Source organism: Chryseobacterium gregarium DSM 19109 (genome assembly GCF_000430845.1).
GTDB lineage: Bacteria > Bacteroidota > Bacteroidia > Flavobacteriales > Weeksellaceae > Chryseobacterium > Chryseobacterium gregarium.
Genome location: NZ_AUMU01000006.1, coordinates 115,344 through 168,113, shown reverse-complemented (window position 1 = coordinate 168,113; position 52,770 = coordinate 115,344). Strand labels below are relative to the sequence as shown.

Annotated in this window: 51 protein-coding genes and 1 riboswitch (1 of these 52 cut by a window edge); of the genes, 22 read left to right on the top strand and 29 right to left on the bottom strand. The window is 42.5% G+C overall.

The window, feature by feature from the left end; all coding sequences use genetic code 11:
* The 5 genes from H561_RS0107480 to dnaA form a co-directional block, all read right to left on the bottom strand.
* The coding region (locus H561_RS0107480; RefSeq protein ID WP_034761705.1) for a DUF6266 family protein at positions 1–209 on the bottom strand (209 nt) is incomplete at its 3' end.
* Positions 210–255: 46 nt separating this feature from the next.
* On the bottom strand, positions 256–471 hold the full coding sequence (locus tag H561_RS0107475; protein ID WP_027386445.1) for a hypothetical protein: 216 nt from the start codon (positions 469–471) through the stop codon (positions 256–258).
* Positions 472–744: 273 nt separating this feature from the next.
* Positions 745–1,443, bottom strand: a complete 699-nt coding sequence (locus tag H561_RS0107470) for an SAM-dependent methyltransferase (RefSeq protein ID WP_027386444.1) — start codon at positions 1,441–1,443, stop codon at positions 745–747.
* A gap of 30 nt (positions 1,444–1,473) precedes the next feature.
* Complete coding sequence (locus H561_RS0107465; RefSeq protein WP_027386443.1) at positions 1,474–1,938, bottom strand: low molecular weight protein-tyrosine-phosphatase; 465 nt, start codon at positions 1,936–1,938, stop codon at positions 1,474–1,476.
* 113 nt (positions 1,939–2,051) lie between these two features.
* On the bottom strand, positions 2,052–3,506 hold the full coding sequence (dnaA, locus tag H561_RS0107460) for a chromosomal replication initiator protein DnaA (protein ID WP_027386442.1): 1,455 nt from the start codon (positions 3,504–3,506) through the stop codon (positions 2,052–2,054).
* A 136-nt stretch (positions 3,507–3,642) separates the two neighbouring features.
* On the opposite strand from dnaA, the gene H561_RS22200 reads away from it, so the two are divergent.
* The 4 genes from H561_RS22200 to H561_RS0107440 all read left to right on the top strand — a co-directional run bounded on the left by H561_RS22200 (position 3,643) and on the right by H561_RS0107440 (position 7,989).
* The gene (locus H561_RS22200; protein ID WP_051349329.1) at positions 3,643–4,089 is read left to right on the top strand and encodes an acyl-CoA thioesterase; all 447 of its coding nucleotides are present in this window, start codon (positions 3,643–3,645) and stop codon (positions 4,087–4,089) included.
* The gene (gene pheA, locus H561_RS0107450; protein ID WP_027386441.1) at positions 4,086–4,934 is read left to right on the top strand and encodes a prephenate dehydratase; all 849 of its coding nucleotides are present in this window, start codon (positions 4,086–4,088) and stop codon (positions 4,932–4,934) included. Before H561_RS22200 ends, pheA begins: the two co-directional genes overlap by 4 nt.
* 277 nt (positions 4,935–5,211) lie before the next feature.
* Entirely contained in the window at positions 5,212–7,437 is a 2,226-nt protein-coding gene (locus H561_RS0107445) for a DUF2339 domain-containing protein (RefSeq protein WP_034761633.1), read from the top strand.
* 114 nt (positions 7,438–7,551) lie between these two features.
* Positions 7,552–7,989, top strand: a complete 438-nt coding sequence (locus H561_RS0107440) for a hypothetical protein (protein WP_027386439.1) — start codon at positions 7,552–7,554, stop codon at positions 7,987–7,989.
* 48 nt (positions 7,990–8,037) lie between these two features.
* Here H561_RS0107440 and H561_RS0107435 read toward each other — a convergent pair whose 3' ends face one another.
* Positions 8,038–9,315, bottom strand: a complete 1,278-nt coding sequence (locus tag H561_RS0107435; RefSeq protein WP_027386438.1) for a replication-associated recombination protein A — start codon at positions 9,313–9,315, stop codon at positions 8,038–8,040.
* Positions 9,316–9,510: 195 nt separating this feature from the next.
* On the opposite strand from H561_RS0107435, the gene yidD reads away from it, so the two are divergent.
* The 3 genes from yidD to H561_RS0107420 all read left to right on the top strand — a co-directional run bounded on the left by yidD (position 9,511) and on the right by H561_RS0107420 (position 12,731).
* A complete protein-coding gene (yidD, locus tag H561_RS0107430; RefSeq protein WP_027386437.1) occupies positions 9,511–9,750 on the top strand; it encodes a membrane protein insertion efficiency factor YidD in 240 nt (79 codons plus the stop codon).
* 444 nt (positions 9,751–10,194) lie between these two features.
* Positions 10,195–11,043 carry a prolipoprotein diacylglyceryl transferase gene (gene lgt / locus H561_RS22195; protein WP_034761701.1) on the top strand — a complete coding sequence of 283 codons (849 nt, stop codon included), beginning with the start codon at positions 10,195–10,197 and terminating at the stop codon, positions 11,041–11,043.
* A gap of 251 nt (positions 11,044–11,294) precedes the next feature.
* Entirely contained in the window at positions 11,295–12,731 is a 1,437-nt protein-coding gene (locus tag H561_RS0107420; RefSeq protein WP_027386435.1) for a serine hydrolase, read from the top strand.
* 228 nt (positions 12,732–12,959) lie between these two features.
* Here H561_RS0107420 and H561_RS0107410 read toward each other — a convergent pair whose 3' ends face one another.
* Positions 12,960–14,471, bottom strand: coding sequence for a bifunctional ADP-dependent NAD(P)H-hydrate dehydratase/NAD(P)H-hydrate epimerase (locus tag H561_RS0107410; protein ID WP_034761620.1), 1,512 nt, complete (start codon positions 14,469–14,471; stop codon positions 12,960–12,962).
* A gap of 197 nt (positions 14,472–14,668) precedes the next feature.
* Between H561_RS0107410 and mscL the strand changes: the two genes are divergently transcribed.
* On the top strand, positions 14,669–15,058 hold the full coding sequence (mscL, locus tag H561_RS0107400; protein ID WP_027386433.1) for a large conductance mechanosensitive channel protein MscL: 390 nt from the start codon (positions 14,669–14,671) through the stop codon (positions 15,056–15,058).
* A gap of 59 nt (positions 15,059–15,117) precedes the next feature.
* Here mscL and H561_RS0107395 read toward each other — a convergent pair whose 3' ends face one another.
* Positions 15,118–16,077: a D-2-hydroxyacid dehydrogenase gene (locus tag H561_RS0107395; RefSeq protein ID WP_027386432.1), complete on the bottom strand. Its 960-nt coding sequence runs from the start codon at positions 16,075–16,077 to the stop codon at positions 15,118–15,120.
* Between the two features lie 67 nt (positions 16,078–16,144).
* Positions 16,145–16,552, bottom strand: a complete 408-nt coding sequence (locus tag H561_RS0107390; RefSeq protein ID WP_027386431.1) for an LNS2 domain-containing protein — start codon at positions 16,550–16,552, stop codon at positions 16,145–16,147.
* 379 nt (positions 16,553–16,931) lie between these two features.
* Here H561_RS0107390 and idi point away from each other — a divergent pair, with 379 nt between their 5' ends.
* Genes idi through gcvT form a run of 3 tightly spaced genes read left to right on the top strand, consistent with a single transcriptional unit; the run spans position 16,932 to position 19,011 of the window.
* Complete coding sequence (gene idi, locus H561_RS0107385) at positions 16,932–17,438, top strand: isopentenyl-diphosphate Delta-isomerase (RefSeq protein ID WP_027386430.1); 507 nt, start codon at positions 16,932–16,934, stop codon at positions 17,436–17,438.
* A gap of 4 nt (positions 17,439–17,442) precedes the next feature.
* On the top strand, positions 17,443–17,916 hold the full coding sequence (locus H561_RS0107380; protein WP_027386429.1) for a hypothetical protein: 474 nt from the start codon (positions 17,443–17,445) through the stop codon (positions 17,914–17,916).
* Between the two features lie 18 nt (positions 17,917–17,934).
* On the top strand, positions 17,935–19,011 hold the full coding sequence (gene gcvT / locus H561_RS0107375; RefSeq protein WP_027386428.1) for a glycine cleavage system aminomethyltransferase GcvT: 1,077 nt from the start codon (positions 17,935–17,937) through the stop codon (positions 19,009–19,011).
* A 293-nt stretch (positions 19,012–19,304) separates the two neighbouring features.
* Here gcvT and H561_RS0107370 read toward each other — a convergent pair whose 3' ends face one another.
* Complete coding sequence (locus tag H561_RS0107370) at positions 19,305–19,649, bottom strand: arsenate reductase family protein (protein WP_027386427.1); 345 nt, start codon at positions 19,647–19,649, stop codon at positions 19,305–19,307.
* An 80-nt stretch (positions 19,650–19,729) separates the two neighbouring features.
* Here H561_RS0107370 and H561_RS0107365 point away from each other — a divergent pair, with 80 nt between their 5' ends.
* The 3 genes from H561_RS0107365 to H561_RS0107355 all read left to right on the top strand — a co-directional run bounded on the left by H561_RS0107365 (position 19,730) and on the right by H561_RS0107355 (position 22,488).
* Positions 19,730–20,197, top strand: coding sequence for an acyl-CoA thioesterase (locus H561_RS0107365; RefSeq protein ID WP_027386426.1), 468 nt, complete (start codon positions 19,730–19,732; stop codon positions 20,195–20,197).
* Positions 20,198–21,070 carry a sugar phosphate isomerase/epimerase family protein gene (locus tag H561_RS0107360; RefSeq protein ID WP_027386425.1) on the top strand — a complete coding sequence of 291 codons (873 nt, stop codon included), beginning with the start codon at positions 20,198–20,200 and terminating at the stop codon, positions 21,068–21,070. It abuts the gene before it with no gap.
* Between the two features lie 11 nt (positions 21,071–21,081).
* A riboswitch (Fluoride riboswitch) is annotated at positions 21,082–21,153 on the top strand.
* 30 nt (positions 21,154–21,183) lie between these two features.
* Positions 21,184–22,488, top strand: a complete 1,305-nt coding sequence (locus tag H561_RS0107355) for a voltage-gated chloride channel family protein (protein ID WP_027386424.1) — start codon at positions 21,184–21,186, stop codon at positions 22,486–22,488.
* Positions 22,489–22,740: 252 nt separating this feature from the next.
* On the opposite strand, the gene H561_RS0107345 is transcribed toward H561_RS0107355, so the two are convergent.
* The 8 genes from H561_RS0107345 to H561_RS0107310 all read right to left on the bottom strand — a co-directional run bounded on the left by H561_RS0107345 (position 22,741) and on the right by H561_RS0107310 (position 29,033).
* Complete coding sequence (locus H561_RS0107345; protein WP_027386423.1) at positions 22,741–22,935, bottom strand: hypothetical protein; 195 nt, start codon at positions 22,933–22,935, stop codon at positions 22,741–22,743.
* Positions 22,936–23,101: 166 nt separating this feature from the next.
* Positions 23,102–24,343 (bottom strand): MFS transporter, encoded by a 1,242-nt coding sequence (locus H561_RS0107340; RefSeq protein ID WP_027386422.1) that lies wholly within the window; start codon positions 24,341–24,343, stop codon positions 23,102–23,104.
* Positions 24,344–24,421: 78 nt separating this feature from the next.
* Complete coding sequence (gene rny / locus H561_RS0107335) at positions 24,422–25,987, bottom strand: ribonuclease Y (RefSeq protein WP_027386421.1); 1,566 nt, start codon at positions 25,985–25,987, stop codon at positions 24,422–24,424.
* Between the two features lie 230 nt (positions 25,988–26,217).
* Positions 26,218–26,505, bottom strand: coding sequence for a cell division protein ZapA (locus H561_RS0107330; protein WP_027386420.1), 288 nt, complete (start codon positions 26,503–26,505; stop codon positions 26,218–26,220).
* Positions 26,505–26,807, bottom strand: a complete 303-nt coding sequence (locus H561_RS0107325) for a hypothetical protein (RefSeq protein ID WP_027386419.1) — start codon at positions 26,805–26,807, stop codon at positions 26,505–26,507. The genes H561_RS0107330 and H561_RS0107325 overlap by 1 nt, the downstream gene beginning before the upstream one ends.
* A gap of 135 nt (positions 26,808–26,942) precedes the next feature.
* Positions 26,943–27,725 carry a type IX secretion/gliding motility protein PorT/SprT gene (gene porT, locus H561_RS0107320; RefSeq protein WP_034761615.1) on the bottom strand — a complete coding sequence of 261 codons (783 nt, stop codon included), beginning with the start codon at positions 27,723–27,725 and terminating at the stop codon, positions 26,943–26,945.
* A 3-nt stretch (positions 27,726–27,728) separates the two neighbouring features.
* Positions 27,729–28,460: a bifunctional demethylmenaquinone methyltransferase/2-methoxy-6-polyprenyl-1,4-benzoquinol methylase UbiE gene (gene ubiE, locus H561_RS0107315; protein WP_027386417.1), complete on the bottom strand. Its 732-nt coding sequence runs from the start codon at positions 28,458–28,460 to the stop codon at positions 27,729–27,731.
* A 3-nt stretch (positions 28,461–28,463) separates the two neighbouring features.
* The gene (locus H561_RS0107310; RefSeq protein WP_027386416.1) at positions 28,464–29,033 is read right to left on the bottom strand and encodes a hypothetical protein; all 570 of its coding nucleotides are present in this window, start codon (positions 29,031–29,033) and stop codon (positions 28,464–28,466) included.
* A 101-nt stretch (positions 29,034–29,134) separates the two neighbouring features.
* On the opposite strand from H561_RS0107310, the gene H561_RS0107305 reads away from it, so the two are divergent.
* The 3 genes from H561_RS0107305 to H561_RS23265 all read left to right on the top strand — a co-directional run bounded on the left by H561_RS0107305 (position 29,135) and on the right by H561_RS23265 (position 32,335).
* Positions 29,135–30,202 carry a 3-oxoacyl-ACP synthase III family protein gene (locus H561_RS0107305; RefSeq protein ID WP_027386415.1) on the top strand — a complete coding sequence of 356 codons (1,068 nt, stop codon included), beginning with the start codon at positions 29,135–29,137 and terminating at the stop codon, positions 30,200–30,202.
* 67 nt (positions 30,203–30,269) lie between these two features.
* On the top strand, positions 30,270–31,475 hold the full coding sequence (locus H561_RS0107300; protein WP_027386414.1) for a metallophosphoesterase: 1,206 nt from the start codon (positions 30,270–30,272) through the stop codon (positions 31,473–31,475).
* Positions 31,476–31,510: 35 nt separating this feature from the next.
* Positions 31,511–32,335, top strand: coding sequence for a class I SAM-dependent methyltransferase (locus H561_RS23265; RefSeq protein WP_051349328.1), 825 nt, complete (start codon positions 31,511–31,513; stop codon positions 32,333–32,335).
* An 18-nt stretch (positions 32,336–32,353) separates the two neighbouring features.
* On the opposite strand, the gene H561_RS0107290 is transcribed toward H561_RS23265, so the two are convergent.
* Positions 32,354–33,106 carry a polysaccharide deacetylase family protein gene (locus tag H561_RS0107290; RefSeq protein ID WP_027386413.1) on the bottom strand — a complete coding sequence of 251 codons (753 nt, stop codon included), beginning with the start codon at positions 33,104–33,106 and terminating at the stop codon, positions 32,354–32,356.
* 81 nt (positions 33,107–33,187) lie between these two features.
* Positions 33,188–34,156 (bottom strand): NAD-dependent epimerase/dehydratase family protein, encoded by a 969-nt coding sequence (locus H561_RS0107285; RefSeq protein WP_027386412.1) that lies wholly within the window; start codon positions 34,154–34,156, stop codon positions 33,188–33,190.
* A 90-nt stretch (positions 34,157–34,246) separates the two neighbouring features.
* On the opposite strand from H561_RS0107285, the gene ggt reads away from it, so the two are divergent.
* Together ggt and H561_RS0107275 are read left to right on the top strand one after the other, a co-directional pair.
* Positions 34,247–35,932: a gamma-glutamyltransferase gene (gene ggt, locus H561_RS0107280; protein ID WP_027386411.1), complete on the top strand. Its 1,686-nt coding sequence runs from the start codon at positions 34,247–34,249 to the stop codon at positions 35,930–35,932.
* A gap of 199 nt (positions 35,933–36,131) precedes the next feature.
* Positions 36,132–37,412, top strand: a complete 1,281-nt coding sequence (locus H561_RS0107275; protein WP_027386410.1) for a dicarboxylate/amino acid:cation symporter — start codon at positions 36,132–36,134, stop codon at positions 37,410–37,412.
* 175 nt (positions 37,413–37,587) lie between these two features.
* Here the strand turns inward: H561_RS0107275 and H561_RS0107270 are convergent, their stop codons facing one another.
* From H561_RS0107270 to gyrB, 5 genes are all read right to left on the bottom strand, one after another.
* A complete protein-coding gene (locus tag H561_RS0107270) occupies positions 37,588–38,439 on the bottom strand; it encodes a diacylglycerol/lipid kinase family protein (protein WP_027386409.1) in 852 nt (283 codons plus the stop codon).
* Between the two features lie 44 nt (positions 38,440–38,483).
* On the bottom strand, positions 38,484–39,305 hold the full coding sequence (locus H561_RS0107265) for an RsiV family protein (protein WP_027386408.1): 822 nt from the start codon (positions 39,303–39,305) through the stop codon (positions 38,484–38,486).
* 78 nt (positions 39,306–39,383) lie between these two features.
* Entirely contained in the window at positions 39,384–41,315 is a 1,932-nt protein-coding gene (locus H561_RS0107260) for a transglutaminase-like domain-containing protein (protein ID WP_027386407.1), read from the bottom strand.
* A gap of 2 nt (positions 41,316–41,317) precedes the next feature.
* Positions 41,318–43,210: a DUF3857 domain-containing protein gene (locus H561_RS0107255; protein ID WP_027386406.1), complete on the bottom strand. Its 1,893-nt coding sequence runs from the start codon at positions 43,208–43,210 to the stop codon at positions 41,318–41,320.
* Between the two features lie 225 nt (positions 43,211–43,435).
* Positions 43,436–45,370 carry a DNA topoisomerase (ATP-hydrolyzing) subunit B gene (gene gyrB / locus H561_RS0107250; protein WP_027386405.1) on the bottom strand — a complete coding sequence of 645 codons (1,935 nt, stop codon included), beginning with the start codon at positions 45,368–45,370 and terminating at the stop codon, positions 43,436–43,438.
* Positions 45,371–45,597: 227 nt separating this feature from the next.
* Here gyrB and H561_RS0107245 point away from each other — a divergent pair, with 227 nt between their 5' ends.
* Together H561_RS0107245 and H561_RS0107240 are read left to right on the top strand one after the other, a co-directional pair.
* Entirely contained in the window at positions 45,598–46,941 is a 1,344-nt protein-coding gene (locus H561_RS0107245) for a cytochrome ubiquinol oxidase subunit I (RefSeq protein ID WP_027386404.1), read from the top strand.
* Positions 46,938–47,981, top strand: coding sequence for a cytochrome d ubiquinol oxidase subunit II (locus tag H561_RS0107240; protein WP_027386403.1), 1,044 nt, complete (start codon positions 46,938–46,940; stop codon positions 47,979–47,981). The genes H561_RS0107245 and H561_RS0107240 overlap by 4 nt, the downstream gene beginning before the upstream one ends.
* Before the next feature lie 78 nt (positions 47,982–48,059).
* Here H561_RS0107240 and lysS read toward each other — a convergent pair whose 3' ends face one another.
* The 4 genes from lysS to H561_RS24160 form a co-directional block, all read right to left on the bottom strand.
* Positions 48,060–49,760, bottom strand: a complete 1,701-nt coding sequence (gene lysS / locus H561_RS0107235; protein ID WP_027386402.1) for a lysine--tRNA ligase — start codon at positions 49,758–49,760, stop codon at positions 48,060–48,062.
* Between the two features lie 118 nt (positions 49,761–49,878).
* A complete protein-coding gene (rlmF, locus tag H561_RS0107230) occupies positions 49,879–50,805 on the bottom strand; it encodes a 23S rRNA (adenine(1618)-N(6))-methyltransferase RlmF (RefSeq protein WP_027386401.1) in 927 nt (308 codons plus the stop codon).
* A 3-nt stretch (positions 50,806–50,808) separates the two neighbouring features.
* A complete protein-coding gene (locus H561_RS0107225) occupies positions 50,809–51,186 on the bottom strand; it encodes a c-type cytochrome (protein ID WP_027386400.1) in 378 nt (125 codons plus the stop codon).
* Positions 51,186–51,410: a hypothetical protein gene (locus H561_RS24160; protein WP_027386399.1), complete on the bottom strand. Its 225-nt coding sequence runs from the start codon at positions 51,408–51,410 to the stop codon at positions 51,186–51,188. Before H561_RS24160 ends, H561_RS0107225 begins: the two co-directional genes overlap by 1 nt.
* A gap of 360 nt (positions 51,411–51,770) precedes the next feature.
* On the opposite strand from H561_RS24160, the gene H561_RS0107215 reads away from it, so the two are divergent.
* Positions 51,771–52,770 carry the 5' portion of an anthranilate synthase component I family protein gene (locus H561_RS0107215; protein WP_034761610.1) on the top strand. Its footprint extends 428 nt past the window's final position, so 1,000 of the gene's 1,428 nt are visible here — the first part of the coding sequence; the start codon lies at positions 51,771–51,773; its stop codon lies off the right edge, out of view.

The window sequence follows — 52,770 nt, the reverse complement described above, 5'->3', positions numbered from 1 at the left end:
AAATACTTCGTCTGGATCGTTTTCAGCGGCTGGAGAAATCCGGTTACCAGCCTGAACTTCACCTGCTGGAGCAGCTGCTTCCCGGTGGCCTTGCGGCCGCTGCGTTTGGGCGTGCTCCGGATGATGTCCTGTCCGCGCCAGTTGGCGCCCACTACCGTTCCTACTTTTCCTGAGAACCCTCCCAGGATCCCTTTTGTGATTCTTGCCATGGTGTTGGTTTTTTGGGGTTAACGGAACGAAGGTATCACGGGTTTTTCAATTTTCAATGGCCCCGGAAAGTTTTGGCAGCTTGTGTCCGGTTTTGGCAGGTTTTGGCAGCCAATGACCGGTATCATCCGGCATTTCTTCGGGTCCGCTTCGGGTCTTCTTCGGGTCGGCTTCGGAAAACAGGGGGTTTTTCCGAAGAACTCCCGAAGAACAGTCGAAGAACACCCGAACAAACCGGCGGTTTTCATGGCTGAAGATCCCCATGGGAGACCGGCTGAAAAATTGTGATTTCAGAGCTTCATAAAAAAAGATTCAGTGAAGATTTTACACACCAAAAAACAGGCTCTCGCTTACCCCGATGACAGCCGTATAAAATACATAAAAACAATTGATTAACTATAAAACGGACATCAGTAAATTCCTTATAAAAAATGACTGAATTCCGGCAGAATGTGGTGCCTTTTATTTCAGCGGTTTCCGTAAACCGCCGGACCAAATCTGCAGGAATGTTGAATGTGATGAAAAGTTTCCCGGTGTTTATTTCCCGAGCACAAACACCGCAGGGATTTTATGCAGTTCGGGTTTCTGTTTCTGCCATTCTTTGACGGTTTTAGTCCGGATAAATTCATGTTCCGGGTCATTGATATTGGCGGCGATACAGAGTTTGGTGTTCGGGGATAAAAACTTAAACAGGTCTTCGAGCAGCGGGTTGTTGCGGTACGGGGTTTCCATAAAGATCTGCGAATAGCCCGTTCTCTGCACCAGCCCTTCCAGCTGCAGGATCTGCTTTTTCTTTTCGCTCCTGTCGATCGGCAGGTAGCCGTTGAAGGTAAATTCCTGCCCGTTGAACCCGCTGGAAATCAACGCCAGGATAATAGACGACGGCCCTGAAACCGGGATCACGCGGATGTCTTTCTCATGGCACCACTTCACCATCAGGTTCCCCGGGTCGGCAATGCACGGAAGGCCGGCTTCCGACAACAGCCCGAAGTCCTGGCCTTTCAGCATCAGCTGCTGCGCTTCCCTGATGTCTGCATTTTCCGTATACTTATCCAGCAGGAACAGTTTCAGGTCCGACTGCTTTTTCCCGGGCGCAAAAAATTTCACGACTTTCCGGGCGGTCTTTTCATTTTCCACGAAGAAGTAATCGGTCTGCATGATGTAGTCCTTTATCACAGGAGAGAAGTGCGTAATGGAAGTGTTTTCCGAAAGATAGGCAGGGAGTAAAAAAAGCATTTTTCTGAGTTATGGGTGATGAGTTGTGAGTTATAATCTGTGAGCGGGCCGGTGTAAACGACGGGCTATCTGTCCGCATCCGCGGTCTAATATCTGGTATACGTTTTCGAATTCCTGCATTCCGCCCCGGTACGGATCCGGGACTTCTGCACTGCCGTGGTCGCCGGGTACGTCCATCAACAGGGAGATTTTCTGCCGCTGTTCTTCATTCCGGGCTTTTGAGATGACATCCGCCATCACATCATGATCCATACAGTAGATCTTATCGAAGTTTTCAAGATCGTCTGCCGTAACAGGCCTTGACCTCTGCTCTGAAATATCGATCTGATGGGCTTCAGCGGTTTTGACGGCTCTCGGGTCCGGATGCCTGCCTTCGTGCAGGGAAATCGTCCCGGCGGAATCCACAAAGATGCTGTCAGGAACCTTTGTTTTCAGAATTCCTTCTGCCAAAGGGCTGCGGCATATATTTCCGAGGCAGACAATTAATATCTTCATTGCTCAGCGGTTTAAAGGGGAATACCCGTTTTTTATTTTACCGTTACAAAACTAAACAAAAAATGAAGAATATGCCTATTCTCCATTTTTCGGTATTTAAAGTAAATTATTTCTTACTGTTTGATTCTTTCTGATAATTCCTTGACGTATTTTTTTACCTCCTTATCGATTTTGGAAACATCCTTGATCGTATCGCAGGCATACATTACCGTGGAATGATCTTTCCCGCCCATCTCTTCACCGATCTTGGTGAACGTGGCATTGGTAAGCTCTTTTGAAAAATACATCGCCAGCTGTCTCGGAAGGGCGATTTCCCTCTTCCGGGTCTTGGATAAAAGCTGCTCTTTCTTGATCCCGAAATACTCACACACCACTTCCTGGATATACGGGATGTTGATGATCTTTTTCTGGTTGGCCGCGATCTTACTGATGGTATCCTTCAACAGCTCAAGGCTTAGATCCGACTTATAGATGGTTGAATAAGCGATGACCGAATTAATGACGCCGATCAGCTCCCGTACATTGGTTTTGGCTTCGGAAGCCAGGAAATCCAGCATGTCGTCTGTTAAAACAATTCCGTCCCTGCTCAGCTTATCCACGATAATCTGTCTTCTCGTAGCATAATCCGGGGATTTGATTTCAGCAGAAAGCCCCCATTTGAAACGGGAAACAATCCGGTCCTGGATATCCATAATATCTGCCGGTGCCTTATCGGAAGTCAGGATGATCTGTTTTCCGTTCTGGTGCAGGTAATCGAAAATATGGAAGAAACTGTCCTGTGTAGCCGATTTCCCCGAAAGGAACTGGATATCATCGATAATCAGCACATCCACCATCTGGTAGAAATTGGCAAATTCCGTCTGCTTGTGCGCTTTGGCCGATGAAATAAATTGCTGGATGAATTTTTCTGAAGACAGGTACAGGACCACTTTATCCGGGAACTGGCTTTTTACTTCAAGCCCCACGGCCTGGCCGAGGTGGGTTTTCCCTACCCCATATCCTCCGTATAAAAACAGCGGGTTAAAGGCAGTGGCGCCCGGTCTTTTCGCAATGGACCTTGCTACCGTAGCGGCAAATTTATTGCTCTCCCCTTCCACGTAATTTTCAAAAGAGAAATCCGATTTCAGGTTGGAATCGATATTGACCTTCTTGATCCCCGGGACCACGAAAGGGTTTACGATATTGGAAGAAAAGCCCTGCGGCATGGTTTCCTGCATTTTCGGCGTAGGAACCGTTTTCCCTTTCATGTTCATGGTAACGGGTTTCTCCAGGCCGGAAGGCTTGTTCTCCATGACCGAATACCATAACTTTACTCCTTTTCCGATGTTTTTTTTCAGGGCAGCGGAAAGCAGAGAGAGGTAGTTGTCCTCAATATATTCCTTGTAAAAATCACTCGGCACCATCAGCGTAAGGTTGTTGTCAACCAGCGAAACCGGCTGCACCTTATCGAACAGTAAATCGAACGATTTTTCAAGTTTTTTCAGATCAGAATTATCTTCAGCTGCGTTAAGATTATCGCGCATAAACTGAAGGCACTTCTGCCATATCATCATTAAATTTTCACCCATAATTATGCCCCGATTGATTCTTTGTTAGTACTCATTTTAGAAGGATGACAAAGGTCTCATTTTTTTAATTCAAAAAAAAATATTGTGCTTATTGATTATTTAAAAATATATTTGTATGAATAATTAAGCATTAAAAATGATATATACAAAACACTCATTACGAGTACGTTACGGAGAGACGGACCCGATGAAATACGTCTACTACGGCAATTACGCAGAGTACCTCGAAATTGGCCGCGTGGAACTTTTCAGAAGCATCGGAATGTCCTATAATGAGATTGAGAATCAAGGAATTTGGCTGCCCGTCTCGGAGTATAAAATCAAGTACCTCCGCCCTGCCTTTTATGATGAAAAACTGGAAATCCACACCTATGTTAAAAAAATTCCCGGGGTAAGGATTGAATTCGAGTATGAAATTTTCAATGAAGAAAAAATGAAGATCACCGAAGCTTCCACGACCCTGTTTTTTCTGGACGCCAAAACCAGTAAAGTGGTGAAATGCCCTGACTACCTGATGCAACTGATTGAAGAACACTGGGACGACTCACCGGGTACCACCCTGAAAAATACAACGAACTTATGAAGATAGCTTTTCTGGGCCCGCAGGCCAGCTTCACACAGCTTGCCGCCGGCCAGCTTTTCCCGGATGCCGAATTTCTGCCGCAGGCCCATATTTTAGACTGTTTCCTCGCTGTAGAAAACGGGAACGCCGAAAAAGCCGTGGTCCCTCTGGAAAATTCCATTGAGGGAACGGTTTCCATGACCCTGGATTACCTGTACCATACCCGGAACATCCGCATCGAAGCAGAAGCCGTAATGCCGATTGCCCACCACCTGATGGTTCATCCCCATTGCAATGTTGAGGATATTACCAAGATCTATTCCCATCCGCAGGCCCTGGCCCAGTGTTTCCGCTTTTTAGATGAAAAGTTTGCCCATGCGGAAAAGCAGGAATATTCTTCAACGGCAGCCGCGGCCAGACATGTGGCCGACCATCCCGGCCGGAACCTGGCTGCCGTGGCCAACCCGGTGGCCGCTGATCTTTACGGGCTGAACATCATTCACCGGAATATCCAGGATTCCGACCAGAACCATACCCGCTTTATTATTATTTCAAAATCCGGAAACGGGTATGACAACAGCAGGCTTAAGGTCCTGGGCGAAAAATCGGGACTGCTGATCACGCTGCCCGAAGATCATGCCGGCGGGCTCCACCAGGTGCTCTCGGTTTTTGCATGGCGCAAAATGAACCTCAGCAAAATAGAATCGCGGACCCTGAAAACCGGCCTGGGCAATTATTTTTTCTTTATTAATGTGGTCGGAAAGTGGGAATCTGCCCTGCATGACCATGCCCTGGCAGAACTGGAAGCCCTGGATGCAAAAACCAGGTTTTTGGGAAGCTATAAAGAGTTTATCCTCGAAAATTAAGGCAATAGCTATTGTGAAAACAGACAATGCTTTGTAAGTGTCTGATAAAATCCGTTTGCTGTTGCACAGACCGCTGATATGGGATCTAAGAGCCTGCTGAATTGCTTTCGAAGAGTAATCTCCCGCACATGATCCTGATCAAACCGATTTTCACACACCTTTAAATCTACTGAAAATGAAGCCATTATACCCTATGACTGCCCGGGGTATGATGGCTTCATTGTTTTAACGGCCTTACCAAACAATTGATTATATTTGGCTGACCAAACAGCGAAAAATGGTGTATGCCCTGATCATTACAGTAATTCTTGTTCTCTACCTCTTCAATTACCTGAACCATAAGATACGGAAACTGGAGAGAGAAATTTCCGGGCTTAAGAAAGCGTCTGCCGGAAACAGTGCCGATGAAATCCGGGAGATAAAGCAAGCCCCACAGGCAGAAGCAGAGTCTTCAGTTTCAGATTTTCAGGAATACCACCCTATTGAGCCGGCCGTACTTTTGCAGCCAGCCGATGGCCCGGGTCAGGATCAGAAAGACCGGGTCAGTATGGTTTTTGAGTTTTTAAAACAAAATGCACTCACGATAACCGGGATTTTCACTTTGGTGCTGGGGATCGGCTATTTTGTGAAATATGCCATTGACCGGAACTGGCTGGGGGAAACCTCTCGGGCGGGAATCGGTTTTCTGGCCGGGGCGGTGATGGTGGTCATCAGTTATTTCCTGAGGAAAAATTATAGCGTTTTTTCATCCATCGTTACGGGCGGCGGGATTGCCGTTTTTTACTTCACGGCGACCATCGGGTTCAGGGAATACCATCTGTTTTCACAGAATACGGCCTTTTCCGTCATGTGCCTGATCACACTGGCGTCGTTGTCGCTGTCGTATTATTACAAAAGTGAAATCTTAATGATTTTCTCTCTGGCCGGAGGATTCCTGGCCCCGCTGATGATCAGTACCGGGGACAGCAACTATCTTTTTTTATTTACCTACATCACGGTGCTGAATATTGGGATGCTGGCCACAGCCTTTGTAAAGAACTGGAAGAGCGTAGGGTGGATTGCTTTTGTTTTCACCCACATCTACCTCCTGTTCTGGACCGTTGAAAAGACAGAATTTTCGGGGCTTTATTTTTACCTGGCCAGCTACGTTATTTTCTATGCATTTGCTTTACGGGATTACTTTACCAGGAACCTCTTATCCTCTTCTGATATTTTAATGCTGGTTCTGGTTAATTTTACAGGCCTTACGGGCCTGGTGTATATTTTCAATGCCTTACAATACGGGCCTGTCATCATCTTTCCGGCCGGATTTGCGCTGGTCAATCTGGTATTGCTTTTCAGGGAATACTCCCGGAAGGATTTCGGGACGGCCTATTCCGCTTTTACAGGGATCACTGCCGGCCTGATTACCACAGCCATTGCCCTGCAGTTCCAGGCGCATTTAATGACCAGTGTCTGGGCGGTTGAAGCCACTTTGCTTTTATTCATCTGGAAGAAAACGGGCCATCCCGTTTTCAGGTCAGCCTTCTATGTCCTGTTTCCGCTGGTGGTCCTTGCCCAGATCATAAGCTGGACCCGGTATAGGGATGCCGGAAACCTGGCGGTTATCTTTAACCCGGTATTCCTGACGAGCTCCGTAACGGTAGTGACCACCTGTGTCAACCTTATGGTATTGAGAAAACATGCCGCGAATGATAAAAGCGGCCATTTCTTTGAAAATACCTTTGCCCTGATCAGCTATATCATCATCTATATGGCGTTCCTGCTTGAGATCTTGTACCACATTTCCGGAAGGCCCCAAACGGTACTGTTCAGCATAGCCCTGCTGTTCAGCATCTGCTATATTTTTCTCCTGCTGGTATTCAGGAAAAAACTCAGGATCAATACCCTCCCGGAAAGATCGCTTCTCTATATGTTTTTAGTATTGGTCATAATCAATACTTCAGCAGCAGGTTCCGGCATTGTTTCCGATTATTTCCTTAAAAAAATCCCTGCCGGTTTTTATGCCGTGTACCTGTTGTACATCATTCCTTTTGTATACACCGCCGTAAAGATTCTCCCGGCTGCCGGGTTTTTCAAAACCAGGTTATCCTACTGGCTTGCTGCCGGGACTGCCGTTACTGCGGCAAGCTTTGAACTCTATCACCTGTATGCCGTTTTTAATGCGGATACCGGTTCAGGCCTGGCCCAACTCGGCAGGCATTTCAGTTTGCTTTACCTGCCGATCATCTGGGCAGTGGCCGCGATTCTTCTCATCTACAAGGGACTAAGCAGTCATGATACGGAATATAACAGGATCGGTTTTTCGCTCCTTGCCCTGATGATCTTAAAATTATATGCTTATGATGTATGGGAAATGGACAATGTATCAAGGATTATCGCATTTATTATACTGGGGATCCTCTTGTTATTCAGCTCGCTGATTTTCCAGAGGTTGAAAAAAATCATCGGAAACCTGTTGGAAAAGAAGAATGAGCATTCACAGGAAAACCATACGGAATGATGACAAAAAAGCGGCATTTATGATAAAAAATTAAATTATTATGAAATTTTATTTACATTTTATAATAATTACCTATATTTATACCATTATTAACCGTACTTACTCTCAAAGATTATGAAAAAATTACTCTACTCGTTTTTACTGCTGTCTTCTGCTACCGTATTTGCCCAGAAGAATACCCATACGAAATTTGCAGTTGCCGATGATGTTGTTGGAACAGTAGATATGTTTACTGCCAATCATAAAAATGCGATCCAGAGTACGCGTACGTATAAATCAGCGGCAGAGCTTCCCCAGAATCTTAAAAAGTTCAGTTCTATTGCAGACCGCGGGTTGGTGGAATACACCCTGAAAACCGGCACCAGCATAGACAGGCTGGCACTGTCCGAGGTCAACGTCCAGTTCGGGCTTCCGGAAGCAACCCCGGTTCTGATTGACGGATATGAATTTACGGATCCGACCATGCGGGTATACGGAGATCTTCTGTATAACATGCAGACGATAGACCACAACGGTAAAAAAGCTGTATCCATCGTAACCACAAAAAAGTAATTTCTCAGATCATATTTAAAGGAAAGGATGCTCAGCTGAGCATCCTTTTTAGTATTTCTGGTTCCATTTTTTCTTTAGTTCCTCATAGATCTTTTTCTCGGTGGCATTATTCCCTGGCTGGTACAGTCTGGTTTCCCTGATCTCTTCCGGGAGAAAATCCTGATCTACAAAATTCCCTTCATAGGAATGGGCATATTTGTATTCTTTGCCGTAATCCAGATCCTTCATGAGCTTCGTCGGGGCATTTCTCAGATGCAGGGGCACGGGCAGGTTGCCGGTCTTTTTCACCAGCGCCAGCGCCTCGTTGATCGCCATGTACGCAGAATTGCTTTTCGGGGAAACAGCGAGGTATACTGCCGTTTCGCTTAAAATAATCCTTGCCTCGGGATTTCCGATGACGTTCACCGCCTGGAAACAGTTATTGGCAATCACCAGCGCATTGGGATTGGCCAGCCCGACATCTTCCGCCGCAAGGATCAGCATCCTCCGGGCAATGAACTTGATGTCTTCGCCGCCGGCAATCATTCTGGCAAGCCAGTAGACCGCCCCGTTAGGATCACCCCCGCGCATGGATTTGATGAATGCCGAAATGATATCATAATGCTGCTCGCCGTTCTTATCATACAGGGCCATGGTTTCCTGCAGGACTTCAAGCACCGTTTCATTGGTAATTTCAGATACGGAAGAGTTCCTGTACTGGTTCAGGACCAGCTCCACAGAATTGATCAGCTTCCTCGCGTCGCCGCCGGAATACTGGATGAACGCCTCTTTCTCAATAATCCTGAAGTCCGTCTTTTCATCCCGGTTGAATCTTTCCAGCGCAATATCAATCAGTTCTTCAAGCTTTTCGTAGGTCAGGGATTTGAGAATGTACACCTGGCTTCTCGAAAGCAAAGCCGACACCACTTCAAAGCTCGGGTTTTCGGTCGTGGCGCCGATCAGGACGATCCAGCCTTTTTCAACGGCATGAAGCAGGGAATCCTGCTGGGATTTATTAAACCGGTGAATTTCATCGATAAACAGGATCGGGGATTTCCCGGAAAAAAGATTCTGCTTTTTGGCATCTTCAATAACGTCCCGGACATCTTTCACGCCGGAAGAAACGGCAGAAAGCTTATAGAATTTCCGCCCCGACTTTTCTGAAACGATTTCAGCCAGCGTGGTTTTCCCCGTTCCCGGGGGCCCCCAGAAAATAAGGGAGTTCAGGGAATTGTTCTCAAGCATTTTCCGTATGGTGCCTTTTTCACCGGTCAGGTGTTCCTGCCCCAGTACATCGCCCAGTGTTTTGGGCCTTAATTTTTCAGCTAATGGAATATTTTGATTCAAGGTAGTTCAGATTTAATGGGCTTATTCTTTTAAGCTCCGGAACCACTGCAAATTTACGGCCGTAACCCTTTGCAGCCAATCAATCGACAAACACCGGAATTTATCCGATGAACGGGCCTCTGCCATCCCGAAACTTCCAACAAATTTAAACTAATTTTCAATTTTTTAGCCTATTTTTGCAGTGTTTTGAAACGAATACCCAACAAAATAATCACTTTTCCTCTGGTACTGCTGATCCGGTTTTACCAATGGTTTATCTCGCCCCTGCTGCCTAAAAACTGCCGGTATGAGCCTACCTGTTCGCACTATATGGTAGAAGCGCTGCAGGTTCACGGGATTTTCAAAGGGTTCTGGATGGGCATGAAAAGGATTTCAAAATGCCACCCGTGGGGAGGAAGCGGCTATGACCCGGTTCCGCCAAAACATCATCAATAAAAACAAACTATTAAAAAAATAGAAATGAGTCATATTTTTTTCAGATTTTATCTTGTATTCTTTGCGCTGGTTACCCAATCTTTCTTCGCGCAAAACTATCCGGACGGAATGTCTGATGCCACTTTAAAGGTTAACTCCGCCAGTGTTCCCGTCAAGGTTTACTCCACTACGGAGCTGGGCGACCTCAACGTGTTCCCGGACAGAAAAGTAACCGGAAATGTCCTGATCATCCTGAACGAATCTAATTTCGAGCCGGCTTACTTCAATTTCAGTGCCTTAACATTGGCCAAGTTTAAAGAGGCGAAATACCAGTTCCTGGACAAAAACTTCAAACCCGTTGAAGCCGCCCCGACCAAAGAAAACATTAAAAACTTCAAATACGCGGTAAAAACCGATCGGCCGGTTACCGCCGGTGATTCCGTAAACCTTGAAACCACCTATAAAATCTGGGACCCTTCGAAAGGGATCGAGCTGGGGCCTATTACGCTGCACTTTTACAGCTTAATGTTCATTTTTGCCTTTGGCTTCGGCTACCTCTTAATGAACAGGATTTTCAAGATCGACAATATCAACCAGAAATACCTGGAACCGCTTTTTACCTGGACCCTGATCGGGACGATCCTGGGTGCCAGAATGGGACATGTGATCTTCTATCAGCCGGAACTTTTCAAAGAAGACTTCTGGAGCGTGTTCTTACCGATAAGCACCAAAAACGGATTTAAATTTACCGGGTTTTCCGGACTGGCCAGCCACGGGGCTACGATTGCCCTGATTTTCACGACCCTGTACTATTCATTTAAAATTATCAGAAAGAACCCTTTCTGGGTATATGACCGGTTGGGAATTGTGGTATCTTTAGGAGGCGCTTTCGTAAGGCTGGGTAACTTTTTCAATTCCGAAATCATCGGTAAGCCGGTGGACCCCAACTCCCCTTTTGCGATCCTGTTCCCGCAGCAGAGCAGCGAATATGGCCTTACGGTACCAAGGTACCCTGCACAGATGTTTGAAGCTTTCGGATACGTCTGCCTGTTTGTTTTGTTGTGGGTCCTGTACAGAAAAACCAATAAAAAATACCAGCAGGGATGGCTTTTCGGCCTGTTCTTTATTATCCTCTGGGCCATCAGGTTCTTTGTGGAATTCCTGAAAGAACCCCAGGGTGATGAGTTTATCCGGATCGGAGCACTGAATACGGGACAGGTCCTTTCCATTCCTTTCATGATTGCCGGCGTGGTTATTATGATCATTTCCAAAAGATTCACCATCACGAAAGAGCAGAACGAGAAACCGGATTAGGCATCAATTTATAAATTTACCGGATCCGTCATCCGGCGGACATTATAAAAAAGCAGGTTTGTATGAGTACAGACCTGCTTTTTTTATATTTCGATATTGCCTAATCATACTGCAATTTCAATACAATTTTATGTATCTGACGGGAATTGAGGGAAAATTAATCTGTTTAAGGAAGATATTCCCTGATGAAATATAAAAACAAATTTTTATTTCCGGTGTAATGAAAAGCCCGGCCGGGTTGTTTTAATATTATGAGAACCTACTTATTGCTGCTGTTCATCTCGTTACAGCTTTCCGCTCAGCCGGCTAAAGCCCTTGTTGATGAGATCATTCAAAGAGAAATGAAAGAAAGGAAAATCCCCGGAGTACAGCTGGCGGTTGTTCAAAATGGCAGGATCGTTCTCAGCAGATCCTATGGAACCGCGAATTTACAGTACAATATCCCGGTAAGCAATACCTCTGTTTTCCCGGTCAACTCCAATACAAAAATTTTCACCGGTGTTGCCGTGATGCAGCTGGTGGAACAGGATAAAATCAGGCTTGAAGACCCTATAAGCACTTATCTGGACGACCTGCCTGCTGAATGGCAAAAGATCACTGTTGACCAGCTGCTAACCCATATTTCGGGATTGCCGGAGATCCTGAAGCTCCTGGATCCGATGACGGGGAATATCGGCCCATTAAAGACCGAGGCTGCCATCTGGGAAAAGCTCAAAACACTTCCCCTGGAATTTAAAACCGGGGAACAATTCAGCTACAATCAAACCAATTATTATCTGTTAGGGAAAATTATTGAGAAACTTACCCGTACGCCCTTTGCCGGTTTCTTCGAAAATCAACAGTTCAGAACCGCGAATCTTAAAAATACGATGTTTGGGGATTCGAGAGATATTATTCTGAATTATGTTCCGTCATATAGCTACAACAGCTTTTCTGATGGCAAAAAAATTGAAAATAAACTTTTAAATGTCTACACAGAATTTCCGGATTTCGTAAGAACAGGATCTGGTCTCAACAGCACGGCCGAAGATATGGCAAACTGGATCATTGCCTTGCAAAACGGCAGGCTATTTAAAAAGGCATCAACCCTGGACAGGATGTGGTCACCGGGTAAATTCAACAACGGGACGCCTACCGGCTGGGCACGCGGCTGGGGAATCGCTAAATTCCGGAAAAACCATAAAGCAATAGGAATGTCCGGCGGAAACCGGTCAGCCCTGCTGGTCTATCCGGATGACCGCCTGGCAGTTATTGTGTTAACCAACCTGGCAGGAAGCGCTCCCGAAGATTTTATTGAGGAAATTGCCGGATGCTACAATCCGGATATAACGAAAGCAGATCCACTTACCTATTTAAGAAAAAGCCTGCGGGAAAAAGGGTTTGACAAGGCTATTGAAGTCGTAAAAAAAGAACAAAAGGCAAATCCTGAATTTGATCCCAAAGAAGACGAACTCAATAACTGGGCCTACCGGATGATGGCAAACAATCAGCAGAAAGAAGCTTTGGAGATTTTCAAACTCAATGTTCATCTGTTCCCGGAAAGCTGGAACGCCTATGACAGCTATGGAGAGATATTGCTGAAAATGGGAGACAAAATCAAAGCCGTTGAGATGTACAGAAAATCGATTGCCTTAAATCCCGACAATGAAAACGGAAAAAAAATCCTGAGCCAGATCATTTCGAAATAAAACATCATGAAGAATATTTTTTTACCGGTTGCTGTCATTCGTTATGTTGATCTTTTCGAAAAGCTGTACAGCAACTGATAAAGAACAGTATTTCCACCCGCCTGCAGATAAGCTGCCGGCCTGTTATTTCTTTTAAAAAGATCCTTTTACGCTTCATTCCCGCTGCCGGCCATACTGAACCCGCTGAACCCTGTTGTATGATTCCGGCCTTCTTTTAACCCTGATTCATTACAGCTTTCTCGCCACTTTCCTTTCCAGTTCTTCAAATACACTTCCGAATGCCTGGATGACATCCGTTGGAAGCACCGCCTCTTTGGAACATCTTTCAGAAGCATATTCCGCCGCTTTCCCATGGAACCAGACGCCCAGAATGGCCGCTTCTTTCGCGGAATAGTTCTGTGCTAAGAAAGAGGTTAAAATCCCGGTCAGGATATCCCCGCTCCCGCCTTTTGCCAGCCCTGAATTCCCGGTGATATTATAAAAAACCTGTCCCTGCGGAGTGATTACCTGCGTATGATGGTCTTTCAGGACAATATAAATATCCAGTTCCCCGGCTTTCGTTTTCGCCAGCTCCAGTCTTTCAAAAGAATTTTCCGTTGCCCCGAACAGCCTCTCAAATTCTTTAGGATGTGGCGTAATAACGGATTTCTTAGGAATCAGCTGTATGTTGCCGGCATCTTCTGATATAATATTCAGGGCATCCGCATCCAGGATCAACGGTTTTGAATAGTTTTCTAAAAATTCCAGAAAGCTTTGTGATGTTTTTTTACCGGTTCCCAGGCCGGGCCCGATACCCAGAACGGAATTCCCATCAGGTTCAAAAGTATCGATAACATCCTCTCCGCCTCCGACAAACATCGCTTCGGGGTTTGAAGTCTGAAGGATCTCATATCCGCATTTGGGAGCCAGAGTGAACGTAAGGCCGGCCCCGGTTTTCAGAGCGGCCCTTGTGGCCAGAACCGCCGCACCGATCTTGCCGTAGCTTCCTCCGATAATGGTGGCTTTTCCGTACGTGCCTTTGTGGGAAAACTCATTTCTGGGCCTGAAGATATTTTTAACCATGTCATGAATGACAAAATCATCGGTTCCGGTTTCAGCAATATAGTCTTCACTCAGCCTGATATCCAGAATGTGGACCTTTCCCGCATATTTTCCGGTTTCAGGATGGAGGAATGCCTTTTTCCAGAACTGAAAGCTCAAGGTATAATCTGCTGTAAAAATTACGGGATTACCAGAAGACATCTTATCTGCAAAAAGCCCGGAGGGCACATCGATGGAAATCTTTATATTGTTCTGGGCGTTTAAGAGCTCAATCAGCCCTTTCATTTCTCCCTGCAGTTCCCTTGACAAACCGGTTCCGAACAGTGCGTCGATAATGACCGTCCTGCTGTCGAAACGGTAGTTCTCTGCCTCCTTAAAATCCCTGACCGATATCCCTGAAATTTCCTTTAACGTTTTAAAATTACTTTGGGCATCGGCAGAAAACCCAGCTTTCGGGTCGGTAAATACATCGATGTCGAAACCTTTAAGGTACAGGATCCTGGCAATGGCAAAACCGTCCCCGCCATTATTGCTGCTCCCGCAGAAAACGGCAAAGTTCCTGTGGTGGTTACAGTTCTCCGAGATCCAGTCTACACATGACTGGGCCGCCCTTTCCATTAACTGCAGCGAGGCAACAGGTTCATTTTTCAGGGTATACTGGTCACACTGGCGGATTTGTTCTGCGGTAAAAATCTTCATTTCAATGGTTTTAAAAGCAATTTACAAAAGATATTTTAACCTGCCATGGAAATGGGAGTCAATACTGCTGAACGGCAAATGATGTGGTACCGGTCATTTTTTACCGTCCTTACCCTGCCTGTTACAAAAGCGGAAAAATTATATTTCTTTTATTTTAAAATCCTATTTTTGTGATACGAACACTCAAAATATCAATTATGGGATTTATAAAAGAATTTAAGGAATTTGCATTTAAAGGCAATGTCCTGGATCTGGCCGTCGGTGTCATCATCGGTGCTGCGTTCAGTGCCATCGTAAAGTCATTTGTGGATGATATCATCACCCCGCTGCTTCTGAATCCTGCTTTGGAGAGAGCCAATGTGAAGAATATCGCGGAACTTTCCTGGGAAGGCGTCAAATACGGTAATTTCCTGTCCTCCGTGATCAGTTTCATTATCGTAGCCTTTGTTTTGTTCCTGCTGATTAAAGGCGTGAACAGCCTGAACAGAAAACCGGAACCGAAACCGGCAGCACCGGCAGGCCCGACTGAAGATCAGAAATTATTAACGGAGATCAGGGATTTACTGAAAACCAGAAACAATATATAAAACAAAAGCACTTCATTACATGAGGTGCTTTCTGTTTATTGTATTTCTGTCAGAATTAATTAATGGATCTGTAAAATGCTTGAAATCTGTTCTGCCAGCGAAAGGCCGATCCGGTCCTGAGCTTCAAGGGTGGATGCCCCCGTATGAGGCGTTAACGATATTTTCGGATGGTTCAGGATTTCTTTTGAAGGTGTAGGCTCGTTGATGAAAACATCCAGCCCTGCAAACTTCACTTTCCCTGCATCCAAAGCTTCGATCAAAGCCGCTTCATCGATCACTCCGCCTCTTGAGCAGTTGACAATCGCTACGCCGTCTTTCATCATTCCGAATTCTTTTTTACCGATCATGTACCCGTCTTTCTGGGCCGGAACATGGAGCGTGATAAAATCCGAGTGCTGCAGGACATCCTGAAGCGGTTCGGTTTCAATATCCACATTGATAAACTGCTTATTGTAGAAAGTAACCTTAATGCTTGCTTTTCCTACGTTACTGTCTGCTGCCACCACTCTCATTCCCAGTCCCAGGGCAATCTTCGCCACTTCCTGCCCGATTCTTCCCATTCCGACAATCCCGATGGTTTTTCCTTTCAGTTCAATCCCGGCAGCATATGATTTTTTTAAAGCAGCAAACTCCGTATCTCCTGCCACAGGCATTTTCCTGTTGGAATCCTGTAAAAATCTCGCTCCTGAAAACAGGTGCGCAAACACCAGCTCTGCCACTGATTCTGAAGATGCGGAAGGGGTATTGATGACATGGATCCCTTTTTCCCTGGCATAATCCACGTCTATATTATCCATGCCTACACCGCCTCTCCCAATGATTTCCAGCGAAGGGCAGCTGTCGATGATATCTTTTCTTACCTGTGTGGCACTGCGCACCAGAATGGTCCGGATCTTATGTTCATTGATATAATCTGCCAGAAGCTCCTGCGGAACTTTTGCCGTAATGACTTCAAAACCTTTTTCCGTCAGGGCATCAATGCCGGATTGATCCAGGCCGTCGTTTGCTAAAACTTTCATACACTTTTATTGATTTATAAATGGTTAAATGATTATAATTAATCGTTTAATCTTTGTCATGTTTTTTTTAATCGTCTTCTCTGAATACTTCAATCGTAACCTGTTTCTCAATAAGGTCCGTAAATTTCCCCTTGTATCTCGTAGCCCTGACCAGATGGTTGTCGATCCAGTGATAGTTCCCTCCTCTCGGTTTTCCGCACAGAACGCTGTGGTAGCGGAATCCGTGTTTGTCAAGCCAATCGATGGTGATCTGCTTCAGGTTCTCAGTTCTTGAAGTGAAAAAACAGATCTGGTGTCCTTCATCATACCATTTGTTGATGGTTTCGAGCGCATCCGGAAAAGGTTCGCAGGTCACCATTCTTTCAGGTTCTTCGTTGGGAACATCTTCCGTAACGGTTCCGTCAATATCAATTAAATAATTTTTTACACCATCCTTCAGAATCGGACTGATGCGGTCTTTATACTCTAATTCCATTATAAAAAATTGAATAACAAAGTTATGTTTTTTATAACAAAAAGGTTTGTTAAACTTAATTTATGTTGATTATTTGCATTAAAATGTGTCATCCGAAGGATAATTTTAATAATACATAGCATATTATACTTATACGATTAAAAATTTTCTCTTTGAGGTTTCCTAAATTCAGCATTGGTTATTGCAGTATCAGAATTCATAAAAATAAAATGCTTCATTTATGGCCTTACAAAACATCATCCTGTTAATTCAGATTTCAGGACTGTGCGGTTTTCGTACAAATTCATCCTATCATTCCGGTCTGCGCGATACACTCAAAAAAGAATGATGTTTACCCAAAAATTTCCAAAATACATTTATTACGCTTACATTTGTAGAAATGGAATTCGTAGTTTTAGTAACCCCTGAAGATAAAGTTCTCGGCTCGATGGAAAAGCAGCAGGCCCACGTCAACGGCCTGTTACACCGTGCTTTTTCCGTATTTTTATTCAATGGTAAAGGCGAAATGCTTCTGCAGAAAAGAGCTTCCGGAAAATACCATTCCCCTTTAAAATGGACCAATGCCGTCTGTTCGCATCCTAGAATTGAAGAAACCTACCTTGAAGGTGCCCGGCGCAGACTGAAAGAGGAACTCGGCATTGATGCCGAGCTTTCACAAAAGTTCAGCTTTATATACAAAGCGGATGTGGGGGACGGATTATGGGAACACGAACTTGACCATGTTTTTACAGGGACTTTTGAAGACGGATTTATGCTGAATAAAGACGAAGTGGATGAAGTGAGGTATATCACCATTGAAGACCTTGATAAAGAAATCGCCGAACATCCTGAGCACTTCACCGAGTGGTTTAAAATCATTCTGGAAGAATATAAGCACCAACTGTAATACCATGAAGAAAATACTGTCAGCCTTATTTCTCTGTATAGGATTTTTCCTTTTTGCGCAAGCTGTTCCTGCGAAAGTGTATGAAAGCCCGAATTATTCCGTTACCGTCCCGGACGGATGGAAAGTGACCGATGACAATAGCATCATCAATATTTTCCCGGATAACCATATCGGTGCCATCACCATCTCAGAATACCACGACCTGAATCTTCCGAAAGCAGAAACGAAAAAATTTATCCTGGCCCTTTACCAGTCATCTGATGATGAAAAAAAGGTAACGAGCAGAAACGGTAAAAAAGGCTACACGGAATATTCTTACGACTATGTGGATGAAAAAGAACATCTGATCTGGCGTACCCGGGTCTTCCAGAAGGATAAAAATCTGTTCCTGATTTCCGTGAACTGCGGGCAGAAATACTGGAACGGGAATTATATGAAGCTTTTCAACGAAGCTTTCGACAGTTTTAAAATTAAATAATAGAAATAAAAATTATATATGAAGAAAACAGCACTGTACGACAAACATGTTTCTTTGGGAGCTAAAATCGTACCTTTTGCAGGTTTTGAAATGCCTGTGCAATATTCCGGAGTTACTGAAGAACATTTTGCCGTAAGGGAAAAAGCAGGTCTTTTTGACGTTTCCCACATGGGGCAGTTTTTCATTGAAGGTCCCGGTTCAAGGGAACTTTTACAGTTTGTGACGACCAACAATGTCGATGCTCTTGAAAACGGAAAGGCACAGTATTCATGCCTTCCGAACGAAGACGGAGGCATCGTGGACGACCTGATCGTCTACAAAATGGAAGACGGGAAATATTTTGTGGTCGTCAATGCTTCAAATATTGAAAAAGACTGGAATCATATTTTAAAATACAATACGTTCGGGGCAAAAATGACGAATGCTTCAGATGAGATGTCATTACTGGCCGTTCAGGGGCCGAAAGCGACGGAAATCCTTCAGAAACTGACGGAGACCAACCTTTCCGAAATCCCTTATTATCATTTCACGGTAGGTTCTGTTGCAGGAGTTGATGATGTTATTATTTCAAACACCGGCTATACCGGGAGCGGAGGTTTCGAGATTTATTTTAAAAATGAATCGGCAGAAAAACTCTGGGATGCCATTATCGAAGCCGGGGAAACAGAAGGAATTGTGCCTTGCGGGCTGGCTTCAAGGGATACATTAAGACTTGAAAAAGGATTCTGCCTTTACGGAAACGATATTGACGATACCACGTCACCGATTGAAGCGGGATTGGGATGGATCACAAAATTCGATAAGGATTTCGTTTCCAAAGATACTTTCGCAAAACAGAAAGAAGAAGGGATCACGAGAAAACTGGTCGGTTTCGAGCTTACTGACAAAGGAGTTCCGAGACATGACTACCCTGTTGTGGATGCTGAAGGAAATGTCATAGGAAAAGTAACTTCAGGAACACAGTCTCCGATGAAAAAAATCGGGCTGGGCTTAGCGTATGTAGACAAGCCTCATTTTAAATTAGGATCTGAAATTTTTATTCAGGTAAGAAACAAAAACATTCCTGCAAAAGTGGTAAAAGCTCCTTTTGTATAGGTAAAAACATATCACAAAGCCGTTTCATTTAAGTATGAAACGGTTTTTTTGTTTTGTTATTATATGAGTTCATGCGGCATATACTTCAGGTCCGGACCTTATGAGAACAGGGAAATACTGAAGTCAATTACACATATTCTTTGTGGGCCGGTGAATTCCTGAAGCCGCCTAAACGGAACCCATTGGAAAAATGTTTTTTCCGGTAGCACTTGTATCTTTCCCGTAAGCACACAGTTAAACCGGCACAAAAATGCACCGGCTTTGTATTTCCATCGGATTCCGTATAGCCTTTTTTAGAAAAAAGCCTTCAGAGCTTCCAGGTTTTTCTTGTCATTCCCTATAAAAATATGATCATCCGTAAGGAATACGGGACGTTTCAAAAACGTATAATGATCCAGGAGCATTTCTTTATAATCATCTTCATTCAAAGTTTTTATATCAAGCTCCCTTAATTTTATCTGTGTTGACTTTTTGTTGATTAACGCTTCATACGACTGCGTCAGGCTGTGCATGGCCTCCAATTCCTCTTTTGTAATCGGCTCTTTTTTGATTTCACGAAGCTCCCAGCCCGTTAAATTAAACTGTCCCAGGATTTTTCTGCAGGTATCACATGTATTGAGATAAAATACTTTTTTCATTGATAAGATTTAATTTTCCAAAAATAAGCTTAAATATAGGATTTTAAAAATTATTAAATATCTTTATTAAAATTTTAAAAATGGATAACAAACCCATTACTTTTCAGTTTATTTCCGAGCCCTCTGATGTGAACTACGGAGGAAACGTTCACGGAGGAAGCGTCATGAAATGGATTGACCAGGCCGGATATGCCTGTGCAACCACCTGGAGCGGCAATTATTCGGTAACGGTGTATGTCGGCGGGATCCGTTTTTATGAGCCGATTAAGATCGGGGAAATTGTAAAAGTGGAAGCCCAGGTGATTTATACCGGCTCTTCGAGCATGCATATTTCGATCAATGTTTTTTCCAGGAACCTGAAGCAGCCGAAATTTGATAAGAAAACCCACTGCATCATTGTTTTCGTGGCCGTGGATGAAAACGGGAAAAAGCTTCCGGTCCCGAAATGGATCCCCGAAACGGAAGAAGAAAAGCAGAATGAGCGGTACGCCATCCGCCTGATGGAGTTGAGGACGCAGATTGAGGATGAAATGAAACCCTTTTTATAAATGCACAGAAGGGACTTTATACAGCTTTCTTCACTGGGGCTTTTAGGCCTGTATTCCTGCGGGGCCGCTAATTTTAAAAACAGTAAAAGAACATTGGGCATACAAGTATATACGGTCCGTGACGCTATTTCAGAAAACCCTGAAAAAACACTGGAAAGGCTCGCCCATTCAGGTTTCACCGGGCTTGAAATTTACGGCTACAACGGGAATTTCTTCGGGAAGACCAAAAATGAATTTAAGGCCATCTTAAAAAATACGGGCTTACAAGTGATCAGCTCACACCATACCACCGGAATGCTTCATGCTGAAAAAGGAACCTTATTAAACAACTGGGAACAATCGGTGGATGATCTGCATGACATCGGTGCGAAGTATATGGTCTGCTCCTATCTCTTTCCTGAAGAGCGGACGGCAGATCACTACCGGAAACTGCCTGAACTGCTCAACCGGTCCGGAGAAAGAACGCGACAGGCAGGAATGCAGATGGCGTACCATAACCATGATTTTGAGTTTGAAAAGTTTGATGGCCGCCAGACTGTTTACGATTACATTCTGGAAAACACATCACCGGAACTGGTAAAAATGGAACTGGACCTCTACTGGATTTCAAAAGCAGGAAAAGATCCGCTGGCCTATTTTGAGAAATACCCGAAAAGATTCCCGTTGTGGCATGTGAAAGATATGAAAGCAGGATCAAAGGATTTTACCGAGATCGGGAAAGGAACCATTGATTTTAAAAGAATTTTTGAAGCCAGGGAAAAAGCAGGCCTGGATTACTGGTTCCTGGAACAGGATTCCAGTGACAAGGATATTTTTGAGAGCATTGCCATCAGCCAAAAGTATATCTCGGAAAACCGCTTCTTTTTAAAATAATATTTATCTTTGCAATACAGGGAAATGGTGTTCTTCCCTACCCAACCGCCTTTTCCAAAAAGGCTGATGACGCCTGATTAAGAGATTATGAACGTAATTGGATCAGGAAAGTTATGCCTAAACATCAGAAAACATTAAGCCGTACCGTAAAATTCCACATCAGGTTTTTCTTCAGGAAATATCCGGCTCTGCCTTATATTATTAAATGGCTGTCGATCAGCCTTATCATCGGCACATCAGCTGGATCAGCTTCTGCAGGTTTCCTGCTGTCGTTACAATGGGCCACTGATTTCAGGGAACACCATATCTGGCTGATTGCATTACTGCCGGTTGCCGGTTTCCTGACCGGGCTTTTATATTATTATTCCGGGAAAGAGGTCGAAGCCGGAAATAACCTGCTTCTCAGTACCATCCATCATCCGGAAAAGACCATTCCGTTTAAAATGGCCCCTTTCGTTTATCTTGGAACAATGGCCACCCATTTTTTCGGGGGTTCCGCCGGCCGTGAGGGTACGGCACTTCAGATGGCCGGGGCCATTGCCGATCAGTTCAGCAGGCCCTTCAGGCTTACAGGTGATGAAAGAAAAACCCTGATAATTGCTGCCATTGCCGCCGGCTTCGGTTCCGTATTCGGCACACCCCTGGCCGGTGCCGTTTTCGGGCTTGAGGTTTTCCTGTCGGGAAAGATCCGGTACCGTGCCATTTTCCCGGCTTTTGCATCGGCAGTAGTTGCGGATATCACCACTGATTTCTGGGGGGCCCGGCATACGCATTACCATATTGACCATATTCCTGACCTTGGGTTCCTGCCTGTCATATACAGTGTCCTGGCAGGAATTGTTTTCGGAATCTGTGCAGCGGCTTTCAGTAAGTCCCTTCATAAGATGGGAGCTGTTTTCAGTTCAAACATCGGCTATCCTCCGCTCCGGCCGCTGACAGGAGGAATCATTGTTGCGGTACTGGTATTTGCGGTGGGAACCTCCCGGTATATAGGCCTGGGAATTCCCGTCATATCGGAATCTTTTGAAAAACAGCTTCCGTTATGGGATTTTGCCCTGAAAATGATATTCACGATAATCACCCTCGCTGCGGGGTTTAAAGGCGGAGAAGTGACCCCTCTGTTCTTTATCGGGGCCACGTTAGGCAGCGCACTTTCCCTGTTTATCCCGCTTCCGTTCGGCCTGCTGGCCGGAATGGGGTTTGTTGCTGTCTTTGCAGGGGCTACCAATACCCCGCTCGCGTGCCTGCTGATGGGCATTGAACTGTTCGGGGCAGAATGCGGGGTCTATATTGCTATTGCCTGTGTGGTTGCTTATCTTTTTTCCGGCCGGAACAGTATTTATTCCGGACAGAAAATAGGTGAAGCGAAAAACAGCAGGTATAATTCTGGCCGTGGCCAAAGCTTTTCGGATGTATGATCGTGTTTTCCCGAAAGAAGTATCGTTCAGAACCGTTTTGATTACCCCCTGCTCCCAGCCCCGATTGAAATGAAAAGCCTTTTTTGAAAAAAAAGATTGTAATGGAAAGCGGGAAAAAGCTCCTGAAAAAAATCTGTAAAGTGCATCATTGCCCCGATATAAATTACAAAAGCCTCCCGGAAGATCCGGAAGGCTTTTGCGTATTAAATGTGGAAATGTTTATTTCTGGTTGAAATAACTCTGACTATTCTGTTAGCAGGTAATAACCTGTGGACAGGCAATATAAGATGAGCAGTATTTAGGTCCGGTAACGGCTCCCGTACAGCTGCATCCGCAAAGTGAAAGATCCGGCGTACCTAATGAACCTCCTTTTCCTACACCTCCTACGATATTTTTCAGATCTTCTTTTCTAAGCTTTTTAGCGTTCTTTAAAATGTTGTTCTGCATTGTGATTTGTTTTTTGATTAATATTATGATTTAGTTATTTCAAATTTAAACAAAAATTAATTATTCAAAGCATAATTTAATATAATTCTTATAATTTATTTATTCTGTTTACCTTATACCTTTACTAAACGCAGCATTGCTGTAAATATTTCTTAAACACCAATAATTATTCTGTAAATTCAAGATCTTTATCATGGGTTTCGGAGATGGTGAGGGAAGCGTAAAAGGCCAGCCCGAAGACGATGGCTCCTAAGATAGCCGCACTGATAATGACCGAAAAACTATTCTTAAAAAAGTCAAATGAGAAGATCATGACCGGTACCAGGCCCCGCACCATATTCGGAACGGTAGTAGTCGCGGTATTCCTGATGTTGGTACCGAACTGCTCCGCTGCCAGAGTTACGAACATTGCCCAATATCCCGTTCCCAAACCTAACCATACACAGAAAAAGTAATATTTCGATTCCGTATCGGTATTGCCGAAGAGCATCACGGCCACCCCGACAACGGTAAAAGCCAGCATATAAAAAATCGCCATTTTACGGGATTTTAAAGCGTGGGAAATAAAACCGCTCAGCAAATCGCCTACCGAAATCCCGACATAGGCCCACATAATGGCTTTACCGGGATTCAGGTCTTTGATCCCCAGTTCAGGAGCGAACTGGTTGGCAAGAACAGCCAGGATTCCGATGCAGAACCAGGTCGGCAGCCCTACTGCAATGCATTTCAGATATCTTATGAAACGGTCTTTATTGGTAAAGAAGGACAGGAAGTTGCCTTTGGAAACCGATTTGTGCTCTATATTTTTGTAAATCCCGGATTCCGAAACACTGATCCTCAGGAACAAAAGCATGATTCCTAATATTCCGCCGATGATGTATGAAATATTCCAGCCGCCGGCCAATTCTACCGTGAGCTGTGCCACCACGGCACCCATCAGTCCGAACCCGGCCACTACCGAAGTGCCGATGGCCCGGAGGTTCTTCGGCAGGCTCTCGGAAACCAGCGTAATTCCGGCTCCGAGCTCCCCGGCAAGGCCAATCCCTGCAATGAACCGTAATCCTGCGTATTGATATACCAGATGCTCCTCCGGAAAATACGGCAGGAAGCCGCAGGCGATGTTGGCCAGAGAATACACCAGGATAGACCCGAAAAGCACTGAAAGCCTTCCTTTCTTGTCTCCGAAAATCCCCCAGAACACGCCGCCGATCAGCAGGCCGACCATCTGGCAGTTGAGGATGAAGGTCCCGTCCGTATCCGGATTCAGGCCTAATGCTTTGAGGCTTGGGATTCTCACAATACCGAACAGCAGCAGGTCGTAGATATCTACAAAGTAACCCAAAGCGGAAATAATCACGGGAATGGAAAAGATAAGCTTCGCTTTGGATGATAATGAAGGTTCTTGCATCTTAATTTTAAATTTTGATAAAAATAAAAAACCTTTCAATTTCTTGAAAGGTTTTTATACAATATCTTTTTTGAGTGATTATCTTGCAATATTCACGGCTCGTGTTTCCCTGATGACCGTTACCCTGACCTGTCCCGGATAGGTTAGTTCGTTCTGGATTTTCTCAGAAATATCATAAGACAGCTGGGAAGCCACTTCGTCATTTACTTTTCCACTTTCCACCATTACCCTAAGCTCACGGCCAGCCTGGATAGCGTAAGCCGATGAAACACCGTCAAAGCTTAATGCTGCCGCTTCAAGGTCTTTCAGTCTCTGGATGTAAGATTCCAGCACCTGTCTTCTGGCCCCCGGTCTTGCGCCTGAGATCGCATCGGCTACCTGAATGATCGGGGATAATAATGAAGTCATTTCCACTTCGTCATGGTGAGCACCGATGGCATTTACCACTTCTGCGTTTTCACCGTATTTCTCTGCCCACTGCATTCCTAATAAGGCGTGCGGAAGCTCTGATTCCTGCTCCGGAACTTTACCGATATCATGAAGTAATCCTGCTCTTTTCGCCAGTTTTACATTCAATCCCAGTTCAGCAGCCATGGTTGCGGCAATATTCGCCACTTCTCTTGAGTGCTGTAACAGGTTCTGTCCGTATGAGGAACGGTATTTCATTCGTCCCACGATCTTGATCAGCTCAGGATGCAGTCCGTGGATCCCCAAATCAATAATCGTTCTTTTTCCGACTTCTATAATTTCCTCTTCGATCTGCTTTCTGGTTTTCTCCACCACTTCCTCAATTCTGGCCGGGTGGATTCTTCCGTCCGTTACCAAACGGTGAAGGGATAATCTGGCAATTTCCCTCCTTACCGGATCAAAACAGGAAAGAAGGATGGCTTCCGGGGTATCATCAACAATAATTTCCACGCCGGTAATGGATTCCAGAGCACGGATATTACGTCCTTCCCTGCCGATAATTCTTCCTTTTACCTCATCAGACTCAATATTGAAAACCGATACGGAATTTTCAATGGCCTGTTCCGTCCCGATTCTCTGAATGGTCTGGATAATGATTTTTCTCGCTTCGCTTTTCGCATTCAGCTGGGCTTCTTCCATAATGCTCTGAACATGCGCCTGAGCCCTGGTTTTCGCTTCCGCCTTCATGGTTTCCACCAGTTCCGCTTTTGCTTCTTCTGCCGTATAGTTAGCAATCTTTTCTAGGATCTCTACTTTTTTAGCGGTTGCAGAATCCAGTTCCTGCTGTTTTCTTTCCAGAATCTCCGTTTTCTTGGAATAATCTGCAATCTGCCTGTCCAAATCTTTTTCAAGCTTTCCGGTTCTGCTAAGCTCGTCATTCAGCTTGTGTTCTTTGTCTTTGGTCCTTTTTTCAATCTCCTGCATTTTCTTTTCACGAACCTGGATATCGGCATCATGCTGGGATTTGAGCTCCAAAAACTTTTCCTTCGCCTGAAGGTTTTTTTCTTTTTTTATGGATTCGGCTTGTACGTTAGCCTTTTCTATAAGATTTTCAGCATTTTTCTTTGCATCATCTATAATAAATTTTGCTTTGGTATTGAGCGAGCTTCCCGAGAAAAACATCCCTGCTGCGGCACCGATTACCAGGCAAATAACGCCAATTATAATTTCTATCATAATTTATATTAAGTTTTAATTGTCTTTAATCATGTTCAATAAAAAAGCCTACAACAATTCAGTGATATAGAGTAAACTCCTAATCAACACGATTTGAACTGATTTCCACTGTCTGTAATCCGGACGGACCGGCACGCCATTCGATGGACATTTGTTCGGTAATTGTTTAGCGTTGAGTTTACCTTTAATGTGTTAGAATTATTGTAGGCAGTCTTTTCGGGAAAAAAAATCTATTTCCCTATTTCGTCTACCGACTGACTGATCTGCATCAGTCTGTCACCGGCAGAATGTATTGTTTTTTCGTAGTTGGCAGACACCACTTCGGCATTGGTTCCCAGTTTAAGGGCACACATTGCCAGAGCATCCTGTTTGTCTCTCACATCGAAATTCTGTTCAAAATCTTTAATCATATTTTCAATCTGCTTCCCTACCTTACGCAGTGTTTCTTCTTCTGCTGCCGGTACGTTTAGCGGATACACCCTTCCTGCAATGTTGATGGTTATTCTTCTTACCTCCATTATAATCCGCTGTTTTGAAGCTGTGCAATACAGAAATCCACTTCTTTTACCAGCCTGTTGATATGGTTCTTCATCAACCGGTTATGCTCAGGGTTTCCTGATATTGCTGAATAAAGTTTTATATTTTTTTGTTCTTCTGCTAATACCTGTCCCTTTTTTCTTTCCTCATCATATTTCCTCTTCAGTTCTTCATGCTCCTTATTCAGTTCCGAAAAATTTTCAGCAAGATTTTTATAATTTTTTTGTAATAGCAAAATCTTTTTCTCTAATTCTGAAAAATGGTTTTCTAAATCTTGAAGCATTCCAGGTTTTGTATATTCTAACTGTTAGCAAAAATAACAAAATATTAATACTAACAAAAATAAAACGTTCTATATTTTGACACAAAACAAAAAGGAGACACAAAATGTATCTCCCTTTTATATTTAAAATATCTTTTATTCAAATTTCAGTACGAAAAATATCGCCCTTGTCTGCAGGGTAGACATGGCCGACGTCCAGTAAGGAGGCGTAGTCGCATTATCGGCAACCACCTCATTGTTCATAATGAATGTACCTCTGATGGCCGGTGTCAGCTTAAATTTATTAAAGTAAAACTGAACGCCCATTTCCGCAGACCATGCGAAATTGTGCGTGGTTGACCTGAATACCTGCTGATAGTTATCATCGGTAGAATCCGAGTTGGACTGAAGATTAACGATATAATTCACCCCCGCCGCCACATACGGCCTTGAATTGTACCATCTCATTCCGTGAAACTCCAACAGTACAGGAACATCCACCAAGGTAGTCTTGATCTCCCTTACGCGGTCTCTTTCTGTTAAAGGGATAGGAATAAAAGGATCATTCGTCAAAGTTCCCGCAGCATACTGGTCGTTTGACTGTGTATTGAAAGTCAGCTGTCTCTGACCAAATTGTAACCCCGGTTCCAATCGTACATCCAGATAGTCATTCAGCCTCCATTTGGCGATCAGTCCGGCACCGAAGCTGTAGCTTGCTTTGGATGTAATAAGATTTTGGTTATTATTCATACCGTATCTCGGATCGAGAACGATACGGTAGGCAAGCCTGTTTCCGTTCAGGTAAAAACCCCAGCTGAATTTCTGTTCGTCAAAGTCTTCCAGCTTATCCATTCTGTTTCGGGTTCTGAATTGCGCGTTTGATAACACGGCAACATTTACTGAGGCTAAAACCAGTGCTTTTAATAAAAATTTACTCATAGGTTACTTTGTTGCTTTATAAATTGTGGCTATACCTAAACTTAGTTTTTTATATTCAACTTTTTTAAATCCTGTATCTAAAAGAATTTGTCTCATCTTTTCCCCGAAAGGAAAAGCATTTACAGAATCCGGAAGGTAGGTGTATGCCCTATTATCCTTAGAAATCAGTCTGCCGATGGCAGGCAATATATTTTTAAAGTAAAACATATAAAATGGCGCTAAGAACCCCTCAACCTTTGAAAACTCCAGTATGTAAACACTCTTGTTATCTTTAACCACTCTTCTCAATTCTGCCAGACCTTTGGTAAGGTTTTCAAAATTCCTCACCCCGAACGCTACGGATACCGCATCGAACCTGTTGTCCTCATAAGGCAGATTCTCTGCATCCCCCTTTTGCATGGAAATTTTGCCGTCTAATTTAAGTTTTTTTATTTTAATAACGCCAACATTTAACATTTGTTGCGATAAATCCAAACCAATCACTTTGGACCCGGTTCCCTTTTCAATGGTGATGGCAAGATCCCCCGTTCCTGTAGCCACATCCAGCACTTCCTGCGGGTTATCATTTTTCATCCACTTCACCAGCGTATTCCTCCATAAAACATCAATTTTCATGGACAGCACATGATTCAGAAGATCATATTTCGGTGCTATGTTGTCAAACATATCTTCTACCTGGCTCTTCTTCGTCGCTTCAGAGTTGTAGGGCGTAATTTTGGTAATATCTTTTGTCAAAACTTAAAACTTGTAATATTCTTTATAATAATTAAGGTAATCCTGCTTTCTGAAGATCTTTGATCTGGATTCCACCTGCTGGATATTTTTGATGACCTTATCATAATCCTCATCCACATTGTAATAAAAATCATCCGTAAACAGTTTGCTGAAGCGTCTGGCTCCCCCAAAATAAGGTTTCCCGTCAATAACGGTCTTATCCAGTGCCAAAAGTAATGAATCTTTTTTAAGATTGTACCCGTAATACTGATCATTGATATAATAATCCTGGTGGGCAATATTAATCAGCCCCCGGACTCTGCTGACTTCAAAAGCGGAATCAAAGAGCAATTTTTTATTACGGTCAAACACTTTTATGGAATTTTTCCCCTGCTTAAGGTCTACGGGAACAGTCTGACCTCCTGCAATGGTACCTTCGGAACCGCTGTTGATGCTGTAGTAATAGGTATCCGGCGTAGGGTTATCCACCACATAATAATTCTTCTTGGCTAAAAAAAAGAAATAAACCCCAAATGCAACGATAAACGCCACAACTGCAATAACTAAGCCTTTTAAAGACGCATTATTTTTCATAAGATTGTAAAGTACAATTTTTGCAAATTTAATAATATTTTTAATTCTTTGTTATTAATATTAATTATTAACTTTGCCTCTTTAAAAAATCATACAAACGAATGCCGAATACGATCATTATTGGTTCTGGATCTTATCTTCCCAGCAGAATTATCGGAAGAGACTATTTCTTAGATTCAGAGTTTTATTCAGATGACGGAATAAAGATTGATAAACCCGCAGAAGAAACAATTGCTAAATTTGTTGAAATCACAGAAATAGAGAACCGAAGATTTATTGACGAAGACCTTTCCAATTCAGAAATCGGATATGAGGCTGCAAAAATGGCTATTGCAGATGCAAAAATAGATCTTGAAGAGCTGGATTATATTATCTATGCCAGTAATTTCGGGGAAGTTACCGCCCACGGATATGCTGACTTTATGCCGACCATGGCGGCAAGAGTAAAGAATAAATTAGGAATTAAGAACAGAAAATGCATTACCTATGACATGCTTTTCGGCTGCCCGGGATGGGTGGAAGGCATGATCCTGGCAGATAATTTAATTAAAGCCAAAGTAGCCAAAACCATTCTGGTCATCGGTGCGGAAACACTGAGCCGGGTAACAGACCCGCATGACAGAAACAGAATGATTTTTGCAGACGGGGCCGGAGCGGTCGTTGTAAAAGCCACTGACGAAGAAAATATAGGGATCATTGCCCACAATACGATATGTGACAACGGCCCGGAGCTGGATTACCTGGCTAACGGACCATCCATCAATAAAGAATCCGACCAGAGCCGCCTGTATGTAAGAATGCAGGGAAGAAAGATTTATGAGTATGCCCTTAAAAATGTTCCGGCCGCTATTAAGGAAACCATTGATGATGCCGGTCTTTCCATTGAAGACATCAACAAGATCCTGATCCACCAGGCCAATGCCAAAATGGATTATGCGATGATTGAAAGGCTGCATAAACTGTATGATGTAAAAGAGTACGACCATTCTGTTTCCCCGATGACCATCCAGGAATTCGGAAACTCTTCCGTGGCGACCATCCCTACAATGTATGATTTAATTATTAAAGGAAAAATGGAAGGTCATACGTTTAAAGAAAAAGGTAACATTGTGATGACTTCGGTCGGAGCCGGAATGAACATCAATGCTATTGTATACAGATTTCCTTAATCTATTTTAATAAAAAAATATATAAAAGCACAGGGAAATTATTCTTTGTGCTTTTTTAAAACCAGTTATGCAAAGAAACTTTTTTATCATTGCGGCGATCTTCCTTTTTCTGGAAGTCTATATTTACCAGGCCATCAGGACGCTTACCGATAATTTCTGGATAAGGACCGGCTATTGGGTCTTCTCGCTGGCCATTTACGGGGTTTTCATATATGAAGTGACCCATTTCAGCAGGGCAGACAGAAGCATGGTAAGGGCTCAGATCATGATCTCCCTTTTTCTTGTTTTTATCCTGCCTAAAGTCTTCATCGTTTTATTCCTGCTGATTGATGATATCTTCAGAACCGGCAGCTACCTGGTCGGGCTGTCCGGACCGACGGAACATTTTTTCCCGGAAAGAAGGAAGTTTTTAAGCCTTATGGGTTTAGGGCTGGGAGGCGTTCTCTCTGCCCTGTTCATTGACGGGATTACCTTCGGGAGATACCGCCATAAAGTAAGAAAGGTAAAAGTAAAACTGGCGAACCTTCCGGAAAGTTTCAAAGGATATAAAATCATTCAGATCTCCGATGTCCACAGCGGCAGCTTTTCAGACCCGTCCAAACTCCAGCATGCCATTGACCTGATTAACGAACAGAAAGCTGATTTGATACTGTTTACCGGAGATATGGTAAATAATGTAGCCGATGAATTCAAGCTGTTTATTCCCCTATTCTCTCAGATTACTGCGAAAGACGGCAAGCTTGCGGTCCTCGGGAACCATGATTACGGCGATTATGTAAACTGGGCTTCCCTGGGTGACAAAAAAAAGAATCTTGATACGCTTATTGAATATGAAAAGCAGGCCGGCTTCGATATGCTCCGGAATGAACACCGGATCATTGAAAAAAACGGTGAGAAATTATACATCCTGGGCGTTGAAAACTGGGGATTAAAGCCTTTCCCGCAATTCGGGAGACTGGATGATGCTTTAAAAGGCGTACCGGAATCTGCGGCAAAAATATTAATGAGCCATGACCCTACCCATTTCGATTATGTCGTAAAAATGCACCCGGGCAATGTTCACCTTACCCTTTCCGGGCATACGCACGGAATGCAGTTTGGTTTAGACCTAAAAAACATAAAATGGTCTCCGGTTCAGTACCGCTATTCCAAGTGGGCCGATCTGTATGAAAGCGAAGGGAAAATGCTGTATGTTAACCGGGGTTTCGGCGTGTTGGGCTACCCGGGAAGAGTTGGGGTGCTGCCGGAAATTACGCTTTTTGAACTGGCGTAAATCTATTAACTTTGCAAAAAAATAAATTATATACAATGCAAGATACCGGGGAGAGACATATTTCAAATGGGAATTTCAACAATAAATCAGAATTATATCTTCACCTAATGCACATTGCAACGTATGAATATGTCAAAAGTTTTGTAGCAGATAAAAAAGTTTTAGATTTCGGTTGTGGCTCAGGGTATGGTACAAAAATATTATCTGAAACTGCAGAGAGCGTAATTGGTGTAGATATAAGTCCGGAAGCTATACATTTCGCTAAAAGAGAATATCCTTCATCTAATCTTGAGTTCATGATGTCTGAAGAAATAGAAGATAAAAAATTTGACATCATTACATCATTTCAAGTAATAGAGCATGTTTCAAATGACTCCGAATACATTATAAATTTAAAAAAATTATTGAATCCCAAAGGAATATTATTCATTTCTACACCGGATAAAGAAAACAGGCTTTTTAATCATATCCAAAAGCCATGGAACATCTTTCACTTAAAAGAATATTCTTATAACAGTTTAGAATCCCTACTTAAGAAACATTTTAGAAAGGTAGAAGTTCTGAAGATAGGTTCTGATTCCGATTTGATCTTTGAGGAAATAGCTAGAACAAAGAAACAGCGGAATATTACTCTGCCGGCAACCCTAGTTTTCTATCCCAATTTTTTAAGAATTTTCTTATTAAAATTACAAAAGCGCCTATTCCTTTTTATTAAAAAATTGAAATCAGGTCCCGAGAATTTTAAAAAAGATAATTCTGCTGTCATTTCTGACTCAAAGTATTCCTATAAAGATATTTTATTTGAAAAGGAATTGCGTCATTCAACAGATTTATTTGTAATTAGTAGAAATGACGAATAGCTTTAGCTGTTCATTTAATCAGAAAATATAATCTTTCATCCGGGAAGTAGCCATTTCCTTTTCGTTGATCCAGGTAAGGAGAGCATCCAGTTTGTCTTCCATTTTTTTTCCTGAATTCACCCTTCTGTAAAAAGGGATTTTAAATTGATATTTCTTAAAGTCGGTAAACTGCCAGGTATTGACATAAATCAGAACAAATTCGTCGCTCTTCAATGTTTCAAAAACCATATTCCGGTAATATTCCATCGGAAGCATCTGGAACACAAAATCATTATACGGCAACTGGCTGTACGGCGAAATACTTTCCGGCACCATACTCAATCCGTTCTCTTCATTGATTTCAGTATCTCTTTTCAGCCGTTTAAAAGGGAAAAGAATATTGGCATTATCGATATTGGAAAGGTAATTAAATTCCATCAGTTTCAGACTTTCCAGGGAAAGTTCACCGTCTTTCTGACGAATGCCCCTGATCTGTTTCCCTAAAAATTCCTGTACCGATTTCTTCGTTTCTTCAATTTGCGGTAGCGTTGAACCCTTATAATAAAAAGCAATTTCATGCCCTTGGGATGAAATTGCTTTTATCAGGTTTTGAAGTTTATCAATAATTGAATCCTCAATAAAAAAAGTTACTTTAATACTATGAACATCTAAAATTCTGAGGATCGCTTTGGTATTATCAACGGTGATTTTCAAACGGTCGTCATCTGAAATATGAACCTCATTTTTTATTTCAGCTTCGATATTTACGACGTTAAAAGTTAATAATACCATTTAAATTAAATTTTAGGTTAACGATATAAAACATTTATAACCATAGGTTAATATATAATTATATTAAAGTTAAGGTTTATCTTAAGAATTCTTATTGAGTTTTACTTTAAGGTTTTTAATCATATCCCTGGTCATTTCCGAAATTCCGAAATCATATGATAATCCCCAATCATTTTTAGCTATGGAATCATCTATGGAAGCCGGCCAAGAATCTGCAATCTGCTGTCTGAAATCCGGTTTATAATCAATCTCGAATTCCGGAATTTCCTTTTTGATTTCTTCTGCCAGTTCTTTCGGAGTGAATGACATTCCGCCGAGATTATAAGAGGAACGGACCGTCAGGCTTTCTTTCGGAGCTTCCATTAATTTTAAAGTGGCATTAATGGCATCTTCCATATAGAGCATCGGCATCCCCGTGTTTTCAGAAATAAAGCTGGTGTATTTTCCTTCTTCGATCGCTTCATAAAAAATTTCAACGGCATAATCGGTTGTCCCTCCGCCTGCAGGTGTTTTCCATGAAATCAGTCCCGGGTACCGTATGCTTCTTACATCTACCCCATGTTTGTCAAAATAATACTCGCACCATTTTTCACCGGCCATTTTTGAAATCCCGTACACCGTGGTAGGATTCAGAACGACATCCTGCCCTACATTTTCTTTTGGAATCCCTTTCCCGAAAACGGCAATTGAACTCGGCCAGAAAATTTTCTGAATAAGGCCTTCTTTTGCCAGCTCACAAAAATGAAGAAGCGGCTCCAGATTCAGTTTCCATGCAAACAGTGGCTGTTTCTCTGAAGTTCCGGACAATAACGAAGCCAGATGGTATACCGTGGTAATATCATAGTCTTTAATCACCTGTTTTACCAATTGTGTATTGGTTACATCCATCCTTTCATAATAGCCGGCAGAAGTAATGCCTTTCTGCCACCTGTCCAATCCTGAAGCAACAACATTTTCAGCTCCGTGAATTTCAACCAGCCTGTTTGTAAGTTCTGTACCTATCTGCCCTAACGCGCCGGTAATCAATATTCTTTCCGTGTGGGATTCCATTTTTCTATAGTATTAATGATCTCAAGCAAAAGTAAATATTTTAAAGCCTATCTTAAAACAAAATTGTAAATTCGGTTACAAAATCTGCTCATGAAAAAAACATTTTTTATATTCATAATGTTTTCCTGCACATTTTCAGCCCAGTACACTGACATCAGCATTATCAAAGAAGTGAAGGTAAAGAATAAAGGGGTTGTAGTTTCGGCGCATCCCCTTGCCAGTGAAGCAGGTGCTGAAATCCTTAAAATGGGCGGAAATGCCTATGATGCCATTGTTGCAACACAATACGCCTTAGCTGTTGTTTACCCGCAGGCCGGAAATATCGGTGGCGGCGGATTTTTAGTCGGTGTCAAAAACAACGGTGAGAAATTTACTATAGATTATCGTGAAACCGCACCTCAGAAGGCAACGCACGATATGTATGTTGATAAAAACGGAAAAGCTGACACAGACCTTTCGCAAAATGGCAGACTGGCTTCGGGAGTCCCGGGAAGCGTGGCCGGATTTTTTGCCACTTTAAAATACTGCAGGCTGCCGATGGATCAGCTCATTCGCCCTGCGATTGACCTGGCAGAAAAAGGATTTGCCATTACCCAACAGGAAGCGGATTTATTAAATGCCAATAAAGCCAATTTCCAGAAACATAATACCTCTCCAATAGCCTTTGTAAAAAATATCCCATGGAAAGCAGGTGATATCCTGATTCAGAAAGAGCTGACGGAAACCCTGAAATTAATCCGGAAACAGGGTAAGCAAGGTTTTTATGAAGGCAAAACCGCCGGACTTCTGGCTGCTGAAATGAAAAAAGGAAACGGGATTATCTCACCGGAAGATCTTAAAAACTACAAAGCCGTAGAACGAAAGGCACTGGAATTTGACTACAAAGCGCATACGGTGGTTTCGATGCCGTTGCCTTCAAGCGGCGGAATTTTGCTGGCACAGATGCTTACTATGGCAGGCTATGAAAATCTTGAGAAATATCAGCAGAATTCTACCCAAGCCGTTCAGGTTATGGTAGAAGCAGAAAGGCGGGCGTTTGCTGACCGGGCAGAATATATGGGCGACCCGGATTTTATTGATGATCAGACGGCTTATTTAATTTCCGACCCCTACCTTAAAAACAGATGGAAAAGCTTCAGTTTCAATAAAGCGACTCCAAGCTCTGAAGTCGGCAAAATTATAAAGCTGCCCGGGGAATCTACCGAAACCACCCACATCTCCGTGCTTGACAGGGAAGGAAATGCAGCAGCGGTTACCACAACATTAAACGGTTTATACGGAAGTAAGGTCGTTGTTTCCGGAGCGGGATTTTTCCTGAATAATGAAATGGATGATTTCTCCATAAAACCGGGAGTCCCGAATATGTTCGGGGCTATAGGCGGCGAGGCCAACTCGATCCGTCCGAATAAAAGAATGCTTTCATCCATGACCCCAACGATCGTCCTGAAGAACGGGAAGCCCTACCTGATCGTGGGAACGCCGGGCGGAACTACGATCCCCACCTCCGTTTATCAGTCCATTGTTAATGTAATTGATTTTAAATTAAATGCCAATGCTTCTGTAAACGCTCCAAAATTCCACCATCAGTGGCTTCCCGACACGGTTGCTTTTGAAAAGAATTTTCCTGAAACGACCGTTAAGGATCTGGAAAAACTCGGTTACAAAGCCGAAAACCGGGACCAGATCGGCAGGACGGAAATGATTCTTGTTGATGATAACGGCACCATTCATGCCGTTGCCGATGGCCGTGGCGACGATTCCGTAGCGGTGGAATGAGTTTGATCTGTACTGCCTGTTTTAGGGGTTTACCTTTATATTTTAATTTCAGCGCTGTAAAACCAAGGGAAATTCGATATTCGGTTAACTGGTAATCATTCATCAGTTTCGGCGGGGGCTCCGGGCCCGCCGAAACTTTACAGGATACCGATCATATTTTCAGGTAATTTTCTTATTTTTCAGGCTTAAAACAATCTCATTGAAAACAAAAAAACTTTATCAGCAGCTTTATTTCCAAGTCATCATTGCCATTGTTGCGGGGATTCTTTTAGGAAGGTTTTATCCTGAACTCGGTGAAAAGATGAGGCCTTTAGGCGACGGGTTTATCCGATTGGTAAAAATGATCATTGCCCCTGTGATTTTCATTACCCTTACGTTGGGGATCGCGCACATGACTGACCTGAAAAAAGTGGGAAGGATTGCTGTTAAAGCCATGATCTATTTCATTACATTCTCTACCCTGGCGTTAATTATCGGTTTGATTGTGGGGAATATCCTTCAGCCCGGCCACGGTCTGCACATTGATCCGGCCAGTCTTTCAGGAGATGTTTCTCAATACCAGCAGAAAGCCCACGAATCTACCCTCACCGGCTTTATTATGAATATCATTCCCGAAACTTTATTCAGTCCGCTGGTCGGGGAAAATATCCTTCAGGTATTGCTGGTGTCTGTCTTGATGGGAGTTGCCCTGGTATTGACAAAAGAAAAAAGCCGTAAAGTAACCGATTTTTTACAGGAACTTTCGGCTCCCGTTTTTAAAATTGTCCACATGCTGATGAAACTGGCCCCTATCGGCGCTTTTGGAGCGATGGCATTCACCATCGGCAAGTATGGCCTTCATTCTGTTTTAAACCTTATTTTTCTGGTCGGTACTTTTTATGTCACATCTGCGCTGTTTGTGGTGGTGGTACTGGGTGCAGTTGCCCGGTACAACGGTTTTAATATATTCAAGCTGATATATTATCTGAAGGAAGAGCTTTTACTGGTTTTGGGAACCAGCTCTTCTGAATCTGCCCTTCCTGGAATTATGGAAAAACTGGAAAAGGCAGGCTGTTCCAGAGCGATTGTCGGACTGGTAGTCCCGACCGGATATTCATTCAATCTTGACGGCACCAATATTTACATGACGCTGGCCTCCCTTTTTATTGCCCAAGCTCTTGATATCCATCTTCCGATTGAAAAGCAGATCATCCTGCTTCTGGTTGCCATGCTGAGCTCAAAAGGAGCAGCGGGAGTTACCGGTGCCGGATTTGTAACCCTGGCAGCCACCTTAGCCGTCGTTCCGGAAATCCCTATTGCAGGGATGACCCTTATTTTAGGGATTGATAAATTCATGAGTGAATGCCGTGCCTTGACGAATGTAATCGGGAACTCCGTGGCTACCGTTGTAGTGGCCAACTGGGAAAAACAGCTGGATAAGGAGCAGCTGCAGTATTGCCTGGATCATCCGAATGAAGTGGAGAAAAAACTGGAAGTCTGATAATCCCACCGGCTGATATTTTACAGGCAAAATCCCAGCCCTGATTGCAGTGAAAATCCTTTTTTGAAGAAAAAGATTGCAACGGAAAGCAGGAACGGCTCCTAAAAAATATAATGGTTAAGTTGTAGCAGGTAATATTTTAGGATGGCATCCTTTTCTCGCTCTCTGCAATAACTTAAACTAAAATCTTAAGACTGGAGGGCTGAACTTTAACATGAACAGGTGATTTTATTTTATTGAATTCTCCGTCCAGATGCCAGTTTTTGGTATTTACCTTAAATTCCACGTCGGAAACCGGCAGGTAAGTGATATAATGGTCGTCTTTTAATTTCTTCGTAAACATTCTGAAGGCGAAAAGGGCAGAATACGTCAATGGGAACTTTTTTACCAGGACCATATCCACCAGGCCGTCGCTTTTGCTTGCCTGAGGCGCAATGTAAGCGTTGTTTCCGAACTGCCGGGTGTTGGCGATGTTAACCATCAGATATTTCCCGTTGTATTGCTTATACTCTTCGTTTAAAAATTTAAGCTTGATCGGTTTATAACTAAAAAATGTTTTAAGGGAAACCCTGATGTAATTTTTAAACCCGCGGGTCGTCTTTTCAAACTCCTTCACTACTTTTCCGTCGAAGCCGGTCCCGGAGACATTGATGGAAAGCAGACCGTTGACTGTGAAAGTATCAATTTTCCTGGAATTTTTCACCTTGAGTTTTTCCAGCAGCTCATCCAGGTTCTTGCTGAATTTCGTTTCGTTGGAAAATCCGTTGCCGGAACCGGCCGGAAAAATAGCCAGGATCTTTTCCGTATGAATGATATTTTTTGCCACGGTTGAAATGGTGCCATCACCACCGATCGCAACGAAAATATCCACATCCTCTAAATGCATCTGGATAAATTCATTCGTTCCGGGAATGGATTCTGAAATATAATACAAAGGATCTTTTATCTTTGTTTTCAGCTCATTGAGGAACGGCTGATAATTCTTCTTTGCCGAAAAGGGATTGATGATGAAGGCAACTTTTTCCATTGCTGCAAAATTAAAAAATGCTTCCGGACCGGGAAGCATTAATATTACTTAATTTTCATTCTTTCTTTAAATGCAGGATTCAAGGTACCTTCAAGTTCCTGCCACGAAACTGGAATGGTTATGTCTCCGGCAGCAAAAGCGGCAATTTCATAAGGGCTGTAATGGAAATACAGGTTTTTGTCATCAAAATAAAAATTTTCGGAAGCCGGCACTGTGTCCACCAGAAGCATTTCCGAATTGTTGACTTTCCCGCTTTCATCGGTTGTTCCACTGTTTATTTTATTGATGTTTTTAATCAGCAGGGCTTCCAGTTTACCTTTAGGCATCGAGGTGATATCTTTCAGGTCAACTTTTTTATTGTTTTTCAGGTCGAATACCCTTTCTGAAAATCCGTAATTGTCATGCGCGCCACCTTCATAGGAGCCCCACACATACTCAATGTGAAGATAATCATGGATATTTGATTTCATATTCATGCCCATATCGGAATACCATTCCTGTGAAAAGGTAAGATCTGAAAGAAAGTCCTTTGACTCTTTTTTAACCCGGCTGAAATATTCGTTCTTATTTTTTTCAAGCAGGGCCTGAAGTCCTTTTTTAGAAAAATCCTGAATATTTTTATCCCCGAAATAAATGCTGTCCAACAGTTTTTTATCTTTAATCGCCGGAAAAACCAGCATCATGGAATAATACCTGATCTTCAGGGAATCACTGACCTGAATGGAGTCGTTAACTCTTACTGAATCAATCGTAAATTGCTTTTGATCAACTTCAGTTTTGGCAGTCTCCGTATGGATGTCAGACTTTTTACAGGCAGAAAAAATAAAGAAAGAGGATAACGTCAGAATGGCAAAGGTATTTTTCATAATTGGATTTTCTTTCTGATATGCAAAAACCATTCAAAAAATGAATGGTTTCAGACTTATTTTAAAAGTTGACGGTTTTTATTTCTTCACCAGACTTATCACCTGGTTTTCCTGCTTAGAGGCCACGCCCCAGATCTGCCTGAATGCCGGATAATATTCTTTGGGATAATTCGGGCTTAAAATTTTTGTCGTAGAAATAACTTCTATGGTTTTGCCTTTCTGCTCTGCGATATAGCTGTATTCAATTTCTTTATCTTCTGTCACTATTCTTTTGCTTTTAGGCATTTCTTCAACAGTATAGCCTTCCGGAATTTCCAGAACAATCTTTTTCACCCGTGTGAAGGGAGAAGTGAAGTCGATCAGGTATTTCCGTGCTTCTGTCTGATCAAATTCATTGGAGCTTTTGCTCAAAAAAAGCATCGGGTTAATAATCATCTTCTTCCCGATTTTATCAATCAGGTTATCCGAAGAGAACTTCATGGTACTTTCAAAATCACCGTTTTCCAGTACTTTGGAATCTATACCGGTAAAATCTATGGCAAAGTTGTCCTTGTACTGCTTTTTGTATTTATCGGCATTGTCATCATAATTTTCCTTGGCAAACATGGCATAGGTTCCTGTATCGCGATCGGAATACGTTCCTGAAATACTTCCGTCATCATTGATTTTGGCCTCTGCCGTCAGGTAAGTAAAGCTCGTTTTGGCATTGACCATCGATAACTGCTGTACTTTTTCTTTGGCCATCAGAATCCCGAACTGGTTCCAGTCCCTCGGAGGCAGCTGGTCCATTGAAGACTGTTTTGCCGTAGCATCATATAAGTGGAACCCGTCTTTTGCCTGAACGGCGGCAATCACAAAGTTCATATTGGAAATGTTGGGTGATGCCATATTGATGAGGCCGTTGCTTACCGTAGAAATGGCAAGTGGGTCGGCTTTGATTCCTGCTTCACGAAGCATCATGATCAGAAAAAGATTGATCTCGGCAGCATTCCCGGTTTTTGTTTCCAGCATTTTTTTGATGCCGTCTTCGGCGTAAATACCCCTGTCTTTATTCCATGTGAACGTATTTTTTACATAATTAAAGACCGCGTCTGCTTTTGCCTTTTCGTCATGCATTCCTGAAATCCCGGCAGGCATATATTCTTTTGCCAGTCTGGTTTTCTTCAGTTCCCCTCCGAAGTCCTCGTTTTCATACAGCCTTTCTTTGATCTGCTCCCAAGAGGAGGAATACAGTTTGAGTTCCTTAAAATTGGTGGAATGCAGTTCTGCGCTTATTTTTGTCCGGTAGTTCCTGTCATTATTAATAAACTTTTCACTTTTAAAGCCTTTTACGTTTTCATAGCCGAACCTATAGGTTCTATAGCTTACACCATACATCATCTTTTCATCAACCTGCCGGTATTTAGGGTTCAGAAAGCCTGTATAGTTTACATTGTAGGCAATACTGGAAGGACTATCCAGTACATATTCGGTATATAAAGATGGTGTATCCGTTTCAATTAATATTTCAGGAACAATAAACAGAAACGGAGAATTCACTTCATACTGGTATTCGATGACCGAACCGTTTTTCACATTCGGAAAGGCAAATTTTGTAATGGAAACATACTTGCTTTCCTTGCTTTTATACTTTGAGCTTTTATCAACTTTTGTTGCCACTGAAGCTCCGTTTTCAAAGTTATAGGTAAAAGCCTTCATTTTGGAAAGTGTTTCCTGACTGCTCCCACTCTGATAAAGGGGGATCTCAAGATTCAGCCAGTCTTCCGCTTTATCCTTGTCATAGATCTTCACCCTGTAAAATGCTTTTTTTATCAGGTTGCCCGTATTGTTATCGACACTGAAATGCAGGGATTTGTACAAAATTTCTGCCGGGGCATTTTCATCCAGCGCTGATTTCTGCTTTGATAAATCCGCATCACTGAAGGCGGGAGGCTCAAGGAACTGGTGCTTCTGTGCTTCAAGAAACATAAAATTCAATGAGCACAATGCCAGAAGAAGTATTTTTTTCATGGTTAGATCTTAGAAATTAGAATTTTTGAATTGTCTATGTTGATTGTTTTTTTTCTGAAATTAACGTAATCGTTGTATTTTTCCTTCGGATAAAGTCCTTTATTGATTCTGATGGTTCTGTTCACTTTCAGTTCATCACCATTTTTTACAAAACTCAGTGTATAGGTTCCAAATTCTGAATTAAGCAAAACATTATCAGGAACTTCATCTATCTTATAATTTTTAGGAAGTGCAAAATTGATTTCATATTCATCTTCAAAAGACTGTCTCAGTTCAAAAGGCAGTTCTCTGTTTTCATCAGTTTTGTATATTTGGTTCGAATAAATCGGCACTGCCCTGAAAATGATGCTGCTGCCTGCATTTTTAGAGTAATTGCCGGCTTTAAAATCAAGATCAAATTTTGCAACTGCGTGGTCTCTATCATTCAGGAAGTTTTTCATCTCAATTTTTTCGAAATTCAAAATATCCATAAGGCTTTTTACAGCTTCGTTTCTTTCTCTCGGAGCCATGGCAGACAATACCAGGTTGTTATCATACTGAATCCCGGTGTATGAAAAGCTACCTTCCCCTGAAATACTGTTGTCTTCATTAAGCTTTATTTTTAACAGCTGCCGTTCTTTGTTCTGATCTGCCGTATAAGAAGGAGTATACATAATCTCAATACCCTCTTTTTTAACCATAAGTACATTCCTATCCGTTGTGGTATACCCTAAGTGATTGAATGCGATCTGCTGGGAAGTATTTTCAAGCCAGATATTTCCTTTTTCAGCCGGAACCATCAGAATAATATGGTTCCCGCCCATTTTAGGGAAATCAGGATCGAAAGAAATATTCGAAGGCCCCGAATTGATTTTACAGTAATAAGAAGGAATTCCTGCTTCATCTAACAACGTTTTCATGTAGGTAGTAAGCCCCTTGCAGTCTCCGTAACCCTTTTTCTGTACTTCATCAGGCAGCATCGGCTGCCACCCGCCGATTCCCAGGGCAACAAAAATGTACCTCGTTTTGCTCTGCATATACTGATACAGTGTCTTTACTTTTTCTTCCGTACTTCCCTGCAGGTTCAAAGCTGCAACTTCTGCTTTAATGGATGGAGTAGAGACAAAAACAGGCTGTAAGATATTCTGGTAATACCAGGTTCCGAAATCTTTCCAATTGCTGATTGTTCCCTGTTTGCCCTCTAAATTAAATCGGGTTAACGCAAAACTTACTTTTGGCAGAATTTTTTCAGGTTGCGGCAACAGATTGCTATCATCTATCGCCGGAACATTTTTATAGATATACAGTTTTTCGCCCGCATTTTCACTTTCGGTAACGGCAGCGTAATTATATTTTGACGGATATGTTTTTGTTTTAAGCTCTATCCCTGATTTGTTGATGATTTTCATCTGCGATTCTTCCAAAGAAACCTTAGTAGATCTGAAAGGCATGAAATCCGGCATAAAAACGGTATTTTCATCACCGATCTGATACGTAAACTCGATAGTATAAGGATATTGTGTCGGTGTATATGATAAAGCCATGACCCTGTTATCCGAATAAAAAGTTCCCTGATTGTTATTCGCAAAATCTCCGAAATCCGACTTTGTGTATGATTTTATTTTTTTTCCGGATTCATCATAGATATTGACTTTTATATCAGAAATATTATCCCCTTTTTCATAAGGTATAAAAACCTGGGCATCTGAATCCCCGTCTTTATTAAGCACTGTAGTTACTGTATAATACTGGTATTTTATATCATCAATTTTATTGATCTGGATTGTTGTAAAGTCTTTCCTGATAACGGCATCTGCATTCTTCTTCAAGTTTTCAGGAATGGCAGAAACCGGGAAGTTCTGTGAATGGTATAAGGAAGCTATCGAAAGGGCCCCAATACAGAATATTTTCATCATGGTTATTAAAATTTAGCAAAAGTAATGAAATCTTAAGGACTGCTGAAATTAATTTTTGATGAATAAGGTATAAAATCATGAAAGGAACTGATAAATAAATTTCTAACTTAAAAAAATATTTTAACAGATGGTTTCTTTGTTTTCCCACCATAATATTCAACATCATATAAAAACAAAAAAAGACTCCATTTCTGAAGTCTTTTTTATTAGGTTTAAAGATTTTATCTAAGCATCGATTTTCGCGTACTTGGCATTTTTCTCGATGAATTCTCTTCTTGGCGGAACTTCGTCTCCCATCAGCATAGAGAAAACACTGTCTGCTTCTACGGCATTATCAATGGTTACTTGTTTCAGGATTCTGTTTTCAGGATTAAGCGTAGTTTCCCAAAGCTGTTCCGGGTTCATTTCTCCAAGACCCTTATAACGCTGAACTTCTACCCCTTTTCCGTCCGGAGACATTTCCAGGGTAAACTCTTCCCGTTCCTTTTCGTTATAGGCATAAATTTTCTTGTTTCCTCTCTTCAACAGATACAAAGGCGGCTGAGCGATATAGATATATCCGTTCTCAATCAGTTCTTTCATATACCTGAAGAAGAAAGTCAGGATCAAGGTAGAAATGTGAGATCCGTCAATATCAGCATCGGTCATGATCACCACTTTATGATATCTTAATTTGGCAATGTTCAATGCCTTACTGTCTTCTTCAGTTCCTACAGAAACCCCAAGCGCGGTATAAATATTTTTGATCTCTTCGTTGTCATATACTTTGTGAAGCATTGATTTCTCAACATTAAGAATCTTACCTCTCAACGGAAGGATGGCCTGGAAAAAACGGTCACGCCCCTGTTTTGCCGTTCCTCCCGCGGAATCTCCCTCTACAAGGAAGAGTTCAGATTCAGCCGGATCTTTGGATGAGCAGTCAGATAATTTTCCGGGAAGCCCGGAACCACCCATCGGGGATTTTCTCTGAACCATTTCCCTGGCTTTTTTAGCAGCCTGTCTGGCTTTTGCCGCTAAGACAACTTTCTGAACAATGATTTTTGCTTCGTTAGGATTTTCTTCCAGGAAGTTGGTCAGCATTTCCCCTACGATTTTATCTACTGCCCCTGAAACTTCAGAGTTTCCTAATTTCGTTTTGGTCTGTCCTTCAAACTGAGGCTCCATGACTTTTACAGAAATCACGGCAGTCAGTCCCTCACGGAAATCGTCTCCGGTAATCTCCACTTTTTCTTTTTGGGGAATCCCCAGATCATCAGCATATTTCTTTAAGGTCCTCGTCAGCGCACGCCTGAAACCCGCCAGGTGAGTACCTCCTTCATGGGTATTGATATTATTGACATAGGAGTGAAGATTCTCATTGAACGAGGTATTATACCGCATGGCCACTTCCACCGGAATATCATCTCTTTCCCCCTCCATGAAGATCACATTCTCCATAATAGATTCACGGTTTCCATCGATGTATTCAACAAATTCCCTTAAACCTCCGTCAGAATGGAAAATTTCAAAAGCAAATGTTCCGTCGTCATTAGGTTCTCTTTCGTCCACTAAAGTAATGGTGATCCCTTTGTTCAGGAAGGCAAGCTCGCGCAGTCTTGCAGCAAGCGTATCATAATTGTAAACCAGTTCCTGGAAAATCGTACCGTCCGGTTGAAAGAAAACTTCCGTTCCTCTTTCATCGGTAGTCCCTATCTCATCAACCTGGGTCAATGCTTTTCCTTCGGAATATTTTTGCTGATATAATTTACCGTCACGGCTTACCGTAGCGACCAATAAAGTGGAAAGTGCATTCACACAGGAAACCCCGACTCCGTGAAGCCCTCCGGAAACTTTGTAAGAATCTTTATCAAATTTTCCTCCGGCCCCGATTTTGGTCATTACCACCTCAAGAGCCGATTTCTGTTCCTTTTCGTGCAGGTCTACCGGAATACCTCTCCCGTTATCTTTTACAGAGATACTCTCTCCTTTATGAATGGTTACTAAAATAGTATCACAGTATCCTGCTAAAGCTTCATCAATAGAGTTATCTACCACTTCATAAACCAAATGATGAAGACCTCTTACGCCTACATCACCAATGTACATAGATGGTCTTAATCGAACGTGTTCCATACCTTCTAAGGCCTGGATACTGCTAGCTGTATATTGTTTTTGACTCATATAAAAAATAATGTTTTCGCCTAATGCAAAGACCCACAAATATCGTGATTTTTTTCGGGATATGAAAGTTAAAATATGTCAAAAAACACTGATTTTTCCCGGGAATGCAAAGTGATTTATTCCAAAAAACACCAAAGTTAAAATCTATTCTTTAAAGCGATACTGTTGTAAATCATACCGGATATCTTTAATTTATGCTTACATTTATTTGATTAAAATTTGATATGATGGACGATTTTCTTGCAGCCCGTGCGCAGATGGCCATGTCACTTGGATTCCATATTATTTTTTCGTGTGTCGGTATGGTGATGCCTTTTCTGATGGCTTTTGCCCACTGGAAATATCTGAAAACAAAAAATGAAGTATACAAAGGTCTCACCAAAGCCTGGAGCAAAGGTGTTGCCATCCTTTTTGCCGTCGGAGCCGTTTCCGGAACAATGCTTTCCTTTGAATTAGGATTGCTCTGGCCCAACTTCATGAAGCATGCGGGACCGATTTTCGGGATGCCTTTTTCCCTGGAAGGAACCGCATTTTTTATCGAAGCCATTGCGATCGGTTTTTTCCTTTACGGATGGGACCGTTTCAACAAGTGGTTCCACTGGTTCTGCGGATTTCTGGTCGGCATAAGCGGACTGGCTTCCGGAATCCTGGTAGTCGCTGCCAATGCATGGATGAATTCCCCCGCAGGATTTGATTATATCAACGGGCAATACCTGAATATAGACCCGATAAAAGCCATGTTTAACGACGCCTGGTTTTCACAGGCTCTTCATATGAGCGTTGCTGCTTTCTGTGCTACGGGATTTGCCGTGGCAGGCGTCCATGCATTCCTGATTTTAAAAAAGAAAAATGTTGAATTTCATACCAAAGCGTTCAGGATTGCCGCAGGCTTCGCCATGATCGGAGCATTCGGAGCCCCTCTCAGCGGGGATACTGCAGCAAAATCCGTCGCTGAAAGGCAACCCATCAAACTGGCTGCCATGGAAGCCCATTTCAAAACAGAAAGAGGAGCCGCTTTTGTCATCGGCGGAATTCCTGATGAGGAAAGAGGTGAAATAAAATACGCAATAAAGATCCCGAAAGTATTAAGCTTTTTGGTCTCCAACGATTTCAACCATGAAGTGAAAGGACTGAATGATTTCCCCCGGGATGAATGGCCGCCTGTTGCCGTGGTGCACTATGCCTTTCAGATTATGATTTTCTTCGGTGTGGTGATGATTATTATCGGAATGATTTATCTGTACGCTTTATTCTTCAGAAAAGAATGGCTGGACAGAAGATGGCTGCTGAAAACATTTTTAATCGCCATGCCTTTCGGGTACATTGCCCTGGAAGCAGGCTGGACGGTAACGGAAGTCGGGAGGCAGCCCTGGATTATCTACGGGATTATGAGAACCGTTGACGCGGTAACGCCGATGCCAGGGATCCAGTATTCTTTCTATTTTTTCACGGCCGTTTTCGTTTCATTGTCTTTGGTGATCGTTTTCCTGTTAACAAGACAGATCAAGATGGTTCCAAAGTTGTATGACCCTACCGACCCTCAGTTTAATCCTAAAAACACAAAATCATGATTTACGTCGTTATAGGTTTCCTCTGGCTGGCTATCTGCCTTTATGTTATTTTAGGCGGGGCAGATTTCGGGGCCGGAATTGTGGAGCTTTTTACCAAGGATAAGAACCGCCCTAAAACACAGACCATCATGTATGAAGCTATTGCTCCGGTATGGGAAGCCAACCATATGTGGCTGATTATTGCGATTGTTATTCTTTTTGTAGGGTTTCCGGAAGTGTACACTACCCTTTCCACCTATCTTCACATTCCGCTGGTTTTAATGCTGATCGGGATTATTGCCAGGGGAACGGCATTCACGTTCAGGCATTATGATGCGGTAAAGGACGACTGGCAGAAAGTCTATAATCAGATCTTTTACTTTTCAAGCCTGCTGACTCCTTTCTTTTTAGGATTGATTGCCGCGGCAACTATTTCACGGTCTATCAATCCCAATGCAGACAATTTTTTAGATCTGTATATTTTCAGCTGGCTGAACTGGTTTGGGGTTGCCGTAGGATTGTTTACCGCTTCCATCTGCGCTTATCTTGCTTCAATATTCGCATTAAGGGAAACGATAGACCGTATGGAATTAAGCCTGATGATTAAAAAGTCAAAACAAACCATGATTTTTGTGGTGATCACCGGCCTCCTTGTTTTTCTGGCGGCTTATCTTTCTGACATCCCTCTGGTCATGTGGGTCTTTTCAAAGCCTTTGGGAATCATGGCCACCTTTTTTGCCACTATTTCTTTAGGTTTGATTCTCAGGGCCATGCACATAAGAAAACTGCTTCCCGTACGGGCCCTGGCCGGATTTCAGATCATCATGATTCTGGTTGCGGCCACTTATCAACATAATCCCAACATCATCCTGTTTTCCAATGGCCAGCACCTTTCTTTACTGGAACATATTGCCGCTCCGAAGACGATCTCCGCATTGGGATGGGCGCTGATGCTAGGTTCCGTTTTTATTCTGCCGTTCTTGTTTTACCTGATGCTTTCTTTCAGCAAACAGCGAAGACAGTTAAAGGAAACCGCAAGACCTGAAACACCGATTAAATAAAATCAATTTATTATATCAAACAAAAAAATCCTCTGCAGTTAAATTCTGCAGAGGATTTCTTATTATATGTGATATATATTAAATCAATTTCATTAATACATTTTCATCAATTTTTTCCACTTTTACCAGATTATTCTTGGTCAGAGTCTTAGAAGCTTTATCCCATTTTTTACCGGACAACTGGCTTCTTTCCTTCACCTCAGCGAGTGAAAATGCTTCTTCCCGGGAATTTAAAATTTCAAGGATTACTTTTTCATCCTCGCCCAGTTCAATCTGAGGAACTGTTTTTTCAGGTTTCATCTGAGGGAAGAACAGTACTTCCTGGATGGATGCGTTGTTGGTTAAGAACATGATCAGCCTGTCCATTCCGATTCCCAATCCTGACGTTGGCGGCATTCCGTATTCCAACGCTCTCAGGAAATCCTCATCAATAAACTGCCCTGCTTCATCATCTCCTTTTTCGGCTAATTTCAGCTGCTCTTCAAAGCGCTCCCGCTGATCGATCGGGTCATTCAGCTCGGAATAGGCATTGGCGATTTCTTTGCCACAAACCATCAGCTCAAAACGCTCTGTAAGCCCTTCTTTGGTTCGGTGTTTTTTAGTTAAAGGCGACATTTCTATCGGGTAATCGGTGATGAAAGTCGGCTGGATAAAGTTCCCTTCGCATTTTTCACCGAAGATTTCATCGATTAATTTTCCTTTGCCCATGGTTCCGTTCACTTCAATCCCGATCGATTTTGCAAAATCAAATAATTCCTGCTCGGTTTTTCCTGTGATATCGAAACCTGTGAATTTCAGGATCGCATCCGTCATAGATATCCTTTCATATGGTGCTTTGAAATCAACTTCATGTTCACCGAAAGTAGCTTTTGTTGTTCCGTTGACCTGAACGGCGCAGAATTCCAATAATTTCTCCGTGAAATCCATCATCCAGTTGTAATCTTTGTAGGCTACATAGATTTCCATGGCGGTAAATTCCGGGTTGTGCGTTCTGTCCATCCCTTCATTCCTGAAGTTTTTTGAGAATTCATAGACCCCGTCAAAACCACCTACGATCAGTCTCTTTAAATATAATTCGTTGGCGATTCTTAAATATAACGGAATATCCAGGGCATTGTGGTGCGTGATAAATGGTCTTGCTGCCGCTCCGCCGGGAATCGACTGTAAGATCGGGGTTTCCACTTCAAAATAACCTGCTTCATTAAAGAATGTTCTCATCGCGTTGAACAGTTTTGTTCTTTTCACGAAAACCTCTTTTACCTGAGGATTTACCGTTAAATCCACATAACGCTGCCTGTATCTTAATTCCGGATCGTTGAATGCATCATGCACGACACCGTTATCATCGGTCTTTGCCTGCGGAAGCGGACGTAAAGATTTGGTTAAAAGGGTAAAGTTTTTTACCAGAACGGTTTTTTCCCCTACCTGCGTAGTGAACAGTTCCCCTTCCACACCGATGATATCACCGATATCCAGAAGATGCTTGTAGACTTCATTGTATAAAGTCTTGTCATCTCCCGTACAGATCTCGTCCCTGTTAAAATATACCTGAGTTTTGCCCGTAGAATCCTGTAACTCAGCAAAAGAAGCTTTGCCCTGAATCCTTCTTGACATAAGCCTTCCTGCAATCTTTACCTGTTTACTTTCAGCGAAATCCTGTTTTATAGATTCTGTGGTATCTGTAATTACATATTCCTCTGCCGGGAATGCATTGATCCCCATTTCAACAAGCTTGTTCAGCTTTTCTCTCCGGATTATTTCCTGTTCTGATAATTGCATTGTATATATTTAAAATAACGTGCAAAATTAACGATTTTTGAATTGATGGTCAATGCCTTTTCTCAGAAATATAATTTATTTCATATCAAAGCAACTCTGCATGATCGGTCAACCACCGTTATAGAAACCAATCTTTACGATGGCGTGGGGAAATAAAAGTCCAGGCTAATATCCTGCTTATTTTCTGGCCTTGGGCCATATCTATAATTTTGAATTCTAAAGCTTTATGCTTTTTTAAAAGCGAAGTCAGCTTAAATAAATTATCCTTTTTCGATACCAGGCAGGTAAACCAGAGAACCTGTGAGGAATACAAAACACTTTCATTGATCATGGTTGTGATAAAAGCCAGTTCGCCGCCTTCACACCACAGTTCGGAAGACTGTCCTCCGAAATTAAGCAAAGGCTTTCGGACGATTTTTTTATTAAGGTTCTTTGTTTTTCTGAGGTTTCCCTTTAAAGCGGCTTCTTCAGAATCATGAAAAGGAGGATTGCATATGGAAAATGCAAACCGGTCTTCAGGATCAACAATATTTGTAAATATATGTTTGGGTTCGGGCTGGTATTTTAATTCGACTGCAGGAAGAAAATCAGGATTATGATCCAGGATATTCCGGGCATTTTCCAGAGAATCTTTGTTACTATCAACTCCGATCATGCTCCAGCCGTACGACCGGTGGGCAATCAAAGGATAGATGAGATTGGCCCCTACCCCGATATCAAGACCTTTCACAGACGTTCCTATAGGAATCTCCTTCTGTCCAGCCAGTAAATCTGCAATATAATGCACATAATCTGCCCGGCCAGGAATAGGCGGACAAAGATTAGCCTCGGGGATATCCCAATCCTTAACCTCGTAAAAAGACTGCAATAAAGCTTTATTAAGTAATTTTACAGCTTTCGGAAGGCTGAAATTGATAGTTGCCGTCTGATAAGAATTAATAAAAACATACGGCTTCAGTTCCGGCACACAAGAAATAAGCCGATCAAAATCATAAGGATCACGATGCAGGTTTCTTGTGTGCAGACTGGATTTTTCGGCAGACATGTGTTACTTTTTCTTCAAAGACAAAATATATCCCACCATTTTTTTAGCATCTTCTTTGGACACCTGTGGATGGGCAGCCATCGGGACATTTCCCCAGACCCCGCTTCCGCCTTCTATGATTTTGGAAGCCAGCATTTCGGTATCCTGATCAGAATACTTATCTGCGATTTCCTGATAAGAAGGCCCTACCATTCTCTCGTTAACCGAATGGCAGCCGGAACAGTCCAGCGCCTCAATAATCTGGTCCCCTGAAAGGCTTTTGCTTCCGGAATCCTGCATTCCTGCCGTTTCAGAGGGTGTACCTTCCACCGGAGTATTGTCTTTTTTAGAACAGGAAAAAACAAGCAGTGCCAAGCTTCCTGCCAAAAACAGTTTTTTCATTATTTCGTAAGGGTATCTGCTTTAGCTTCGTTAGCAGGAACCGACATGGCAGCATTTACGTCAGCCTCAGGAGTTTCACGGGTTGTTGCGCTGGAATCCACTACCGTAGGGGCCTCCGGTTCAGCCAACATCGTGTTGCTGTCCTGTAAATCATGATCAGGCTTTTTTGAGCAGCTGACAGCCAGTAAACCTCCGATAAATGCGATCGCTAATACTTTTTTCATTTTTTCTTTATTAAAATTATTAAGCAAAAATATAAAAAATAAATGTTAAAGATGATGACTTGTGCGTATTTTACAAGATACTTGCCTGTAAAAACGATCAATAAAGCAACAGATGAAAACTTAGGTTTTTATTTTTTCCCATTTTTGTTTTTTGTATAAAAAAAATTATATACATTTGTCCTATGTTTACTAACAGCAATAATATTTGGTGGTGGCTTTCACACTCTTCGTCGGGTCTGAAGCTATTGTCGTGCTGTTAATTCATCTTACAAAAGAAATAATAAAGCAATATAATAAAAGACTTTGACGGATCACCGTTGAAGTCTTTTTTATTTATACCCATTTAAAAAATACCCTGTGATGTTCAGTAAAAAAATAAAAATTAAAACCGTTTCCAAAAAAACACTCGGTGACCTGCAGACTCCCATGAGTATTTACCTGCAGATGCGTGACCGGTTCAGAGATACCATTCTTCTGGAAAGCTCGGATGCTAAAAATATGGACAATAACTTTTCATTTATTGCCATTAATGCGATTGCCGGGATTGAAATAAAAAACCTGACTGAGTATGAAATAAAATTCCCTCAGCAGGAACCTGTAAAACAACTGATCGGCAACCAGACCATCGCAGAAGTTTTTGAACAGTTCTCCAATAGTTTTGACTGTGAAAAGACGCATGATTCCATAGAAGAAACCGCACAGAGCCTCTTTGGATATACAAGCTTTGATGCCGTGCAGTTTTTTGAAAAACTTACCTTTAAACCTCAGAGTCCGGAAGTTGAAATCCCTATTCTCCGATACAGGCTGTATCAGTATGTGATTGCCGTCAATCACTATAATGATGAAATGCATCTTATTGAAAATCAAATTGAAGGTGTAAAATCTGAACGGTATTTACTGGAAAGCCTTATGAAAAACAAGAATGCCGTTATTTATCCTTTCGAGAAAAACGGGGCAGAGACTTCCAACCTTACGGATGAAGAATATATCGGACTGGTACAAACGGCACAGAAGCACTGCATGAGAGGCGATGTTTTTCAATTGGTCTTAAGCAGGAGATTCCAGCAGAAATTTACCGGTGATGAGTTTAATGTATACCGTGCCTTACGGACTATCAACCCTTCGCCGTACCTTTTCTTTTTTGACTATGGCAACTATAAATTATTTGGATCCAGCCCTGAAAGCCAGTTGATTATTAAGGATAACAAAGCGGTCATCCACCCTATAGCCGGAACCTTCAAAAGGACAGGAGACTTTGACACCGACCTTGCCTCTATCGAATCCCTTAAAAACGACCCGAAAGAAAACGCAGAGCATACCATGCTGGTGGATCTGGCCAGGAATGATTTAGGGAAAATGG

Coding starts and splice junctions, on each gene's coding strand:
- H561_RS0107245 (WP_027386404.1), top strand. CDS start 45,598: ATGGACGATTTTCTTGCAGCCCGTGCGCAGATGGCCATGTCACTTGGA.
- H561_RS0107345 (WP_027386423.1), bottom strand. CDS start 22,935: ATGCAGAACAACATTTTAAAGAACGCTAAAAAGCTTAGAAAAGAAGAT.
- H561_RS0107475 (WP_027386445.1), bottom strand. CDS start 471: ATGGGGATCTTCAGCCATGAAAACCGCCGGTTTGTTCGGGTGTTCTTC.
- H561_RS24160 (WP_027386399.1), bottom strand. CDS start 51,410: ATGAAAAAAGTATTAGCGATCGCATTTATCGGAGGTTTACTGGCTGTC.
- H561_RS0107260 (WP_027386407.1), bottom strand. CDS start 41,315: ATGAAAAAAATACTTCTTCTGGCATTGTGCTCATTGAATTTTATGTTT.
- lysS (WP_027386402.1), bottom strand. CDS start 49,760: ATGCAATTATCAGAACAGGAAATAATCCGGAGAGAAAAGCTGAACAAG.
- H561_RS0107390 (WP_027386431.1), bottom strand. CDS start 16,552: ATGGAATTAGAGTATAAAGACCGCATCAGTCCGATTCTGAAGGATGGT.
- rlmF (WP_027386401.1), bottom strand. CDS start 50,805: ATGTCTGCCGAAAAATCCAGTCTGCACACAAGAAACCTGCATCGTGAT.
- H561_RS0107270 (WP_027386409.1), bottom strand. CDS start 38,439: ATGGAAAAAGTTGCCTTCATCATCAATCCCTTTTCGGCAAAGAAGAAT.
- H561_RS0107300 (WP_027386414.1), top strand. CDS start 30,270: ATGCAAAGAAACTTTTTTATCATTGCGGCGATCTTCCTTTTTCTGGAA.
- H561_RS0107410 (WP_034761620.1), bottom strand. CDS start 14,471: ATGAAGATTTTTACCGCAGAACAAATCCGCCAGTGTGACCAGTATACC.
- gyrB (WP_027386405.1), bottom strand. CDS start 45,370: ATGAGTCAAAAACAATATACAGCTAGCAGTATCCAGGCCTTAGAAGGT.
- mscL (WP_027386433.1), top strand. CDS start 14,669: ATGGGATTTATAAAAGAATTTAAGGAATTTGCATTTAAAGGCAATGTC.
- H561_RS0107305 (WP_027386415.1), top strand. CDS start 29,135: ATGCCGAATACGATCATTATTGGTTCTGGATCTTATCTTCCCAGCAGA.
- idi (WP_027386430.1), top strand. CDS start 16,932: ATGGAATTCGTAGTTTTAGTAACCCCTGAAGATAAAGTTCTCGGCTCG.
- H561_RS0107380 (WP_027386429.1), top strand. CDS start 17,443: ATGAAGAAAATACTGTCAGCCTTATTTCTCTGTATAGGATTTTTCCTT.
- H561_RS0107310 (WP_027386416.1), bottom strand. CDS start 29,033: ATGAAAAATAATGCGTCTTTAAAAGGCTTAGTTATTGCAGTTGTGGCG.
- H561_RS23265 (WP_051349328.1), top strand. CDS start 31,511: ATGCAAGATACCGGGGAGAGACATATTTCAAATGGGAATTTCAACAAT.
- H561_RS0107445 (WP_034761633.1), top strand. CDS start 5,212: ATGGTGTATGCCCTGATCATTACAGTAATTCTTGTTCTCTACCTCTTC.
- H561_RS0107285 (WP_027386412.1), bottom strand. CDS start 34,156: ATGGAATCCCACACGGAAAGAATATTGATTACCGGCGCGTTAGGGCAG.
- H561_RS0107330 (WP_027386420.1), bottom strand. CDS start 26,505: ATGGAGGTAAGAAGAATAACCATCAACATTGCAGGAAGGGTGTATCCG.
- porT (WP_034761615.1), bottom strand. CDS start 27,725: ATGAGTAAATTTTTATTAAAAGCACTGGTTTTAGCCTCAGTAAATGTT.
- H561_RS0107440 (WP_027386439.1), top strand. CDS start 7,552: ATGAAAAAATTACTCTACTCGTTTTTACTGCTGTCTTCTGCTACCGTA.
- H561_RS22200 (WP_051349329.1), top strand. CDS start 3,643: ATGATATATACAAAACACTCATTACGAGTACGTTACGGAGAGACGGAC.
- H561_RS0107340 (WP_027386422.1), bottom strand. CDS start 24,343: ATGCAAGAACCTTCATTATCATCCAAAGCGAAGCTTATCTTTTCCATT.
- H561_RS0107370 (WP_027386427.1), bottom strand. CDS start 19,649: ATGAAAAAAGTATTTTATCTCAATACATGTGATACCTGCAGAAAAATC.
- H561_RS0107240 (WP_027386403.1), top strand. CDS start 46,938: ATGATTTACGTCGTTATAGGTTTCCTCTGGCTGGCTATCTGCCTTTAT.
- H561_RS0107360 (WP_027386425.1), top strand. CDS start 20,198: ATGCACAGAAGGGACTTTATACAGCTTTCTTCACTGGGGCTTTTAGGC.
- H561_RS0107420 (WP_027386435.1), top strand. CDS start 11,295: ATGAGAACCTACTTATTGCTGCTGTTCATCTCGTTACAGCTTTCCGCT.
- pheA (WP_027386441.1), top strand. CDS start 4,086: ATGAAGATAGCTTTTCTGGGCCCGCAGGCCAGCTTCACACAGCTTGCC.
- H561_RS0107395 (WP_027386432.1), bottom strand. CDS start 16,077: ATGAAAGTTTTAGCAAACGACGGCCTGGATCAATCCGGCATTGATGCC.
- rny (WP_027386421.1), bottom strand. CDS start 25,987: ATGATAGAAATTATAATTGGCGTTATTTGCCTGGTAATCGGTGCCGCA.
- H561_RS0107255 (WP_027386406.1), bottom strand. CDS start 43,210: ATGATGAAAATATTCTGTATTGGGGCCCTTTCGATAGCTTCCTTATAC.
- H561_RS0107325 (WP_027386419.1), bottom strand. CDS start 26,807: ATGCTTCAAGATTTAGAAAACCATTTTTCAGAATTAGAGAAAAAGATT.
- ggt (WP_027386411.1), top strand. CDS start 34,247: ATGAAAAAAACATTTTTTATATTCATAATGTTTTCCTGCACATTTTCA.
- H561_RS0107470 (WP_027386444.1), bottom strand. CDS start 1,443: ATGCTTTTTTTACTCCCTGCCTATCTTTCGGAAAACACTTCCATTACG.
- dnaA (WP_027386442.1), bottom strand. CDS start 3,506: ATGGGTGAAAATTTAATGATGATATGGCAGAAGTGCCTTCAGTTTATG.
- gcvT (WP_027386428.1), top strand. CDS start 17,935: ATGAAGAAAACAGCACTGTACGACAAACATGTTTCTTTGGGAGCTAAA.
- H561_RS0107225 (WP_027386400.1), bottom strand. CDS start 51,186: ATGAAAAAACTGTTTTTGGCAGGAAGCTTGGCACTGCTTGTTTTTTCC.
- H561_RS0107265 (WP_027386408.1), bottom strand. CDS start 39,305: ATGAAAAATACCTTTGCCATTCTGACGTTATCCTCTTTCTTTATTTTT.
- H561_RS0107465 (WP_027386443.1), bottom strand. CDS start 1,938: ATGAAGATATTAATTGTCTGCCTCGGAAATATATGCCGCAGCCCTTTG.
- H561_RS0107355 (WP_027386424.1), top strand. CDS start 21,184: ATGCCTAAACATCAGAAAACATTAAGCCGTACCGTAAAATTCCACATC.
- H561_RS0107290 (WP_027386413.1), bottom strand. CDS start 33,106: ATGGTATTATTAACTTTTAACGTCGTAAATATCGAAGCTGAAATAAAA.
- H561_RS0107365 (WP_027386426.1), top strand. CDS start 19,730: ATGGATAACAAACCCATTACTTTTCAGTTTATTTCCGAGCCCTCTGAT.